Origin of the sequence: Bradyrhizobium sp. URHD0069, assembly GCF_000701345.1 — a bacterium.
In the GTDB taxonomy this organism is placed as follows: domain Bacteria; phylum Pseudomonadota; class Alphaproteobacteria; order Rhizobiales; family Xanthobacteraceae; genus Bradyrhizobium.
The window spans coordinates 1-57,671 of record NZ_JNIJ01000037.1 but is presented as its reverse complement, the minus strand read 5'-3'; the positions used below and the strand labels follow the sequence as shown (position 1 = coordinate 57,671).

Here is a 57,671-nt window from a genome sequence, read left to right as displayed (position 1 = left end):
GGGATGCAACCTTCGATCATCACGACCGGGCAATAGTTAAACCGCCTCATCGAGTTTCATTCGTCTTGCCAGCTTTTCCGCATCTTCCTTGCGCTCGCTATAGCGGTTCGTGAGGTAGGCAGTGGCGCCGCGCGTCAGCAATGTGAATTTCATCAGTTCTTCCATCACGTCCACGACGCGATCGTAGTAGGCGGAAGGCTTCATCCGGCCAGAATCATCAAATTGTTCGTAGGCTTTGGCCACCGATGACTGGTTGGGAATTGTAATCATCCTCATCCAGCGGCCCAGCACCCGCAGCTGGTTGATGGCGTTGAACGATTGCGAGCCGCCACTGACCTGCATGACGGCAAGCGTTTTGCCTTGGGTTGGCCTGACGGCACCCACTGAAAGCGGTATCCAATCGATCTGTGCCTTCATGATTCCGGTCATGGCGCCGTGGCGCTCGGGGCTACACCAGACATGCCCCTCCGACCAGGTCGAGAGCTCACGCAACTCCCTGACTTTGGGGTGAGTAGGCTCAGCATCGTCTGGCAAGGGCAAACTCGAAGGATTGAAAATTCGAGTTTCCGCGCCGAATGTTTCCAGCAACCGGGCGGCTTCCATCGTCAGAAGCCGGCTGTAGGACCGCTCGCGCAGCGAGCCGTAAAGCAGAAGAATCCGTGGCCGATGCGCCGCGATCGGCGGATGCAACGCTACGGGATCGGGCAGCGCAAACGCTTCACTGTCGATGTTGGGAAGATCAAGCAAGTCACGCCGCACTTGAACCGACCCCACGTTCGACAAGCTCGCCGTCCTCCTTGACGAAGCGGCCAAGGTCGGGATTGGGCAGAAGATCGAGCACCGCCTCAGACGGCCGACAGAGCCGGACGCCCCTTCAGCGTCACAACAATAGGGCGATTGATCAGGATGGGATGGGCCAGCATGAAATCGATCAGTTGGTTGTCGGTCCATTTGAGGTCTGCCAATCCGAGCTCCGCATGGGGGGTGCCCTTTTCTCGAAGTAGCGCCCGCACGGGGATTTGCATTGCGGCAATCAATTCAATCAACCTGGCGCGCGTCGGCGGATCTTTCAGATACTCGATGACTGTCGGCTCTATGCCGCTCTGACGGATCATGGCCAGCGTGTTGCGCGAGGTGCCACAATCGGGATTGTGATAAATAGTAACGGTCATAGTTCTGCCTCAGGATTGAGCGGCGGAGCCTCTTTGGATGAGCGCAGCAGCCACGCCATCAGCATCAGTCCAATGATCGCGCCGCAAAATTCCGCCGCGATAAAGCCAGGAAGATCACGCGGACGGATCCCGGAGAACGTGTTGGTGAATGAGCGTGCGATCGCCACGGCGGGATTGGCAAATGAGGTGGACGCTGTAAACCAATACGCCGCAGTGATGTAGAGCCCCACCAGCCAAGGCACCGCAGCGCGTTGAAAACGAATGCCGGCAAGAATGGTAGCCACAAGGCCGAAGGCTGCTACGGCTTCCGCGAACCATTGCGCGCCGCCGGTTCTGGCTTTCATCGAGGCATCCAGCAACGGCAGTGCAAACATGCCATGCGCGATCATCGTGCCGAGAATTCCGCCGAGGACTTGCGCTCCGATATAGAGGGCCACATCGCGGGCCGTCAGTTCGCGTTTCAACGCAAATACCAGCGACACCGCCGGGTTGAAGTGGGCTCCCGAGATCGGTCCGAGAATGGTGATGAGCACAACCAGGATGGCTCCCGTTGGCAGCGTGTTGCCGAGCAGTGCAACCGCCGTGTCCTTGGTGAGCGTTTCGGCCATGATGCCGGAGCCGACCACGGTCGCGACCAGAAGCGCTGTACCAAGCGCTTCTGCGACAAGACGGCGTGGCATGTCGTAGCCGGACATCAGCCGGCCTTATCCCGGCCAGAACTCGATCCGTCCATGCGTCCGATTTCCCGTAGCTTGGTTCCGAGCGACAACTTGTCGATGCCGCGAAGGGGAAGGCTGGTGAAGATACTGATACGGTTCTTCAGATAGCGGAAGGCGGCGACAAATGCCGCTTCCTTCTCGATGTCCGTGCCCTCGACTTCGGCCGGGTCCTCAACACCCCAATGCGCCGTCATCGGTTGGCCGGGCCACACCGGACAAGACTCGCCAGCCGCATTGTCGCAAACCGTAAAGACAAAATCCATCACGGGCGCATCGGGACGCGCAAATTCCTGCCAGCTCTTCGAGCGTAAATTGTCCGTGGGGTAATCGAGACTCCGGAGAACCTTGATCGCAAACGGGTTCACTACCCCCTTCGGCTCGCTGCCGGCGGAGAAGCTGCGGAAATGGTGGCGGCCGTCCTTGCGCAGGATCGATTCCGCGAGAATCGAGCGGGCGCTGTTTCCGGTGCACAGGAAGAGAACGTTATAAATGCGATCCGACATGGGCTTTCCTCCTCGGCTTCGGGAAACAAGGCGTGAGGCTTTCCACCAGCGGCGCGCATATTTCCGGTCGACCGTCACAACAATCCCTGAGCAGGAACAGCACGACGTTTTGAAGCCGCGTGAGATCGGCGCGATAGATGATGGAACGGCTGAAGCGCTGCGCCGACACCAGTTCTGCGCGGGCCAGAATCGAAAGGTGCGATGACATGGTATTCTGCGGCACCCCGAGTGACCTCGCGATATCGCCTGCCGCGAGCCCATCCGGCTCGTGTTTCACGAGCAATCGAAACACCTCCAGCCGCGTCGATTGAGCCAGCGCCGCGAGGGCAAGAACGGTATCTTCTGATTCCATATATCCAGAGTTATGGATATCTGTGCTCCTGTCAAGCAAGTTTGCCCGCTTCGCGATTGTTTGATCCGGAGTTTGGCTTGTGACCGTCATTGCGAGCCAACGGGGCGGCGTAAGCGTCTTCCGATAATAACTCCCGCGCCGCAACCCAGAGCTTGGATACGACAGTCTGGATCGCTTCGTCGCTACGCTCCTCGCAATGACGTCGATAAAAGACCGAATTCTATTGGATGCATTTCAAACATCATGGCGGGTCGGCGCTATCGGATGTTGACGCCTGCTGCGCAGCCGATGCAAATGCCAGGCGGCAAGGCAAGGCAGGATGCGGATGCGCGTCCCAAACGCGCACAGGTGAGCGGTATTACGTTAGCAGGTCGGTCCGTTATCGTCGCGATGTGTGTGGGGCAGCTGGGCAGTCTGCTTCCCCACGTCGTTGTGCCGTCAGTTCTTGCGGCGTTTCTTATTCCGGAATGGCATTTGAGCGGCGCGCAGGCCGGCCTCTTGGCGGGATCCGGGGCGGCAGGCTACATGCTGACGGTGCCGGTGCTGGCAACGTTGACTGATCGAATCGATGCTCGCAAAATCCTGATTGCGGGATCCGCGCTGAGCGCACTTGGTACGTTCCTGTTTGGCATTTTTGCTTCCGGCCTTTGGTCAGGCGCGTTCTTCAACGCGGTTGCCGGCGTAGGCTTTGCGGGAGCCTATATGCCCGGCCTCAAGGCGCTGACCGATCGCCTCGCGCCGGGCGATTCGTCTCGCGCGATTACGCTGTACACCTCGAGCTTTTCGTTCGGCGTCGGCTTGTCTTTTCTGGTTTCGCAGTTGGTCGCGGAAAGCTTCGGCTGGCGGACCGCGTTCCTTGTTACGGCGGTCGGTCCAATAGTGATGCTGTTCGTCTGTTTCCTGTTGCGGCCGGTCGAGCCAAAACCTGCTGTGGGGCGCTTCCTGGATTTTGCGCCGGTGTTCCGGAACACCAAAGCGATGGGCTTCGTTCTCGGATACGGGGCTCACTGCTTCGAGCTCTACGGAATACGAACCTGGCTGGTGGCATTCTGGACCTTCGTCGCCATGAAGAACTCAGACCCCTCCTCCATTTTGACGCCCATTGTCGTCAGTGTGATCTTTTCCTTGCTCGCGATGCCCGCCAGCATTCTCGGCAACGAATTCGCGCTCAGGTTCGGACGGCATCGCGCGATCACAGCCGTCATGTTGAGCTCAGCCCTTGTGGCGCTGCTGATCGGAATATTTGCGGACAAGTCGCCCTGGTTCTTGCTGCCGTTGATGATGGTGTATGCGATCACGGTCCCCGCCGACTCCGGCGCACTGACATCCGGCATGGCGATGGCGGCCAATCCCAGCTATCGCGGCGCGACGATGGCAACGCATTCGACCGTCGGCTTCAGCCTGTCCGCCCTTGGCGCCTGGGGCGTCGGCGTCGCGCTGGATGCGGCGGGCGGCCCGCTCAGCGCATCAGCATGGATGGCGGCGTTTTCAGTTTTGGCGGCGGGCATCCTACTCGGTCCGGTGGCGCTCTATTGGTCCAGAACCATGAGGCCCCAACCATGAGCGGGCGCCAGCTTCCCATCATTCTGGCACTCGGCACGACGCAAACCCTGGCGTGGGCTTCCAGTTATTACCTGCCGGCGATTCTGGCCGATCCGATCGCGCGCGACCTCGGCGTCTCCTCGAACTGGATATTTGCGGCCTTCTCGGCATCGCTGGTGATTTCGGCAATGCTGGGCCCGCGCGTCGGCCGACAGATCGATCTCGTCGGCGGCAGGTCCGTGCTGTCGGCTTCCAATGTGACGCTTGCCGCGGGACTTGCGCTGCTCGGCTTCACCTATTCCATCCCGGTGCTGATCGTCGCCTGGCTTCTGCTTGGGATCGGAATGGGATTTGGCCTCTACGACGCCGCCTTCGGTGCGCTCGGGCGCATCTATGGCGACGCCGCGCGCCAGTCCATCACCGGCATCACGCTGATCGCGGGCTTCGCCAGCACCGTCGGATGGCCGCTGACCGCCCTGGGCCTGGAAGGCATCGGATGGCGCAACACCTGCTTCGCCTGGGCGGCGGCGCATATCCTGATCGGCCTGCCGCTCAATTTTTTCATGCTGCCCCCTGTCAAAGGCGCCAAGGCGGCGATAGCGAACTCCATCAAGCCACACATCCCGATCGACCGGACGATGGTCCTGCTGGCGTTCGCCTTCGCGGCGGCCTGGAGCGTCACCGGAGCGATGGCGGCGCACCTGCCGCGCATTCTGGAAGCCGCCGGCGCGACAACACTGCAGGCGGTATCGGCCGGTGCCCTGATCGGCCCGGCCCAGGTGTTTGGCCGCATCGTCGAGGCGACCTTCCTGACCCGTTATCATCCGCTGCTGTCGACCCGGCTTGCGTGCCTGACGCACCCCATTGGCGCCGCGATCGTTGCGCTGGCGGGCGGTGCGGCAGCAAGCGCGTTCGCGATCTTTCATGGCATTGGCAACGGCATCCTGACCATTGCGCGTGGCACGCTGCCGCTGGCGATCTTCGGCCCGCAAAATTACGGCTATCGCCTCGGCATTATCGGCGCGCCGGCGCGGATGGCGCAGGCCGCAGCGCCATTGGCGTTCGGTTTGCTGGTCGACGCCATGGGAAGCCGCGTCCTGATTGTCTCATCCGCGCTCAGCCTGTCGGCGCTATTGGCGCTGTTCCTGCTGCGGAAGGAGCCGGCGCCGACGTGAGTGCGTGCTGACAGAACTCTACTTCGATCGTCACGTGGCTGAGGCCGCGCAAGCCCTTCAACCGGCGCTTGTAGGTCGCCGGCGGCGACGGGTTGTCCGATACCAGCGAGATGACGGCGGCGCGGTGGCCGGGACCGATCTGCCAGAGATGCAGGTCGGTCACCCGGTCGCCTTTGGTCTCCAGCCGGTCGCGGATCACGCCTTCGAGGTTTTTGTCGACGCTGACATCGAGCAGCACGGCGCCGGAATCGCGGATCAGCCCAAACGCCCAGCTCGCGATGACGATGCTGCCGATGATTCCCACAGCCGGATCGGTCCAGACCCATTGCGAGTACATCGCCGTCACCAGCGCCGCGATCGCGAGAACCGAGGTTGCGGCGTCAGCCATCACATGCACATAGGCAGCGCGAAGGTTGTTGTCCTGGTGACGATGCCCGTGGGAATGGTCATGACCGTGGTCGTCACCATGGGAACGGCCGTGGCCATGATGGTCGTGGCCGTGCGTATCGCGTAACAGCCACGCGCTGACGAGGTTGACGGCAAGCCCGAGCACCGCAACCGAAATCGCTTCGCCATACGCAATCGGCACCGGATGAACCAGCCGCAGCACGCTTTCATACGCGATCTGAATCGCGATCATCGCGAGAATGATCGCGCTGGAAAAAGCCGCGAGGTCGCCGAACTTGCCGGTGCCGAAGCTGAAGCGGGAGTTGCGCACCTGCCGGCGCGCAAACAGATAGGCGGCGCCGGCGATCCCGAGCGCGGCGGCGTGGGTCGCCATGTGCCAGCCATCGGCAAGCAGCGCCATCGAGCCGAACAGCGATCCTGCCGCAATCTCGCCCACCATCATGACAGCGGTCAGCGCGACCACGAACCATGTCCGGCGCTCGTTGCGGGCGTGCTCCGAACCGAGGAACACGTGATCGTGAGTCCATTGTTCGACAGAATGTGAGTGCATCGGCTGGTTCCCGAAAAATCGCCCTGTTCAATGGCAACGCAAATATATGCAGTTGCGGATCTAAATTCCATGCGATCGGGCCGCAGCTCCATCAGCGCATTGACAGCCCGCGCCGGTTTCGCTGTAATACGCCCATGGGGGTTCTGCGATCCCCCCACGAGGCGACATGCCCAAGTATCGCGTCCCGTTGTTTTTCACGAGGGCGCATCCATGTCATCCTTTACTTTTATATCTCCAGATAAACTTGCACGGTTGATCGGCACGCCGAATATGCCTGCCCTGATCGACGTGCGCACCGATGAAGACTTTGCCGCCGATCAGCGGCTGATACCCGGTTCTGTCAGACGCAACCATCAGGTGGCGGCCGATTGGGGCGAAGAGTTCGGCGGGCATTCGGCCATCGTCGTCTGCCTGCGCGGCCAGAAGCTTGCGCAGGGCACCGCGGCTTGGCTGAGACACCTCAACGTCACTGCGGAAGCGCTTGAAGGCGGCTTTGAAGGCTGGAAGGCCGCCAAGCTGCCGTTGGTGCCGGCATCGAAACTGCCGCGGCGCGATGCGCAGGGGCGCACCGTCTGGGTCACCCGCGCGAGGCCGAAGATCGACCGTATCGCCTGCCCCTGGCTGATCAGGCGCTTCATCGATCCGAACGCGGTGTTTCTGTTCGTGGCACCTGCCGAGGTAGTTGCGGTCGGCGAGCGCTTCAACGCCGTCCCGTTCGATATCGAGAACGTGTTCTGGAGCCATCGCGGCGAGCTGTGCACGTTCGACGTGATGATCGAGGAGTTCGGCTTGGGGACGCCACCGTTGCTGCGGCTCGCAACGATCGTGCGTGCCGCCGATACCGCGCGGCTCGATCTCTGCCCGGAGGCCCCCGGACTGCTCGCGGCGTCGCTCGGCCTGTCGCGGATGTATGATGAGGATCTCGAGCAGCTCGAGGCCGGCATCGGGCTGTACGATGCGTTCTATCGCTGGTGCCGGGATGCTACCGGCGAGACCCACAACTGGCCCACCAACAAGGCGAAGCCGTGATCGATATCGCTGCGAATGAAACGAACACCGAAGCGGACGCCGGTCACGGCATCAGTTTCGGTGAAGCCTTTCTGGTCTGGCTCCGGGTTGCGCTCCTGAGCTTCGGCGGCCCAGCGGGGCAGATCGCGGTAATGCACCGCATTCTGGTCGAGGAAAAGAACTGGATTTCCGAGAGTAGATTCCTGCACGCGCTCAACTATTGCATGCTGTTGCCGGGGCCGGAGGCGCAGCAGCTTGCGACTTACATCGGCTGGCTCTTGCACCGGACCGCGGGCGGCATCATGGCCGGCGGCCTGTTCATTCTGCCCGGCATCATCGCCATCATGGCGCTGAGCTATGTCTACGCCGCTTTCGGCAACGTCGGATTCGTCGAGGCGCTGTTCTTTGGATTGAAAGCCGCGGTGCTGGCGATCGTGATTGAGGCGGTGGTCCGCGTCGGAAAACGCGCGCTGCGCAACCGGATCATGATCACGCTGGCGGCCATCGCCTTCATCGCGATCTTCTTTTTCAATGTGCCCTTCCCGATCATCATCGTCGCCGCGGGCGTGATCGGATATTTCGGGGCGAAAAGCGGCCGGCCGGAATTTGCGGCGGTCCCGCACGGCGGCGGCAAGAACGCCGCGGCGATCGACAGCATGCTCGGCGGCGAGTTGCCTGACCACATTCGTCCGAGCGTTCCGCGCGCGTTGAGAGTGAGCGCGATCTGGCTGCTGCTCTGGCTGGTGCCGATCGGCGCGCTCTTGATCGCCTTCGGTCAGGCCAATGTGTTCAGCCAGATCGCCCTGTTCTTCAGCAAGATGGCGATGGTGACGTTTGGCGGCGCCTATGCGGTGCTTGCTTATGTCGCACAGCAGGCAGTCGAGCATTACCACTGGGTGCAGCCGGGCGAGATGCTGGACGGTCTGGGCATGGCCGAGACCACGCCGGGACCGCTGATCATGGTGCTGCAGTTCGTCGGCTTCATGGCCGCCTATCGCGATCCCGGCGCGCTGTCGCCGATGCTGGCCGGCACGCTCGGCGGGCTGCTGGCAACCTGGGTCACCTTCACGCCCTGCTTCCTCTGGATCTTTCTGGGCGCGCCGTTCGTCGAGACCCTCCGCGGCAACAAGGGACTGGCCGGCGCGCTGACGGCGATTACCGCCGCCGTGGTCGGCGTGATCCTCAATCTGTCGATCTGGTTCGGGCTCCACACCGTGTTCCGGGAAACCGCGCCGGTGCGATCGTTCGGGCTGTCGTTCGATATGCCGGTGTTTTCCAGCGTCGATGTTGCTGCGCTGATTTTGGCCGTCGCCGCTGCGACCGCGATCTTCCGCTTCAACCTGGGCATGCTCACGGTGCTGGGAGGTTGCTGCGCCGCGGGGGTGTTGTTGCGGCTATTGGGGGTGATCTAGGGGCATCGATCAACACTTTTTGGGGCAGACCAAGGAGAGAACGATGATGCGAAAACTTGGACTACTGACCCTCGCCGCGACGCTGAGCGTCCCCGCCCTTGCCAACGCAGCGGAGATCGATTGGAAAAAAGTCGATGCCGCGCTCGGCAAGACCGCTACGGTCTCCGGAGACGTCCATCGTTACGGAATTCCGCGCTCCGACCTGCATGTGACGCTTGACGGCGTCGCCATCAAGCCCGCGCTTGCCCTCGGCGGATGGGTCGCATTCGCGCCAATGCACGGCGAGGCTATGGTGATGGGCGATCTCGTGCTGCTGGAGAGCGAAATTACGCCAGTGATGACGAAACTGCTCGACGGCGGGCTCGATATCACCGCGGTTCACAATCACATTCTGCGCGCCTCGCCGCTAACTTTCTACATGCATGTCGGCGGTCATGGCGATCCCGAGAAAATGGCGGCCGTCATTCGCTCCGCCCTTTCGGCCAGCAAGACGCCGTTCGAGCCGCCGGCAACCACCGCCGGCCCAGCGCCTGCGGTCGATCTAGACACGGCGAAGCTCGACCAGATCATGGGCGTCAAGGGCTCGGCAGTCGGCGGCGTTTATCAGTTCGCCATACCACGCCGCGATCCGGCCACGGAAAGCGGAATGCAGGTGAACACTCCGCTCGGCGGCGCCAACGGCATCAACTTTCAGCCGACCGGCAATGGCAAAGCCGCGATAACAGGTGATTTCCTGGTGACGGGCAACGAGGTCAACCCGTTGATCCGCTCCCTGCGCGCCGGCAACATCGAAGTGACGGCGATCCACAGCCACATGCTGGACGAACAACCCCGCATGTTCTTCATTCACTTCTGGGCCAACGACGACGCACTCAAGCTTGCGCGTAACGTCCGGACCGCGCTGGAAACGACCGCCATAGCCAAGACGCAGTGAAAGGGACGCCCAGCGGGAGATTGTTGGCTACGTCGTCCCGGCGAACGCCGGGACCCATAACCACCGGCGCTCTTTGTTCAAGAAGGCAACCGCCCCAGCGCCGAAACGAGAATACACGGCATATGGGTCCCGGCGTTCGCCGGGACGACGCGCTGAGAGACAACGCATGCCGCTGTGCCCTACTCGACGGCGCGCCCGAACTTGTTCGACTTCGGAAAGCCTTTCGGCGGCAGGCGACCGGCGTCGGCGCGGTTGCCGCGCCATTCGGCGAGTTCTTTGATGCTGGCACTGAATTCGCGACCCGCGGAATCTTTCCAGATGAGGCCATCCTTGGCATCGAAGGTCGTGACATCGGACAAGCCTCCATCCTTGTATTTCTGCAAACGCACGCCGCGACCGCGCGCCATCTCCGGCACCTGATCGATCGGGAACAGCAGCATCTTGCGGTTCTCACCGATCACCGCGACGGTATCTCCGGTCACCGTCGTCAATGCACGGGCCTCGTTCGGCATCTCGACATTCAGCACCTGCTTGCCCTTGCGGGTGTTGCCGACGCAATCGTCCTCGTTGACGACAAAACCCTGCCCTTCATGGCTCGCGATCAGGAATTTGCGCCCGCCCTTGTTGACGAACAGCGACACGATCGCCGCGTCCTGTTCCATGTCGATGAACATCCGGATCGGCTCGCCATGGCCGCGTCCACCCGGCAATTTGGCGACATCGAGCGAATAGAATTTTCCGTTGGTCGCAAACAGCAGGAGTTTCGAGGTGGTCTCCGCGAAGAATGCCGAGCCGAGCCGGTCGTCGGTCTTGAAGGTCAGCGCCGAGAGGTCGGCGACGTGGCCCTTGAGGGTACGCACCCAGCCCTTGTCGGAAACGACGACGGTCACCGGCTCGCGCTCGACGAAGGCTTCCTCGATCGCGGCGAGATCGTGCTCGGGCGCGTCGGCGAACTGCGTGCGGCGCTTGCCGAGCGGCGTCTTCGGCCCAAAGATGTCGCGGACTTTTCGCACCTGCTCGCCGACCTTGGACCACTGCTCGGCCTCGGAGGCGAGAATGCCCTTGATGCCCTTCAGCTCGTTGCGAAGGTCCTTGTCCTCGGTGCGGATCTCGAATTCCTCGAGCTTGCGCAAACTGCGCAGGCGCATGTTGAGGATGGCGTCGGCCTGGATCTCCGTCAGCTTGAACGCTTTTATCAAGGCCGGTTTCGGCTCGTCCTCGGTGCGGATGATCTTGATCACCTTGTCGATGTTCAGATAGGCGATCAGATAGCCGCCGAGCACTTCGAGCCGGTGCTCGATCTGCTCCTTGCGGTAGTTGGAACGCCGCAGCAGCACGTCGCGCAGATGGTCGAGCCATTCGCGCAGGCACTCGGCAAGCCCCAGCACTTTCGGGATGCGGCCCTTCACCAGCACGTTGAGGTTCAATGGAATCCGGCTTTCAAGCTCGGTCAGCTTGAACAGCGATTCCATCAATAGTTCAGGATCGACTGCGCGCGACTTGGGCTCGATGACAAGGCGGACGTCTTCGGCGGATTCGTCGCGGACGTCGCCGACCAGCGGCAGCTTCTTGTCGTTGAGCAGTTCGGCGATTTTCTCGACCAGCCGCGACTTCTGCACCAGCCATGGAATTTCGGTGATGACCACGACCCAGGTGCCGCGGGCGCCTTCTTCCTGGCTCCATTTGGCGCGGGTGCGGAACGAGCCGCGTCCCGTCATGTAGGCTTCGGCGATGCTCTCCTTGGAATCGACGATGACGCCGCCAGTCGGAAAATCCGGACCTTTGACCCATTTCAGCAGCGTCTTCGACTTCGCCTCGGGCTTGTCGATCAGATGCAGCGCTGCGTCACAAAGCTCGGCGGCGTTGTGCGGCGGGATCGAGGTGGCCATGCCGACCGCGATGCCCTGCGCACCGTTGGCGAGCAAATTCGGAAATCCGCCGGGCAGCACGATCGGCTCTTTCGACTGGCCGTCGTAGTTGGCGCGGAATTCGACACCGTCTTCGTCGATGCCATCGAGCAGCAGCCGCGCGACCTCGGTCATACGCGCTTCGGTGTAGCGATACGCGGCGGGATTATCGCCGTCGATATTGCCGAAATTGCCCTGGCCGTCGACCAGCGGATAGCGCGAGGAAAAATCCTGCGCCAGCCGCACCAGCGCGTCGTAGATCGACTGGTCGCCATGCGGATGGAACGAGCCCATCACGTCGCCGACGATCTTGGCGGACTTTTTGAACGGCGTGCCCGGATCGAGCCGGAGCAGACGCATGCCGTAGAGGATGCGGCGATGCACCGGTTTGAGGCCATCGCGGGCGTCCGGCAGCGCGCGGTGCATGATGGTCGAGAGCGCGTAAGCGAGATAACGCTCCTCGAGCGCGTCGCGGAGCATGACCTCGTGGATTTCGGCCGGCTCTTCCGGCGGTAGTTGTCGTTTTCCCATGGGGAGGCGTTAAACCCTCGCGGTGAATCGGGCAAGACGCGAATCAGCAGCCAATTTAGGCCGCTCGGCGGCGCTACGGAACCGCGACCCTCGCCCGATGCTTCGTCACCGCATTGATAAACCCGTCGCGGGCGTCGGAGTGACCCTGCCCGCGCGGTTCCAGTACATGGCGCAGCAAGAACATTCCGGTGAGCTGAAAGCCGTCCTGCAGGTCCTGGTCCGACCAGCCGTTGGGCCCGCCGCCCTCGCGCAAAAACGCCGGCAGCCGCAACAGCCGGTCGCGCCAGGGATCGCCAGCCTGCCGCGACACCGCGCCGCCGGATTTCGGCGACACGTAAATCAGGTCCTTGGTTTCGCCGGTGGCGGCGCAGTTTTCCAGATCGAGCCCGAAGCCGAGCTCGGTGAGCATCGCCAGCTCGAACTTTATCAGTTGGATGGCGGCTTCGCCGATGTCGTCAAAGTCATCCAGCGTCCGCTCCAGCATCTCGAAAAGGTCTTCGTGCGGATCGCGCTCCGGCAACAGCCGCGCCAGCGAGGCCAGATGCGTTACCCCATAGGTCGCGTGCGACGACGCCAGCACAGTGGCGGCGCGCAGGCGCGTGCCCTCGATCGCGTAATAGCCGAGATGCTCGTCGAGCCGTGCCCGCCACACCGCGCGCACGCTGTTGCCGGGCTGCAGCATCGGCCGCATCCGCTTGCTGGAGCCGCCGCGCACCAAGCCGAGATGACGGCCATGGCCGCGCGTCAGGAGTTCGACAATGGCGCTTGATTCGCCATGCCGGCGCACCCCCAGCACGATGCCGTCGTCAGTCCATTCCATGGGTCGGAGTATAACATGCAGGGTGGACTGAGCGAAGCGCACCCTCTTTGCGCGGCGCGAAGAGCACGACTTTGCCTACCCTGCAGCACCGCGTCCGGGACGCGAGACTGCTGGCTACCTGTTAAACCAACCCCGCGCGTCGCCGGTGCAGGAAAAATACAAGCCCGCCGCCGTCAACGCGCAGGAAACGATCTCGATGCCGCTATCGAGCTGAACGCCGCTGCCGCCGATGGTCTGCACCAGCGAGATGACTGAAAGTACCAAGCCACCGGCCAGCACCCAGCGCGGCCAGTTCTTCCGCCGCTGCGCGGCGAGCCAGACAAAGTAGACTAGCAACAGAATCAGGCAGCCCGCCATCACGGTTGCCACCGAGATCATTGATTCCGTCAGCTCGGCGTTCGGCGTGCGGTCCTGGAATGCGACCGAGAGCGCATCCAGCGTCAGCGACGAATACAACAGCACTTCAAACCGCAGCACGTTCTTGGGTACGTTCATCAGGGCGCCAGCTATTCCTTCGGGAATTCTAGTCCCATCTCACGGTAACGGTCGGGGTCGTCGCCCCAGTTCCCGCGCACTTTCACGAACAAGAACAGATGTACGGGCACGCCGACGATCTCGGCAATTTCCTTGCGCGATTCCGCGCCGATCGACTTGATGGTGGCGCCGCCCTTGCCGAGCACGATCTTGCGCTGGCTTTCGCGCTCGACAAAAATCGTCTGCTCGATTCGAATCGATTTATCGTTGCGCTCGGTCCAGCTATCAGTCTCAACGGTGGACTGATACGGCAGTTCCTGATGCAGTTGGCGGAAGATTTTTTCCCGCGTGATTTCAGCCGCCAGGTGTCGCATCGGCGCATCCGACATCTGGTCCTCGGGATAAAGAAACGGCCCCGGCTCCACCATTTCCGCCAGCGTGCGGCGCAGGTCGTCGACGCCATCACCCGACAGTGCCGAGACCATGAAGGTCCCTGCGAAAGTCAGGCGGTCGTTGGCCGCCTTGGCGAGTGCCAGCAGCTTCTCGCGCGGAACCAAGTCGATCTTGTTCAGCACCAGAATTTTGTCGTGACCAACAGTTGCGACTTTCGTGAGGATCGCGTCGGCTTCCTCGTCGATCCCCGCCTTCGCGTCGAGCAGCACGCAGACCAGATCGGCGTCATGCGCCCCGCTCCATGCCGTCGACACCATCGCGCGATCGAGCCGCCGCTTGGGTAAGAATATTCCGGGCGTATCGACCAGAACGATCTGCGCGTTGTTTTCGATCACGATGCCGCGGATCAGCGCGCGGGTGGTCTGCACCTTGCGCGAGACGATCGTCACCTTGGAGCCGACGAGCGCGTTGACCAGCGTCGACTTGCCGACATTGGGGGCACCGATCAGCGCGACAAAGCCGCAGCGCGTCGCCGCCGGCGCGGCATTGTCAGAGGGGTTATCCATCGCTGTTACCGCCGCCGCCGCCGACGCCTTCGCGCTCGATCATCACGGAGGCGGCAACCTTTTCGGCCGCGCGCTTGCTGCCGCCGACGCCCTCGGCCGGCGCCAGACCCGGCAGATCCACAGCAACGCGGAATTGCGGATCGTGATGCGGTCCGGTGCGCTCGATCTCGCGATAAACCGGCGTGGGCAGACCTTTGCCTTGCGCCCATTCCTGCAGCACCGTCTTGGGATCGCGCAGCGGCCGGCGCGGCTTGCGCATCCGCTCGGTCCAGTTGCGTTCGACGAACTGCGCGGCCGCGCCGTAGCCGCCATCGAGAAACACCGCGCCGATCACCGCTTCGCAGATGTCGCCAAGCACGGATTTGCGCAGGCGCGCCCCCGCCCCTGCCCCGACCGCGCCAAGCTTGATGTCATCAAGCAGCCCGAGCGACTTCGCCACATCCGCGCAGCTCTCCTTGCGCACGAGGTCGGCGAGACGCTTCGACAGTTCGCCTTCGTTGGCAGTCGGGAAAGCGCGATACAGCATGTCGGACACGATAAGCCCGAGCACGTGATCGCCGAGAAATTCCAGACGCTGGTAGCTGTCGCCGCGCTTGCGCGCGGATTTCAAGGCGGAAACGTGGGTGAAGGCGGTGGCCAGCAGCGTGGGGTCGGCAAATTTGTGCCCGATGCGGGCCTCGAGCGCCGCGGTGGCGGCCTTGGCGCTGACTTTGCCGCGCTTTTTCTTCGCGGCCACGGGCTCGCCGCCCGCCTCAGGCTGAGGGCTTGCTTCGCCTGATGACGATGAGGTCAGGATATCAGGTGTTTCGTCGTTCATCGCACGATGGTGAATAGGCGATTCCAGCGCACCGCGGTGGGCCAGCGCCAGAACATCCAGGCGTGCTCACCTTCGGCAATGGAGAAGAAGATCATCTGGGCACGGCCGACGATGTTCTCGAACGGCACGTAGCCTACCGCCGACAGCACGCGGCTGTCGGTTGAGTTGTCCCGATTATCGCCCATCATGAAGAAATGACCGGGCGGCACTGTGTAGACATTGGTGTTGTCGTAGAAACCGTTATCGACGCAATCCAGCGACTCATAGCTGACGCCGTTCGGCAGCGTCTCCTTCCAGCGCTTGACCCGGGCGGTAGCATCGGAACCGCAAGGATCCTCGCCGATGAAATCGCTCAGGCGCTCGCGTTTCACCGGGGTATCGTTGATATAGAGCAGCCCCTCTTTCATCTGGATGCGGTCGCCGGGCAAGCCGATCACGCGCTTGATGTAGTCGGTGGAATCATCCTTCGGCAGGCGGAAGACGACGATATCGCCCCGCGCCGGCTCGGAACCGAAAATGCGTCCTGAAAACAACGGCGGCGACAGCGGTATGGAGTAGTGGCTGTAACCGTAGGAATATTTCGAGACGAACAGATAGTCCCCGACCAGAAGCGTGGCCTTCATCGATCCCGAGGGGATGTTGAAGGGCTGGAACAGGAAGGTGCGGATCACAAGCGCAATCAACAGAGCGTGAATGACGACGCGGATGGTTTCACCCAAGCCGCTCTCAGATTTTGTCCCGGATGTCACGCTCATCGCTTTCCCAATTCCCCGTCGCGATTCGCCGCGCGGTGGCAGAACATTTTCCTCACGCGAATCGCTATTCGTTTCGCGTCAAGAAAATGGTCCTGATTCTGATATTGCGAACGAATTCCGGCGCAAACCTGAATTCGCCCTGTTGAAACTATCGCGCGCGTTTTAGACGGTTGTTCACAGCCGCGCAATCAACGGCTCTGTTAAAACTTGCTAATCCTTTGACAAGTCAAAGATTTTTAGTTTTGCGTCAACCGCCGGCCACTCCACCCCGACGCCTCACGGTTTGGCCGGGTCAACCGCCGAAATTATGACGAATGCCTGCGCCATCGGCCAGTCGTCGGTGATGCTCAGATCGATCCGCGCCTCCTGGCCCGCCGGCGTTAGCGCCTCGAGCCGGGCCAGCGCCCCGCCCGTCAGTTGCATGGTCGGACGGCCGCCCGGCAGGTTCACCACCCCCATGTCACGCCACCAGACGCCCTGTCGGATTCCGGTGCCGAGCGCCTTGGAACAGGCCTCCTTGGCGGCAAACCGCTTGGCGTAGGTCGCCACTACCATCTTCTCGCTTTTAACGCGGCGCGCGGCCTTGGCGCGTTCGGCGTCCGTAAAAATGCGGTCCAGAAAGCGCTCGCCGTGCCGCTCGATGACCTTGGCGACACGGCGGATGTCGATCAGGTCGGAGCCGATGCCGATGATCATGCCCGGCCTGTCAGATTCTGGCCCGCATGATCCCGGCTGACAAGCTTCCCGCGGCCGCGGTCCATCGCGGCCCGCATCGCGCGAACCGTCTCACCGAGGCCGACGAACAACGCCTCTCCGATCATGTAGTAGCCGATATTCAGTTCGACGACCTCAGGCAGGGAGGCGATCTTCTCCGCGGTGACATAATCGAGGCCGTGGCCGGCCTGGACTTCCAGGCCGGCAGAATGTGCAAGTGCTGCGCCGGCAACGATGCGCTGCCATTCCGCTTCTGCCTTCGCTGCATGGCCGTCGACCACGGCGTCGCACCAGGCGCCGGTGTGAATTTCGATCACCGGAGCGCGCAGCTTCGCCGCGGTTTCGATCTGTCGCGGCTCGGCGGCGATGAATAGCGACACCCGCACGCCGGCATCGTTCAATGTTGCGATGAACGGCGCGAGAGCGTTGTGCTGTCCGACCACGTCGAGGCCGCCCTCGGTGGTGAGCTCTTCGCGCCGCTCAGGCACCAGGCACACCGCGTGCGGCTTGGTCGCAAGCGCGATTTTCAGCATGTCCGGGGTCGCCGCCATTTCGAAGTTCAGCGGCTTTGAGATTTCCGCCTTCAGCCGCGCCATGTCTTCGTCGCGAATATGCCGCCGGTCCTCGCGCAGATGCGCGGTGATGCCATCGGCGCCGGCCTCGATCGCGAGCAGCGCCGCGCGCACCGGATCCGGCCGCTCGCCCGCCCGCGCGTTGCGCAGCGTGGCGACGTGGTCGACATTGACTCCGAGACGCAGCGGAGGAGGTTTTGGCATGATCGACTTCCAGCAAACGTTGCAGCAAACAAAACCCTCATCCTGAGGAGCGGCCCCTTGGCCGCGTCTCGAAGGATGAGAGGCAGGCAGTCTCATGGTTCGAGACGCGCGCAAGAGCGCGCTCCCCTCACCATGAGGAGTTTTATTTACCCATTGACGCGTTCGACCCGTGCGACGACGGCTTTGGCGCGCAACTGGGCGATAATAGCGCTGAGATGCTTCAGGTCATAGACCTCAAGATCGATGGTGAGCTCGGTAAAGTCCGGCGAGCGCCTCCTCATGCTGATATTGTCGATATTGCCGTCGTGCTCGGCGATCACGGTGGCGACTTGGGCGAGGCTTCCGGGCTCGTTGACATTGTCGACCAAAATCCGCGCCGGAAAACGCTGAGGTGTGGCCTCGTCGACATCCCAGCGCACGTCGAGCCAGCGCTCCGGCTCTTCCTCGAAGTCCCTCAGCGCCGGCGACTGGATCGGATAGATCGTGATGCCCTCTCCCAGGGTGACGATCCCGACGATCCGGTCCCCCGGTACCGCGCCGCCGTTCGGCGCGAATTTGACCGGCAAGTCGGAATTGATGCCGCGCACCGGTATCGCCGACGGGCTGCGGGCGGGATCAAGTGGCGATTTCAGCTTCAATTTGGCCGCAAGGCTTTTCTTGGCGCCATAGCGCGCGACCCGTTCTTCCTTGTAATCCGGATACATCGCACGCGCGACGTCGGAGGCCTTCATCTCGCCGCGCCCGACCGATGCCATCACGTCGTCGATCGAGGCGCGTGCCAGCCGCGGCAACGCGCCCTTCAGCTTGTCGTCGGCGTATTCGATTTTTGCGCGCGCGAACAAGCGCTCGACGATGCGGCGGCCGAGACCGGCATATTGATCGCGCACGGCGGTACGTGTCGCGCGCCGGATCGCCGCGCGCGCCTTGCCGGTGACGGCGAGCGATTCCCAGGCCGACGGCGGCGCCGACTGGGCCTGCGAGGTCAGGACCTCCACCTCATCGCCGTTCTGCAGTTCAGATGACAGCGGCGCAAACTTGCCGTTGATCTTGCATCCCACCGCGCTGTTGCCGACGTCGGTATGCACGGCATAGGCGAAGTCGATCACGTTGGCCTGGCGCGGCAGCGCGATCAGTTTTCCCTTCGGCGTGAAACAGAACACCTGATCGTGAAACAGCTCCAGCTTGGTGTGTTCGAGGAACTCTTCGGGGTTGGCGCCGTCAGACAAAACCGCGATGGTGTGGCGCAGCCAGGCGAAGGCGTTGGATTCGCGCTTCAAGAGTTCGGTCGGTGAACCCACCCCATCCTTGTAGAAGGCGTGCGCGGCAATGCCGAATTCCGCGATCTGATCCATCTCCTTGGTGCGGATCTGCAATTCGACGCGCTGGTTGCCAGGACCGATCACGGTGGTGTGGATCGAACGATAGTCGTTCTGCTTCGGCGTCGAGATGTAGTCCTTGAAGCGACCGGGCACTACCGGCCAGGTGGTATGCACGACGCCGAGCGCGCGGTAGCAGGATTCAAGGTCATTCAGCACGACGCGGAATCCGAAGATATCGGACAATTGCTCGAAGCCGACCGACTTGCGCTCCATTTTGGTCCAGATCGAAAACGGCTGCTTGCGCCGGCCATAGACATGCGCAGTCATGCCGTTCTTCTTGAGATTATTGGAGAGCTGGCTTTCGATTTCGCTGATCAGGTTGCGGTTACGCTCCTCCAGCGAATCCAGCCGCTGTTTCACCACCGCGTATGCTTCCGGATCCAGCGTGCGGAACGAAAGGTCCTCGAGTTCCTCCCGCATCTCCTGCATACCCATGCGGCCGGCGAGCGGCGCATAGATGTCGAGTGTCTCTTCGGCGATGCGGTGGCGGGCTGTGGGCGGCACGAACTCCAGCGTGCGCATGTTGTGCAAGCGGTCCGCGAGCTTGATCAGGAGGACGCGGACATCGTCGGCGATCGCCAGCAGCAGCTTGCGCAGGTTCTCGGCCTGCTTGGCCTCCCGCGATACCAGTTCGAGCCGCTTCAACTTGGTGAGACCGTCCACCAGCGCGCCGATCTCATGCCCGAAGGTGTGATCGATTTCGGCGCGGGTAGCTTCGGTATCCTCAATGGTGTCGTGCAGCAGTGCCGCGACGATGGTGGCGTCGTCGAGCTTGAGGTCGGTGAGGATCGCCGCGACCTCAAGCGGATGTGAGAAGTACGGATCGCCGGAGGCGCGGGTCTGCGCGCCGTGCGCCTTCATGGCGTAGACGTAAGCCCGGTTCAGCAGATCCTCGTCGGTGTCACGATTATAGGACCTGACGCGTTCGACCAGATCGTATTGCCGCATCATGCGCGAACGCGGCGACTTGGCCGCCTTCACCGTCCCAGGCGACGATGGCGCCACATCGACCGATTCGGTCGCGGCCTGCATCTGCCGTAAGTTTCGGCGCCAATACGCCATCGGATCATTGCCTTCGCCTGTGGGCCTCGAATGCGGCCCCACTCATTACCTAGTGCCTTCCCGACCGGAATAGCAGCCCGTTCGGGGCGGGAAACGCTTGATTTTGGGCTTCCGGGGACAGCCTAACGCCAAAACGGCGGTCCTCCGATTAAATCGGAGATAGCCTTTCCAAAATCCGTCCGCGCCCGCGACGGACACATGGTAACCATGAAAACGTCAATAAAAGCAAAGGCCCGGACAAAAGTCCGGGCCTTTTGGCAATTGGACGGGATCGGGACACCCCGGACCGCAATGTGGACGGCTTATTCGTCCTCTTCGGGCTGCTCCTCCGGGGGCGCCAGACCCTCGAGGCCTTTCAAAAGTTCCTCCTCGGTCATACGCTCGACGGCCACTTCGGTATCGTCGGCATCGACGCTGGCGCCAGCCGAGCCGATCAACGGCACGGTATCGGGCTCTGGCTCATCAACTTCGACGAACTTCTGCAGCGAATGAACCAGTTCCTCCCGCAAATCTTCGGGGGAAATCGTCGAGTCCGCGATTTCACGCAGCGAGACCACCGGGTTCTTGTCGTTGTCGCGATCGACCGTCAGCTGTGACCCGGACGAGATCATGCGGGCGCGATGCGCCGCCAACAGGACTAGATCGAACCGGTTGTCGACCTTATCAATGCAATCTTCTACGGTGACGCGCGCCATCGACTGTCGCTCCGTTGGTTGGGACCGAATATGTTGATTAATGCCCGCTAATTATAGGCCTGAAGTGCTTTTCGCAAGACCAATTTGCGATTTGCCCTCCTATTTGGCTCTGCCACCCCCCCGTCTGGGCCCGACGGCCGGAGTGTCCTACCAACCATACGGTTGATGCGCCGTATCGCAATGCCGTCTAGGACAAGAAATCGTTTCATTACATTTGTCCAAAGTATTGGTCTTTTCGCCCTCGCCACACCACATTTGCGGTAGTGTTTTGTAGGGGGCAGATTCACCGGACTTTAGGCAGCAATATCCTGGATATGCGCGGTTAGTTGCCGCTGCGCCAAAAATGCTAACAACGTGAGAACACTTTGATGTCCCCTGCTTCCAACAAGATCGCGCTCTTTATCGATGGCGCCAACCTTTACGCAACCGCCAAGACGCTCGGGTTCGATATCGACTACAAACGCCTGCTGAAGGAATTCCAAAGCCGCGGAACGCTCTTACGCGCGTTCTATTACACCGCGATCATCGAAGATCAGGAGTATTCTTCGATTCGTCCGTTGATCGACTGGCTCGATTACAACGGCTACACCGTCGTCACCAAGGCGACCAAGGAATTCATCGACGCCAGCGGCCGCCGCAAGGTCAAGGGCAACATGGATATCGAGCTCGCGGTCGATGCGATGGAACTCGCCGAACATGTCGATCAGATCGTGTTGTTTTCCGGCGACGGCGATTTCCGCTCGCTGGTCGAGGCGGTGCAGCGCCGCGGGGTGCGGGTTACCGTGGTCTCGACGATTTCGAGCCAGCCGCCGATGATCGCCGACGAGCTGCGGCGCCAGGCCGACGTCTTCACCGATCTGGTGGAACTGCAATCCAAGCTCGGCCGCGATCCTTCCGAGCGTTCTGCCCCGCGGGAGCCGCGTCATCACGCGCCGCAATTCCTGCAGCGCGCGACCACCACGGCGCCGAGGGGCGATGACGACGATTTCGACGATTGAGAATGATCCGGCGAGCGGCCAGCCGCTGCCGGCCGGCGCCGTGCTCCTCCGCACCGAACCCGACCGCAATTGCCCCCTCTGTCCACGGCTCGCTGGTTTCCGCGAGGCGGCGCGCGCGCGCGAACCCAATTGGTTCAATTCGCCGGTGCCGTCGTTCGGCGATCCCGACGGGCGACTGCTGATCGTCGGGCTTGCGCCGGGCTTGCAGGGTGCCAATCGCACCGGGCGGCCCTTTACCGGGGACTTCGCCGGCGACCTGCTCTACGCGACGCTGCTTGAATACGGTTTTGCCAAGGGCATCTATCAGGCGCGGCCCGACGACGGGTTGACGCTGATCGATTGCCGGATCAGCAACGCGGTGCGCTGCGTGCCGCCGCAGAACAAGCCGCTGCCCGCGGAAATCGGCTCCTGCCGGCAATTCCTCTCGGCGACCATCGAGACGATGCCGAGGCTGCGCGCGGTCGTGGCGCTCGGCCGGGTAGCGCATGAATCAATGTTGAAAGCGTTGGGCCTTCGCAGCTCCGCCGCGCCCTTTGCGCACGGCGCAATGCATCCGGCTGGCGCATTGAGGCTTTACGACAGCTATCATTGCTCGCGCTACAACACCAATACCCGGGTGCTGACGCCGGAGATGTTTCGCAGCGTGTTCGCGAGGGTAAGGGCCGATCTGGGCTAGCTGTGGAGCCTGCAGGGTGGGCAAAGCCCGCCGGCGCCGTGCCCACCGTGTTTTGCAGCATCTTGGCAGGCACGCTTCGCTTTGCCGACCCCACCCATTGAACGTTCCTAAACCGGATTCTCCTGCAGCCACGCCAGCACGTCGGCGGCATTCCGATCCGGCGGAAACACGGGATAGAACACGTGGCTGATGCGCGCGTCGTCGACGATCAGCGCCAGCCGCCTGATCATGGTCAGTCCCGCCACCTGCATGGTCGGCAAATTCAGTGGGCGCGTCAGCGCCAACTTCTCATCCGACAAAACCGGAAACGGCAAATGCAGCCGCGAGGCCATCTCGGTCTGGTAGGCATTGTCCTGCGTCGACAGGCCGAACACCTGTTTGGCGCCGGCGGCTTTCAGCTCGGCGAACAGGTCGCGGAATGCGCAAGTTTGTGGCGTGCAGCCGCGCGCCCCCGGAATCATGTCCCAGTCGTCGACCAGCGCGATCTTGCCGGGCTCGCCGGTGCGGGGATAGGCAAACACCACGGTGCGCCCCCGCAGCGCCGATAGCGTCACCGAGGTGTCGTCGGTGGCAATCAGACTGATCGGCGGGATAGTCATGCCCACAAGATGCGCCGCCGCGCCGTCGTCGCTCGGCGCCGGAATCTTGCTCCAGTCGACTTCAAGGAGATTTCGCGGATTCATCGCCTTCCCTCAGCATCCCGACACATTCAGACCTCACGGTGTAGAGGCGCTTTTTGCGCCGTCTCGAACCATGAAGCCGCTACGCTGGCCTTATCCCCGCGCCCGCAGCAGGCGGCCCTTCTCCCTGCTCCAGTCGCGCTTCTTCTCGCTATCGCGCTTGTCGTGCAGTTTCTTGCCCTTCGCCACCGCGAGCAACAGCTTGGCCCGGCCGCGTTCATTGAAGTAAAGCTTTAGCGGGATCAGCGTCATGCCCTCGCGGTCGACCGCACCCATCAGCCGGTTGATCTGCTTCTTGTGCAGCAAGAGCTTGCGCGGTCGCTTCGGCTCGTGGTTGAAGCGATTGGCTTGCAGATATTCCGGAATGTTGGCGTTGATCAGCCAAATCTCGCCGCCCTTGGAATCCGCATAGGATTCCGCGATGGTGGTCTTGCCGTTGCGGATCGACTTGACCTCGGTACCGGTCAGCGCAATCCCCGCTTCCACCGTATCCTCGATCGCATAGTTGAACCGGGCCTTGCGGTTTTCAGCGACGACCTTGATCGTGCGCTCGTTTTTTTCGGCCATGATTAAGTCATTCCAAAGAAACAATCAGCGATAGCACTCAGCCCACGCGAGCGCACGTCAAGACTTTTTGAGCAGATCGCGGATCTCGGTGAGCAACTCTTCCTGACGGGCCGGCTTTGGCGGGGCTGCGGCTTCAGCCACGTTGCCCTTCACGGCGAATTCGCGGAATTCCTTCAGCATCCGCAAACCCTTCTCTTCGACCTCCCTGACCGGACTATTCATCGCTGAACATCGAAGGCTCAGTTGATCAGCCCCGCATGCACCATCGCGCTGCGCACCGCAACGCGGGTGGGTTCGGACACCGGTACCATCGGCAGGCGCAGCGTCTCGTCGATCTTGCCGAGCAGCGAGAGCGCGTATTTCACCGGCGACGGATTGGACTCGATGAAGAGATTGGTGTGGAGCGGCATCAGCTTGTCGTGGAGCTTCAGGGCCGTTGCGAGATCGCCCTTCTGCCAAGCCACGTGAAATTCGGAACACAGCCGCGGCGCGACGTTGGACGTCACCGAAATACAGCCGTGACCGCCATGGGCCATGTAGCCGAGCACGGTGGCATCCTCGCCCGACAATTGGTTGAAATCCTCGCCCAGCCGCGCGCGTTGCTGCGAAACGCGCACCATGCTCGCGGTGGCATCCTTGACGCCGGCGATGTTCTTGAGTTCGAACAGACGCGCCATCGTGTCCACGCTCATGTCGATCACCGACCGCGGCGGAATGTTGTAGATGACGATCGGGATTCCGATCGCGTCGTTGATCGCCTTGAAGTGCTGGTACATGCCTTCCTGGGTCGGCTTGTTGTAATACGGCGTCACCACCAGCACCGCGTTGGCGCCCGCCTGTTCCGCGTGCTGCGCAAGTTCGATGGCTTCTTTGGTCGAATTGGAGCCGGCGCCGGCAATCACGGGCACGCGGCCCCGCGCCTCGTCGATGCACCATTCGACGACACGCTTATGCTCGTCGTGGCTGACGGTCGGGCTTTCACCTGTCGTGCCAACCGGCACAAGGCCGTGGGTGCCCTCGGCAATCTGCCAGCTTACGAGCCGTCGGAAGGCCGGCTCATCGAGCGAGCCGTTTTTGAACGGGGTGACCAAGGCGGTGAATGAGCCCCGGAAATTCGTCTTGGCTGCCATGGACTCCCCTCCGACCGCGCGGTTTACGGCTTTGCTGTATGCTGCAACCGCCAATTCATATCGGGTCTGACGATCCGGCGAAAGGCCCGCCGCGATCCAAAGCCTGGCCGCGATTTTGCCGCGGTGTTGGCGCAAACAGCGGCCACGGCAGACGTATTTAGTGTTTTATCCACAGATTCAATCAAATAGACGTAGGACTTGAGCGGTTGAGCGATTCGCCGCGAAGGGAACGCAGTGACCCCATCCTTCCGCGCAACCGCATTGCGATCCACGGCATTGGCGACACGCCTGGCGCTGGCTGTGGGATTATCAGCATTGGCGGGGGATGCCTGGGCCCAACCGAAAGTTCCATTGCCGAAGCCGAGGCCGGTCGCACGTAATCTCGTGCCGGCGACACTGCCCGCTGTGACCACCGCCGCCAAAACTACTGCTCCCGCCGCGACGCCTAATCCCGCGGCTCCCCTCATCCCACCCGCAACACGGCAACATGCGGCTCTGCCACCTCCGCAGGCGCGTAAACCGCCACCCCCGGCCCCATTGGCGGCAACGTCGTCGACCTCGCAAGCCGATAAAGATGCGCTGGAAAACGTCATCGAGCTGGTGCGCAAGCGCAAGCCCGCGGATGCGACCCAGGCGGAAGCGGCAATATCGGATCCGGTCGCAAAGAAGCTCGCGGAATGGATCATCCTGCGCAGCGACGACAATGGCGCGTCGGTCGAGCGCTATCGCGCGTTCATCTCAGCCAATCCGAGCTGGCCTTCGCAGACCTTCCTGCGCCGGCGCATCGAAGCAGCGTTGTGGGACGACCATCGCGACGATGCCACTGTGTGGGCATGGTTCCAGAACGAGACGCCGTTGTCGGCCAAAGGCAAATTCTCGCTGGCGCGCGCTATGATCGGGCGCGGCGACCGGGTCAATGCGGAGCGCCTGGTCCGCGATGCCTGGCGAAACGATTCCATGTCCGAGGACACCGAGAGCACGGTGCTTGATCTGTTCGGCGCGTTGCTGACGCCGGGCGATCACAAGGCGCGGATGGATCGCCTGCTCTACGGCAGCGAGCACGAAGCCGCGCTGCGCGCCGCAAAGCGGCTGGGCGCCAATCAGGTCGCCTTGGCGAAAGCGCGCATTGCGGCATATAAAAAAGCCTCCAATACCAGGGCGCTGCTGGACGCAGTTCCGCGCGAACTCCATGGCGATCCCGGCTATACGTTCAGCAAGATCCAGCTGCTCCGCCGCGAAGAGAAGTTCGCCGAGGCCGCACACCTGATGATGAGCGCGCCGAAGGATCCCGGCCGCCTCCACAATCTCGACGAATGGTGGATCGAACGGCGATTGCTGTCGCGCAAGTTGATCGACATCGGCGAGCATCGCACCGCCTATCGGATCGCCCGTGACGCCGCACTGCCCGCGCGCGACATCTACAAGACCGAACAGGAGTTCACAGCAGGCTGGATTGCGTTACGCTTTCTGACCGATCCGGCAACCGCTGCGCAGCATTTTGCCCGCATCGGCGTCGGCAGCGTCAACCCGACCGCGCTGGCGCGTGCCGGCTACTGGCAGGGCCGTGCCGCCGAAGCGGCCGGCCGCTCCCAGGACGCCCGCGCCGCCTACACGGCGGCTGCAGCGCAATCGACCAGCTACTACGGTCAGTTGGCGCGCGCGAAACTCGGCTTGCCGCAGATCGAGCTGAATGGCGCGCCGACCGGTCGGTCGCGCGGAATCGAAAGGCTGGAGATCGTTCGCGCGGTACAGCTGCTCTACGAGCTGGACGAGCGCGAAATCGCGATCCCGATTTTTGCCGACATGGGCGAGAACGGTGATCCCGACGCGCTGGTGGGCCTCGGCGAACTGGCCTCTCGGTATAGCGAGGCGCGCGGCATGCTGCTGATGGGCAAGGCCGCGCTCAATCGCGGGCTGCCATTCGATTTCTACGCTTATCCGGTAACGGGAATCCCGCCGTTCAAGTCGATCGGGCCGGAAGTCGAAAAGAGCATGATGTTCGCCATCGCGCGGCAGGAAAGCGCCTTCAATCCTGCCGTGGTCTCGCCGGCGCAAGCCTACGGGCTGATGCAGGTGACGCCGGACGCCGGCCGTTATGTCTGCAAAAGATATGGCGCCAGCTTCGACCTCGGCCGGATGAAGAGCGATCCGGTCTACAACGCAGCGCTCGGCGCCGCCGAGCTCGGCAGCCTGATCGAGGACTATCGCGGCTCCTACATCATGACCTTCGCGGCCTATAATGCCGGCCGCGGCAGCGTCAAAAAATGGATCGAGCGTTACGGCGATCCGCGCGATCCCAAGGTCGACGCAGTCGACTGGGTCGAGCTGATTCCGTTTTCCGAGACCCGCAACTACGTGCAGCGGATCATGGAGAATTTGCAGGTCTATCGCTCGCGATTCGGCGGCGGAACGCGGCTGCAGATCGAGGCCGATTTGCACCGCGGCGCCAGCGTGGAATAGCCGGTCTCGATACTGCAACACCAGCCATTGGTTCGGCACTGGCGACAATTACCCGAGTCCGGCGGAGTGATATTGGGTCTCACAACTGCGCATGCTCCAAATCGCTTGTCGTGAGCATGCCCTCTCAGCCCTTCACCAAATCCCCCAGCAAATTCGCCGCCACCGTCAGCTTGGCGAGCGTCAGGCCACTGGTAGCGATTTCCTCGACCGAATGGCGGATCCGCGTAGCCCTGGGATGGGCCGCGAGCCAGTTCTCGGCGGCCGCCTGGCCGGACTGGCCGGTTGCAAGCATATCGGCGACCAGTCTTCGTTCGGCGGCTGCGATCTGGTCAACGGCGCGGTCGATGGCGAGCCGCTCGAAATAATCGTTCGCCGGCACGCCGCGTGCGGCGGCGATGATCCGGTCGAGACGGAAATTGGCCTCGGCGGCGAAGAAGGTCGCGGCCGTATCGCCGATGGCGCGGTTGCTGCGCTCTGCGACCGCCACGATATCGGGTGCGGAAACCAGGGCGTCGAGATCGGCGAGTGCGCCGGCAAGTTCCACCGGGACGCCGCCGTCGCTCAGGTCTTGCCGGCGCTTGCCGCGCCCAGCCTGCATGTCCTGCGGCAGGTTATTGTCGAGCCCGGCGGCGATCTCACGGATGCTAGGCCCGAAGCGCGAGATCACGGCTTCCAGACCGGCGCTGAAATCGACATTGCGCACATACCAGACCACGCGGGAGTGCAGCAGATCCTGAACCGCGGCGTAGAGGCCGAGCTGCGCTTGACCGTCGATCTTGTTGTCGAGCGCATCAATGGCCTCGTTCAGCCGATTGAGGCCGTAGGATTCATCCACCGCCACGAAGGCCATGGCGATGGTGGGCACGTCGGCATCGGTCTCGTCGATCAGGCGCACCACGCAGGCCGGGCCGCCGCGATTGATCACGGCATTGGCGAGATTGGTGGAGATGATCTCCCGTCGAAGGCGATGGAATTCCACCGAACCGGGGAATTTGTCCCGAACCTCGCGTGGGAAGTATTGGGACAATTCGCGGGCCAGATAGGGATCGTCGGGCACGCCGCTGGCGAGCAGGTCATCGTAGAGCGTCAGCTTGGCGTAAGCGAGCAGCACGGCAAGTTCCGGCCGCGTAAAGGGCTGGCCGCGCCGAGTGCGCTCGGTGATCGCCACATCGTCCGGCAGGAACTCGACGGCGCGGTCAAGGAGGCCGCGCTGCTCGAACGATTGCATCAGGCGGGTGAGGAAGCCGGTCTCGGCCAGGCCCCTGCGCTCGGCCAGCGAAAGCGCCAGCGTCTGCAGATAATTGTTGCGCAGAACCAGCGTGCCGACCTCGTCGGTCATGGCGGAAAGCAGGCTGTTGCGGTCGTTCGGGCTGAGGCGACCATCGCGTTCGGGGCGCGCCAGCGCGATCTTGAGGTTGACCTCGACGTCGGAGGTGTTGACCCCGGCCGAATTGTCGATGGCGTCGGTGTTGAGCTTGATGCCTTTCTGCGCCGCTTCGATGCGGCCGCGCTGGGTCGCGCCGAGATTGGCGCCTTCGCCAATCACACGGGCGCGGACATCCGCGCCTGCGACACGGATCGGATCATTGGTGCGATCGCCGACCTGATCGTCGCTTTCCCCCGAAGCGCGGATATAGGTGCCGATGCCGCCAAACCAGAGCAGGTCGACGCGTGCCTTCAGGATTGCCGTCATCACCTCGAAGGGCGTGGCTTGCGGCTTGTCGAGATCGAGCAAGGCCCGCACTTCCCCCGCGAGCGGGATTGCCTTGAGCGAACGCGAGAACACGCCGCCGCCCGGCGAGATCAGCGACTTGTTGTAATCCTGCCAGCTCGACCGCGGCAGGCTGAACATGCGCAGGCGCTCGGCATGGCTGATGGCCGGGTCCGGCGAGGGATCGATGAAGATGTCGCGGTGATCGAAAGCCGCGACGAGCCTGGTCGCCGGCGAGAGCAGCATGCCATTGCCGAAGACGTCGCCGGACATGTCGCCCACCCCGGCCGCGGTGAAGGGCACGGTCTGGATGTCGGTGCCGAGTTCGCGGAAATGGCGTTTGACGGCTTCCCACGCTCCGCGCGCGGTGATGCCCATCTTCTTGTGGTCATAGCCCTGGCTGCCGCCGGAGGCGAAAGCATCGCCGAGCCAGTGGCTCTTTTCGGCCGAGATCGCGTTGGCGGTGTCGGAAAAGGTGGCAGTCCCCTTGTCGGCGGCGACGACGAGATAGGGGTCATCGCCGTCGTGCCGCACAGTGTTGTCGGGCGGCACGATGGTGTCACCATCGAGATTGTCGGTGAGTTCGAGCAGCGAGCGAATGAAGATGCGATAGGTCTCGGTGCCCTCCGCCATCCAGGCCTCGCGATTGGAGGGCGGCGGCAGGCGTTTGGGCACGAAGCCGCCTTTGGCGCCGACCGGAACGATGACGGCGTTCTTGACCTGCTGTGCCTTGGCCAGGCCGAGGATCTCGGTGCGGAAATCCTGCGGCCGGTCGGACCAGCGCAGGCCGCCGCGCGCCACTTTGCCGAAGCGCAGATGAATGCCTTCGACACGCGGCGAATAGACGAAAATCTCGTAAAGCGGCCGCGGCGCCGGCAGGTCCTCGATCTTGCGCGCTTCGAATTTGAAAGAGATCACCGGACGCGGATGCCCGTCCTGGCCGATCTGCCACAGATTGGTGCGGATGGTGGCCTGCACCAGATTGGTGAAAAGGCGCAAGATGCGGTCTTCATCGAGCGACGCGACGGATTTGAGTTGTTCCTCGATCTCGGCGAGGATCGCCGTCTCGCGTGCCGAGCGCTCGGCGCCGGTGGCGACGAGGTGCGGGTCGAAGCGGGCCCGGAACAACGCGACAATGCTGGCGGTAATCGCGGTGTTGTTGCGCAAAGTCTCCCACATATAGTCCTGGCTGAACGGCGCCCGGATCTGGTGCAGGTAGCGGGAGAAAGCCCGAATGGCCGCAATTTCGCGCCAGCTCAGGGCGGTCCGCAGAATGAGGGCGTTGTACCCATCGGATTCGGCGCGATCGCCCCCCACCGCCATGATCGAGGCTTCCAGGCGATTGTTGAATTCCGTGCCGATAACGACCGGCTTGCCGTCATTGGCCTCGACCGTCATATCGTGCAGCCATACCGGCGCGGGTGCCGGCGTCACGCTGGGCACGATCTGATAGGTGCGTTCGTTGACCACGCGCAGGCCGTGATTTTCGATCACCGGCACCCGGTAGGACAGCGACAGGGGCGCACCACGCGAGAAGACCTTGAGGCCGAAGCGCGTCGGATCGTCCTCGCCCTCGATACGGTGGACTGAAATCGCCACCGGACGAGCCGGGGTGAGCTTTTCGATGGTAGCGATATCGGCAATCGCCTGCGAGGTGTCGAAGGCTTCTATATAGCCGCCGGTGAAGGCCCGGGCATAATGGTTCGCGAGCATGCGGGCCCGCATGCCGTCGGTGGAGGCGGCGAGCGCGGCTTTCAGCTTGTCGGCCCAGGTCGCAGCGATGGCGCTGATCCCCGCCTCCAGCGTCGCGCGCGCGATGACAGGCGTTTCGCCCTCATAGCGCCCGATAATGTAGTGGACGCGGGCAAGCGACCCTTCGGGAAAGGAGGCGTAGGAGGCTGCCAGGGTCCCCATATAGACCTGCGCCAGGAAGGCCGCGACGCGCATACGCACATCGGTGTCATATTTCTCGCGCGGAATGAAGACGAGGATGGAGACGAAGCGGTCGAACTTGTCGGCCCGTGCCAGCGCCCGCACGCGGGGGCGCTCATAGAGCATCAGGATTTCCATGATGAAATTGTAGAGCGTCTCGGCATCGACCTGGAACAGTTCGTCGCGCGGATATTCTTCGAGGATATGCTGGACGGCCTTGCCCGAATGGCTGTCCGCGTCGAAGCCGGCGCGCTCGAGCACCTGCGCCACCTTGCGACGGACATAGGGGATCTGACGCGGCGAGCGGGTATAGGCGCCCGAGGTGAACAGGCCGACGAGGCGCAATTCGCCCTCAATCCGGCCGTCGGGCGTATAGAGCTTGATGCCGACATAATCCATGCGGACACGGCGATGAACGCGGCTGCTTACATTGGCCTTGATGACGATGAGGACGGTCGGCTCGCGCATGAATTCGCGGATTTCCGGCGTCATCACGACCATTTCCGTGCCGCGGCGTAGTACCTTCACATCGGGATCGCGCAGGATGCCGAAACCTTGACCCGCGCTAATTTCGTCCGACGCATCGGTGTCGGACGAGAAACGATATTCGCGCAGGCCCAGGAAGGTGAAATTGTCGGCGCACAGCCATTGCAGGAACTGGTTGGCTTCGGCGATCTCGTCGATCGGCAGCGGCGGCGGATTGGAGTTGAAGGTCTTGATCGCCTGTTCGACACGGGCGCGCATGGCCCGCCAGTCGGTGACGCAGGCGCGCACGTCGTTGAGCGTCTTGGCAAGGCCCTCGATCAGCTTCTGCCGGTCGGCATCAGCGTCGAGACGGGCGATGTGGAAATGGATCAGGCTTTCGCGCTCGCCCTTAACCCCCTCTGGCAGCGTTTCGCCGTGGAAACGCAGGAGTTTGCCTTGCGCATCGCGCTCCACGGCGATGATCGGGTGGGCGACCAGCGTGACTTCGATGCCCTGCTCGGCCAGCTCCGCGATGGTGGAATCGAACAGGAAGGGCATGTTGTCGTTGAGAACTTCGAGCACGGAAATCTCGCGCCCGTCCGGCATCATCGGATTGATGACGCGGATATCGGCACTGCCCGCCGTGCGTCGCTGCACATGTTCCCAGGCCTGTTCTGCCAGGAAAACCAGGGAAGCGGCATCGTAGTTGCCGAGGTCCTCGATATTGGTGTGGTCGAACAGAAGTTCGGCAAAGGCCCGGGGCGCCTTGCCCTGCTGCATGCTTCCCGCTGCCTCGCGGATCAGGGTCGCGCGAGCTTTGTCGTCACGCCAGGCCATAACGTCCTCCGTTTGTGGACGCGCCGTTTAACTGCAGACGCTATTGTCTGCCTGATTTTGGAGTGCAACTGTTGGAGCGCCACTTTTTCATCCGAGATTGATTGTTGCGCGCGCTTTCAGGCATTCCTTTAGCATGAACTTGGCGACGGTATCGCCGGGAAACTTCTTCAGGATGGCACTATAGGCACGCTCGGCCGCAGCAAAATCGCCGGCCTCGATCAGTCGCGAGGCTTTCCAGGTCATCGCACCCAACTCCTCATCCCGATCGCGAACACTAAGCTCTGGATCGTCGCTGGCACGAAGACCGAGCAATTCATAGATCATGAACTCGGTCTTGCGGCCCTTCACCTGAACCCGCTTCAGCGGTCGCGCGAGTATGTCGGCCTGTACCTGGTCGTAGATGCTGTCGCTGATGCAGATGGTGGTACCGAACAACTTGTTGATGCCTTCCAGTCGGGCGGCGACGTTCACGCCGTCTCCCAGAGCAGTGTAGCTCAGCCTGGTCGAAGACCCGACATTGCCGACAAGGACGTTGGCGCAATTGAGCCCGATCCTTATGTGGATTCGCGGTCGTCCTTCCGCCTGCCAGGCATCGTTGACGCGCTCCATGCGGCGTGCCGCCCGCAGAGCGCCGGCGCAGGCGCGTAGAACGTGGTCAGGGCGTTGAACCGGCGCATTCCAGAACGCCATGACGCCATCGCCGATGAACTTGTCGACGGTGCCGCCCTCCTCCGAGATCGCAGTCGAGACTTCCTCGAGATAGGTCGAGATCTGGACCAGAAGGTCATTAGGCGCCAGACTCTCGGAGTGGCTGGAAAAGTTCTCCAGATCGGAAAAGAACACGGTGAGGAATCGCGGCTCAACGCCCAAGGTCAGCGGAATGCCCGACTTGATCAGTTGGCGGACCACGTCGAGTGGAACGAAGGAGGAGAACGATTTCAGCGAGGTCCGAAGCAACGAAGCCGCGGACTCCAACCTTGCAATTTCCTGGATACTCGATGGTGGACGCGCGGGCGTATCAAAATTGAGGCTTTCGATTGCCTGCAATTGCCGGGACACGTTTTCGACCGGCCGCGATAACCGGCGAGAGGCGAAATAGATGAAGAACAACTCGACCATGGTGAGCCCAATGATGACGACCATCATCAATCGATTGGTCTTCTTCAATGTCCCCACGAAATCGTCGATCGGCGTCAACGTGATCACCTGCCAGGGTTGACCGAAGCCACCCGGGAAATTGGCGAAGGCCGCGATCAAATCCTCTCCGTTCGTCGGCGACTGGAAGACGAACCTATCGGCGCCGTTACGAGCATGCCGGCGATGAGCTTCGCGCACCTCGGGATCGTCGATATCAGCCAGAGTTGCGATCTTGAGCACGCCATTCTCGATACGAACGCCCTTCTGCTTGTCCGGGAAGGCAATGATCTTGCCGTTGTTGCGGTCGGCGATGAGGGTGGTGCTGTGGGCGCTGGCCCGGTGCTTGTCGAGAAAACGCGACAGGACGTCCATGGTGATGTTGACGGATGCGCAGCCGATGAAATCGACACCATGGAAAATCGGAACGCGCAAAAACAAAATGGGAAAACCGGTGTCGGGATTGATTGACGGCTCAGTCACCGCAAGCGTCCGCGTATTCTTGGCGGCCTGATAGCCGGGCAAGGTGCGAATGTCGACGTCGGTGGCGACATTATACTTGCCGACTTCATGGGGCCATATGTCGAAGAATGTTCGATGGCGAACACGTAGCAGGGCATAAGTGATTGCATCGATGTAGCTGGAGTGCCAGTTCGCGGCCGCTGGAATGCGAGGATCGGCGCGCCGGCGGTCCTCGTCGATGCGGGTGACCACTCGATGATAACCATCCTCAAAGCTGACATAGATGGCGTCAATATGCGCGGCCGAGGTCAGGGCGCGGTACAGCAGATCGCGGCTTTGCTCGGTACGGAAATAGCCGGGATCGGCGGCGGCCACTTGGGCGAGAAAGCGCAGTGGGCTTTCCGTGCTCTCGATCAAATTCTCGGTACGCTCGATGCCGGCATGGCTCGCCTGAGTGACCGCGTCGTTCAAGATCGAGACGATCGTGGCTGAGTTCTTGCTGTAATTGTAGATCAGGATGAAAATGAGAATGGGAATGCTGAGGCCGATGAACAGCAACGACATGATCAGGCTCAACCTTGGCCGCCCCATTTTGGGGAGCAACGGAAGCGCGCTCAATCGGGCCATCGTGCCCCGCAGAGTGCGGCGGCTTCGGTACACGACCAGGGCCGCAATCGCCAATCCGACCAACACGAGCACCAGCGGAGACAACGAGCGCCACAGGCTACCGTCATTCCCCTTCCAGATCAGTGCCTCGGGCAGCGTATCCTCAGTCAGCAGCCCGAGTTGCCGATAGGTCGCTGCGATGCTTTGCCAGTGTGCAGGATCCTGTTCGCCGATCCGGTCGGGGTCGCGTCCGACCAATGCCTCCGTGTGCTCCGCCTCAAACAGCAGCGCCTCGCGGCTCTTTTTCGCCGAATAGCTCCTGAGGATCAGATCGACCGTCGCCTCCTTGTGCGCCAAAGCATAGGCCCAGCCTTTCACGCTGGCCGCCCTGAACGCCGCGACCCGGTCCGGATGGGCTTTCACCTCCGCTTCGGAAGTACAGAGGTTGTCGCCGTAAAAATCGATGTCGGACGCCGCGGGCGAGAAAGTGCGGTAGGCCGCGCCCAGCTGTTCAAGGACGAACGGCTCACCGGTGCTGTAAGCAACCATGGCGTCGGCCCGACCGGCCAGGAGATCGCGTGGGTTGCCCTCGTGGGCAACGCGCGGCAGGGCCTCGTAATCGATCCCTTCGCGCTTCAGCATCGCGGCGATCTCGTCGCTTCCCGGCGTATCCATCAGCGTCCGGCCGCGCAACTCCGACACGCTGCTGATGTCCGCCCGGCGGGCAACCAGAATGACGGCGGGAGAGCGCTGAAAGATGGCGGCCAATACGACCAGCCGGCGGCCCCTCGCCCATTCGCGCAGAACGCTGGCGCTGCAGACGCCGAAATCCGCCTTGCCGCCGGCGACCGTTTCGGCGACGTCGATACCGGGACCGCCTTCGCGAATGGTGACGTCGAGGCCCGCGTCGCGGTAGAAACCCTGCTCAAGCGCCGCGTAGTAGCCGGCGAACTGAAACTGGTGCTTCCATTTGAGCTGCAGGGATACTGAATCGAGCGCGGCAGCAGGATGCGACGCCAGCAGCACCAGGCAAGCGGCTATAATTAGCCGGCTCAACATGTCCGATTGCTGCGCACGCGGGGCGAGCGGCCAGGCTGCCGCCGCACCGCCAAAAGGCCTCATGACATCGCGCGTCGCATGTGACCCCGCCGAGAGAACCGACCTGCGCATTCCCTGACTATAGCAGCCTAGAACCGTCCAGCGAGTGACAAATGGCGGCTAAGCGCTCGTGAGCTGTATCTCCCGATGACGTGCGCTACTTTTCGGGACAGCAACCGCACTTCGCCGGAGCGTTGGCGCAAAAGAAAATCCCCGGCAGCTTCCTGCCGGGGATTCTTTTAGAGTGTCGTCAGACGATCGGGATCAGAAGTTGCGCTGAACGCGGGCGAGCGCGCTGAACACGTCCTGGTCGGCAAAGTTGTAGACAGCCTGCGGCTTGGGAGCCGGGGGGGTCAACACTGAACTACCAGTGAACTTCTGGTCGAGATGGGTCCACATCACTTCGCCCGAGAACGTCAGGTTCTTGACAGGAGTCCAGCGGGTGATCAGGCCGAGCTGCGAGATGTTGAAGTCCGGATTACAGCTATAGTCTATTGACTTCACAGCGATACCACCGGTGGCGCGAGTGAACTCATTACAGAACAAGAGCTTCGCGGTATTGTCGTACCGAACCGCCGACCAGCTGCCGAACAAGCTCGACGACCAGTACGGATCCCAGTTGTGGTTGAACGCACCACGGAAACCGAAAGCGGTCGTCAGATGGAGACTTCCATCACCACCATTCGCCACGGGCATAAAAATAGCGTCCGTTGTGGCACCAAAGCCAAGGCTCTGGTACGCGCCCGGCACTACACTCCCGCCGCCTTGCGGACTGAAGATCAGGAAGTTCGGCGAGGTTCCGCTGGTGGAGATCACGTTCTTCGTGTCACCCTTTGCGACGGTCGCGTCGAGCTTGATGTCGTCGCCCGGACCGGTCGGGAGGTTCTTGATCTGCAACGCAGCCATCACCGAACCGCCCCACTTGTCCGAGGGGTGGCCGCTGATTTCCGAAAGATTGTTCGGCTGAGCTGTAGCGGCAGTAAGGGCGTTGTACGACGCGTTCACAAGATGCGCCCGGCCTGAAATCTGGAACAGACCCCAAGCCTGATCGATACGGATGTTACCGACGACGTCGGGAGCATGCACGCCACCATAAGCATTCCCGGTCACACCGGCACCGGACGCCGGCAAGCCGGTCGACAGGTTGAAGATCTGCGTGCGGCTGAACACGGCCGGATCATCGAGACCGATGGTGCCGGACACGCCGTTGCCGAACTGCGCGGTGTACTGGATGTTGTTCACGCCGGTGACGGTGTCATGACCGCCGAGCAGGAACGAGGAGTTGTTGCCCGGATAACCATGCCAGGGCGTCGCAAAGGCGGAAGCCGACTTACCGAAGGTGAAGCCGGCGAACTGGATGAACACGAACTCGACCGCGACATAGCCGCCGCCGACGGTGTCAAGCAGGTTGGCGTTGTTGCCGAGGTTGGTGTTCAGGGAGTTCGGGTTGCGGCTGGCGCCCAGGGTGCTGAACTGGAAGTCGCCCTGCAAGAACGTGCGAACCACGCCATATTCCGTGGCGGTACGGGTATCAACCGTCAGCGCCATACGGGAACGAGTCTGGAAAAAATCGGCAAAGCGGTTGCCCTGACCGGTATCCCCCGACCAGGGAGGGGCATCGTAAGGCGAACTTACGTTGAAGCCTGTGTCGACACGCAGATAACCGCCGATCTTCATGCAAGTGTCGGTGCCCGGGATGTACCAGAAACCAGCGCCGTACAGGGAGCATATCTTCACGTACTCGACCGGTTTGGCCTTGACGGGAAGATCGGCTGCCTGTGCCCCACTCATGGCGAGGAGACCCGCCGCTGAGCCGAGGATAAGGCTCTTAACCATCTTCATGTTGACCTCCAAGTAGCTCTGTAGGGAAGCTTTCGGATCCGCCGAGTGAAGCACCGTAGGTTGGTTCCCTTCTCCCTCAAAAACCCACTCAGTCGCTTCGCGCCTTCGGGCACTCCCGAATGAACGCGAGGGATAAGCGAACCACCTAACGGGACGACCTCGGGAGCCCCCCTCCGTCGCATCGACACAATTACCGAACGTCCATGCACACGCAATAAAGGAACCGCTTCAAAGCTCTTCCAATTGACTGTTTTCCGGAATGTGTTGCGCAAATAACACGCGGCCGTGATCAAACTTTATGGCAAGCCATTGTTTTCTAATGGTATTTTCGACTGTTTCCACTTGGGGTCTACACCGCTGCGAGGGCACGCCCGCCTCCAGCCGTCGGCGCACCGACTCGCGCCGAATCGAGCGATCGATACGACTAATTCATCCCATCATTTTCGCGTGGGATCGACGATAGGAAGCAATCACTTCGGGTCCGAAACGCCGTTCGGAACATCAGTACGGCTCGGATCGGCCGTCACATTTGTTAAGGACTCTCCGTCTGTCTTTTCAAGATCAACCACTGCAGCGCAACTCCTCATCGCGATGATGCGAACTGCAGAACCCCTTGATTTTCAGGACTAGAATGCTGTTTCGATGATGCGCAGGAAGTCACCGGGTGACAGTGCATCGCGCGGCGACCTGAATCGAATCTTGTCCATCGGCGTTTTCGGCCAAACGCGTTGCACGACCATCCGACGTCGCGAGCGAGCGTCGCTCGCCCCAACAATCGGGTGCAAATCCTTCGGAATTGCCTTGCGGAATTGGTGAACACTTCCCCGACGCGCGAGCTTCATTAAGGCCGTCCTGCTGCGACAGATGCCTGTGACAGCAACAGACCGTGTGCGCGAACTTAAGTGATCATAAACAATAGCTTACAGGTAAATTGGAATTGGCGGAGACGGAGGGATTCGAACCCTCGATAGGGCTTTACAACCCTATAACGGTTTAGCAAACCGCCGCCTTCAGCCACTCGGCCACATCTCCGGTAAGGCCGATATGCCCGACACGGAGGCGAGCCGCAAGCGGCAGATTTCGGGCCGCCGAGTTCCGAGCGATTTAGTGCCTGAACCGGGAGCTTCAAAAATGAATCCCTGAAGCCGAAGCCAGGACGTCTCGACGTTACGTGCGCTCCGCAAACGCGGCTGAGCAACTCTGCCTTCAGGATTTTTTACCTACGCCAATTCGTCTGCCGTTTCGGGTTGCGCCTCTGCGGTTTGAGGTTCGACTTCGCGGAAGTGCATGCCGCGCGCCAGAGGGTTCTATCCATGCAAGTGAAGGTCGAAGAGATTTTCCACATCCTGCGGACGGAAACGCCGCGGCCTGAAGCACAACGGCTGGCAATCAAGCTGCTCGAACAGGCCATGACCATGGCCCGCGGCACCCCGGCTTCATTTCACAGCCAGATGACCGACTTGAAATCGACCATCGGCGTGTTGCGATCGATGAACGACAGCAACACGGTATACTGGACGCCGCCATGTCTGCTGTTCATCGGCATGCGTCTGAACGAGTTTGCGCGGCTCAGAACATCCGATCTCATCGAACACAACGGGCGACCGCATCTCGGCGTCGTATGCGTGCAGGACCCCGACGAGGACGATGATCTGTCGCCCGGCACCGTCCCTGCCCAGGTTCCGGACGATCGCCGTGTCAAATCGGTATCGGCTCGCCGCTTCATCCACTCCTGATCGAAATCGGATTGCTGAATTTCATTAGCGGCCGCCTACGCAAGGGCGCTGCCGCGAGCGTTTTCAGGGAATGCAAACCCGACAAGTATGGATACTACTCCGGCCCCCTCCGGAAGCGACTTAACGCGAAAAATTACGAAAGCGGGCATCAAGAAAACAGACAGAAGAGTGTCTATTCACTGCGGCACAATTTTTCTGACACCTGCGACTCGGGCGGAATCCCGGAAAGAACGAAGAACAAATTCATGGACCATCTGATAGCCGGCACCGCGGGCATCTACGGCAACTCCAAGCCCGAGGCCCTCAAAGTGCTGACAGCAGAGAACACATTTCGCGCTGGGCGCGAGTAACTTGAGATTGCCAATGACACAATTTAAGATAGATTAATTGCAGATTGAGATAGATTAATTGCAGAGGGTGTTAAGCTGAGCAGCCGCGTTTTCTCCCTTTCCTCGACCGAGCGGGGAAGGAGCATCAACCAAGTTCGCGGTGACGCTTCCTGATATCAAGCCGCAGCCTTCACGCTCCCAAAACTCGACATTTCTAAGCCAGCGTCGCCTTGGCGCGCGGGACCGAATGGATACTGAATAAGTCCGGATCTAGCCAAGTGGCTCTCCTGGCATCTCAGGAAAGTCATATGGCTAAAAAGCTCAAGGGACGTCCCGGTTGGTTGGAGTTATCAGAGGATCGAACGTCCTTCGTTTTCATGCCGGACCGCGCGAAGATCGTTCGAAATATTTTTGAAGCCTCGATCTCAGGACTCGGCGGCTACACGATTGCGAACCGATTGAACGCAAAGAAAGTGCCAGCATTTGGTCCCTCTCTTAATTGGGATCAGTCGACAATTCACAACATGCTTCGCAATCGAGCAACGATCGGCGAACACCAGCCAAAACGAATTCAGGGCGGAAAACGAATTCCAGATGGCGACCCGATTCCTAACTTTTATCCAGCGGTCATTGAAGAGAGCCTCTTTCTTGCGGCCCAAGTAGCCCGTCAAAAGAATTTGGCTTCCGGCAGAGGTCGCAAGGGGCGGCTCATCACCAATCTCTTTCGCGGAATTCCAACATGTGCTTATTGCGCAGACCCAGTGAAGTTTAAAAGCAAATCAAACGTAAAAAGCCTTATCTGCTCGAACGTGATCGAGAACCACGGCTGTTTTCGAATGGCGTGGTCCTACAAGGATTTTGAACATTCGTTTTTGGAATTTGTGAAAAACCACGCGTCAGACCTAAAGATCGAGCGGCGGGAGCGGGAACCTCTAGCAGAGCTTGTCAGTCACATCCGAGCTCTGTCTGGTGCTGACGTCTATGAAGCGCGCATGGGGATTGCCATATCTCTCAACGCGACGGTGTCTGAATTGAAAATCGCATCCGCGGGACCGACGCCGGTCGCAGGCAACTCTGATGCTCGCATACGGCTCGATCACCTAGGACGATATTTCGAGGTCCGGTTTCGAGGCGGCGGTTCGACCCACACTGGCTTTCCCGCTGGCAAATAGCTGCTGGCTCTGAGCCCGCAAAGAAAAACCCCCGGCAGTTTCCTGCCGGGGGTTCTTTTAGAGAGTTGTCAGACGATCGGGATCAGAAGTTGCGCTGAACGCGGGCGAGCGCGCTGAAGATGTTCTGATCGGCGAAGTTGTAGACAGCCTGCGGCTTAGGAGCCGGGGCGGTCAACACTGTAGTACCAGTGAACTTCTGGTCGAGACTGGTCCACATCACTTCGCCCGAGAACGTCAGGTTCTTGACAGGAGTCCAGCGGGTGACCAGGCCGAGCTGCGAGATGTTGAAGTCCGGATTACAGCTATAATCTGCTGACTTCACAGCGACACCACCGGTGGCGCGAGTGAACTCATTACAGAACATCAGCTTCGCGGTACCGTCGTAACGAACCGCCGACCAGCTGCCGAACAAGCTCGTCGACCAGTACGGGTCCCAGTTGTGGTTGAACGCACCACGGAAACCGTAAGCGGTCGTCAGATGGAGACTTCCATCACCACCATTCGCCACGGGCAGGAAAATAGCGTCCGTTGTCGCACCGAAGCCAACGCTCGTGTACGCGCCCGGCGCTACACTACCGCCGCCTTGCGGACCAAAGATCAGGAAGTTCGGCGAGCCTCCGCTGGTGGAGATCACGTTCTTCGTGTCACCCTTTGCGAAGGTCGCGTCCATCTTGATGTCGTCGCCCGGACCGGTCGGGAGGTTCTTGATCTGCAACGCAGCCATCACCGAACCGCCCCACTTGTCCGAGGGGTGGCCGCTGATTTCCGAAAGATTGTTCGGCTGAGCTGTAGCGGCAGTAAGGTTGTTGAACGACGCGTTCACAAGATGCGCCCGGCCTGAAATCTGGAACAGACCCCAGGCCTGATCGACACGGATGTTACCGACGATGTCGGGAGCATGCACGCCACCATAAGCATTCCCGGTCACACCGGCGCCGGACGCCGGCAAGCCGACCGACAGGTTGAAGACCTGCGTGCGGCTGAACACGGCCGGATCATCGAGACCGATGGTGCCGGACACGCCGTTGCCGAACTGCGCGGTGTACTGGATGTTGTTCACGCCGGTGACGGTGTCGTGACCGCCGAGCAGGAACGAGGAGTTGTTGCCCGGATAACCATGCCAAGGCGTCGCGAAGGCCGAAGCCGACTTACCGAAGGTGAAGCCGGCGAACTGGATGAACACGAACTCGACCGCGACATAGCCGCCGCCGACCGAGTCAAGCAGGTTGGCGTTGTTGGCGAATTGGGTATTCAGGACGTTCGGGTTGCGGCTGCCGCCCAAGGTGCTGAACTGGAAGTCGCCCTGAGCGAAGGTACGAACCACGCCGTATTCCGTGGCGGTACGGGTATCAACCGTCAGCGCCATACGAGAACGAGTCGCGAAAAAATCGGCATAGCGGTTGCCCTGACCGATATCACCCGACCAAGGGGGCGCATCGTAAGGCGACGAGACGTTGAAGCCAGTGTCAACGCGCAGATAACCACCGATCTTCATGCAAGTGTCAGTACCCGGGATATACCAGAAACCAGCACCATACAGGGAGCAGATCTTCACGTACTCGACCGGTTTGGCCTTGACGGGAAGATCGGCTGCCTGTGCCCCACTCATGGCGAGCAGACCCGCCGCTGAGCCAAGGATAAGGCTCTTAACCATCTTCATGTTAACCTCCAAGTTGCTCTAGGGAAGGTCCCGGATCCGCTGGGTGAAACACCCTAAGGTTGGTTCCCTTGTCCCTTAAAAAAACCCACTCAGTCGCTTCGCGTCTTCGGACACACCCGCATGAACGCGAGGGACTAAAGCGAACCACCTAACGGGACGACCTCGGGATGCCCCCCTCCGTCGCACTTCCGATAAGAAACGAAGAGTTCCGATCAGGCAATACAAACAGCCACATCTGAGGCGGCCGGCAGCCCTTTTCCGGGCAGTTGTTGCACAAATACCACGACACCTCAACGTGAGTATTGCACTTAACCTACTGTTAAATAGAGCATTTTTATAGTTTTTTTAGACGCTTCTGAAATGGGCTCTTAGCGCGCTGCGGCAGTTCGGCTTCAGGTTGTGCACAAACGCTGGCATCGAATCGGCAGAATCATGTCAATCGGCGTTCAAATATTGCAGGCCGAATGACACTTATGCCCCGGCGCTCGTTTCCGCACTCGACGCCGACTGCTGGCAGATCGTACTGGAGAAGCATCTCGGCGAAACTGTCGTCCGGGACGGCACGCCGCCGGACTGGACGGGCGATATTCGAGGGAGAACCCTTAGAGCATGGTCCGGAAAAGTGGGTACGGGTTTTCCCTCGCGACAAACGCCAGGCGTTTGCGTGGAGATCATGCCCAAACAAAAAGATGAAGCGGGATGACGCTTCGAAGAAACGTCATCACGTTCTAGTGCGCCGTCATCCAGGTCCGGGCTTCGCGCTGCGCCATGGCAATCTCGACCTCGGACATCATCTCGGCGACCTCGCGGCGCAGCTGGATCGCGTCGCTGCGGCCTTTCAGGGCGGCGAGGTTGAACCATTTATGCGCGGCGACCAGATTGACCACGCCGGAACGCCCGCTCGCCCAGTACAGACCACGCTCGAACAGCACGTCGGGAATAGCACTTGCTTCCACCGGCATTGCGGTCTCCAGATCGATGTGCCCCTGAAACATCCGTCATCTCCTTTTTGATTTTTTGCCGCCCTGCCCGAGCGCGGCTCCTGTCCACGTGTTAAACGTCCCGTTATTCCCCACGCCGTTTTGCCGGCTTGTTGGGATGATCATGACCGATCAAATTTGAAGGGCAGTTTAAGTATTGCGATGAACGGGATGTAAACGTGCATCCGGCGCATTGGGGCGCCAAATCGCAGAAGCGCTTGTCTCATGCGCATTTCCGCTGATTTGTGGAATTCGGTTTACCCTGCCATTTCGCGAAACGATAACCATTGGCGCAATGGCTAGCGGCGAGCCTCGCTGCTGGCGTCCTACGCCGCTACGTCGCGATTGATCACAACTCGCTCTGGAATACTGGACCACCCGCCTGCGCGGACGATGACGACTGAGTTTGTTGGGATGGCCTGCCCGGCTCGCGCAATAGGGCCTCGGCCCTCGCGCCGTGGCTGATAAGGACAATCGTTTAGGGAATTTTGGAAAACGGAAGCGCCGGCATCGACAGCAGCGGCGCTAGAACGAGGGCGTCGGCGAACACGTCAGGACCAGATTTCACTTGGGGCTCGAGAGCACCGGTGAAATTGCGGACCTCGAGATCCGCACCGAACGAAGAAAACTTGTTTCTTCTGCCGGACCGGTTTTCGAAAGAGCGAACTCTTCGAAAGTACGATCCAGCCGTTTGACCTGATGTCTCGCCGACACCCTCTTTCGTCGACCAGAGCCGTCTGATTTAAATCTGCTTACGAAAGCAAATCGTCCGAAGGCTCTTGTGACGTGCCGGCATCAAACCGCCAGCAATTTTCTAGAAGCGAGATTTACTTCTTCTTCTTCGCGACCTTGCGGGTCTTCTTCGCAGTCTTCTTCACTGCGCTCTTCGCCTTCTTTGCCTTCTTAGCTTTCTTGGCCATGTTGCCCTCCTAATGTAGTGAGATGGCTTAATCGCTGCGTGCACTCGGGAATCGAAATGCACTACCTCCCGAATACACCAACACATTAGAAAAAACAGCGTCCTGCTTAAGGAAGTGTTGACGTACCTATGTGAGCGCGCGCGAGGTACGTCCATCGACAACACCTCGATGCATTCGCGCAAAGATGCGAATAGTGCGCGAAATTGCGACGCCTGTGATTTTCAATATCGCAAGAAACGCCTGTGCTGCAGTCCTTTTCGTTATTCGCGCATTGAACTATCGATACGTGATCGATGGCATCGCAACCGATCGACAACAGCTGAAAGCCGATTGCGCGGACTCTGAGTCGCGGTTTTTGGCAATAAAAAAATTTTCATGGCTGCGGGCGTCGGGTCGCATCGTCGATCGCCAAAACGGGTTTTTGGCGCGAATCGGCGCCACCGATTCGCGGCGCGATTTTTCCATCGAGACGATGCATCGCCGCTCGTGTTGAACGATCGGCACGCGCCTACGCACGGATGCGAGACGGCGGCGGCGACACAGGCGCCGCGTCACGGCCGAGTTCAGATGCCGAGTTTGGCCTTGAGCAGATCGTTCACCGACTGCGGGTTGGCCTTGCCGCCGGATGACTTCATCACCTGGCCGACGAACCAGCCGATCAGCTGCGGCTTGGCGCGCGCCTGCGCGACCTTGTCGGGATTGGCGGCGATGATGTTGTCGACCACCTTCTCGATCGCGCCCAAGTCGGTGACCTGCTTCAAGCCGCGCGCTTCGACCAGCGCGCGGGGGTCGCCACCTTCGGTCCAGACGATCTCGAACAGGTCCTTGGCAATCTTGCCGGAGATCGTGCCCTCGCCGATCAGATCGACGATGGCCCCAAGCTGGGCTGCCGACACCGGCGATGCCGATATGTCCCGGCCTTCCTTGTTGACCCGCCCGAACAGTTCGTTGATCACCCAGTTGGCGGCGAGCTTGCCGTCGCGGACCTTGTCGGCGAGCTTTGCCAGCACGGTTTCATAGAAATCCGCGCTCTCGCGCTCGGCCACCAGCACACTGGCGTCGTAAGGCGAGAGGCCAAAATCGGCGATGAAGCGGGCTTTCTTCTGGTCCGGCAATTCCGGGAGTTGGGCTCTCAGTTCAGCGACGTAGGTTTCGCTAAATTCCAACGGCAGCAGATCGGGATCCGGAAAATAACGGTAGTCGTGCGCTTCTTCCTTGGAGCGCATCGAACGCGTCTCGCCCTTGTTGGCGTCGAACAGCCGGGTCTCCTGATCGATCGCGCCTCCGTCTTCGAGGATTCCGACCTGACGCCGCGCCTCGTATTCAATTGCCTGGCCGATGAAACGGATCGAATTGACGTTCTTGATCTCGCAGCGGGTACCGAGTGCATGCCCGGGCTTTCGTACGGAGACGTTGACGTCGGCGCGCAGATTGCCCTTTTCCATGTCGCCGTCGCAGGTGCCGAGATAGCGCAGGATCGAGCGCAGCTTTGTCACGTAGGCCCTCGCCTGCTCGGCCGAGCGCATGTCCGGCTTCGAGACGATCTCCATCAGGGCGACGCCGGACCGGTTGAGGTCCACGAACGACATGGTCGAATGCTGGTCGTGCAGCGACTTGCCGGCGTCCTGCTCCAGATGCAGCCGTTCGATGCCCACGGTAATGCTGTCGCCATCGGGCAAATCGACGATGACCTCGCCCTCGCCCACGATCGGCGATTTGTACTGGCTGATCTGATATCCCTGCGGCGAATCCGGATAGAAATAGTTTTTGCGGTCGAACACCGAGCGCAGATTGATCTGCGCGTTCAGGCCAAGTCCGGTGCGAACCGCCTGCTCGACGCAAAATTCATTGATGACCGGCAGCATGCCCGGCATCGCCGCATCCACCAGCGAGACATGGGTGTTCGGGTCGCCGCCGAATTCGGTCGAGGCGCCGGAAAACAGTTTTGAGTTCGAGGTGACCTGGGCATGGACTTCCAGCCCGATCACCATTTCCCAGTCGCCGGTGGCGCCTTTTATCAGTCTGCCATTTGTCGCACTCATGCTCGTCGATCCCACAGCAGTGCTGAAGCCATCCGATCCCATTCGGTTTCGAGAGAACCGGTCGCGACCGGTTTGCCCGCCTGTCGATACCAATAGCCGGCATTGCCGAGATCGCCTTCGACACGGTGAAGATAAGCATGGACCCAGCCGGCGTCCTGGCTCGATTCACCCTGGACGATCTTGTGCGCCTCGTCCCATTGGCCTTTTGCGGCCCACCACAAGGCGGCAAGCGGCGCGTCGAGATTGGGCGCAGGCGCGGCGCCCGACAGGCTGGCTTTGAAATCCGCCATCCTCACCACCACCTCGGTGGCGTGAAGCGGCCAGCCGCCTGCTCGACTATCTCGCCGAGCGAGAACAGCGTCTCCTCGTCGAATGGCCGGCCGATCAGTTGCAGGCCGAGCGGCAAACCTTGCGCGTCCCTGCCGGCGGGAACGGCAATTCCCGGCAGCCCCGCCATGTTCACCGTCACCGTGAAGATGTCGTTGAGATACATTTCCACGGGGTCGGCACCTTTCTCCCCGATGCCAAACGCCGCCGATGGCGTCGCCGGCGTCAGGATGGCGCTGACGCCTTTGGCGAAACAGTCCTCGAAATCTTTCTTGATCAGGGTGCGGACCTTCTGCGCGCGCAGATAATAGGCATCGTAGTAGCCGGCCGAGAGCACATAGGTGCCGATCATGACGCGACGGCGGACTTCGTCGCCAAAGCCTTCGGCGCGGGTGTTCTCATACATCTCGCCGATGCTGCGGCCGGGTACGCGCAGGCCATAGCGCACGCCGTCGTAGCGCGCGAGATTCGACGAGGCCTCCGCGGGCGCGACGATATAGTACGCCGGAAGCGCGTATTTGGTGTGCGGCAGCGACACCTCGACCAGTTCGGCGCCTGACGCCTTCAGCCACGCCGCGCCCTCGCTCCAGAGCTTTTCGATTTCCGGAGGCATGCCGTCGAGGCGGTATTCCTTGGGTATGCCGATCTTCATGCCCTTGACGGATTTTCCGATCGCGGCCTCGTAGTCCGGCACCTCGCAATTGACCGACGTGGTGTCCTTGGGGTCGTGACCGGCCATCGAGCGCATCAGGATCGCAGCATCGCGCACGGTGCGCGCGATCGGCCCGGCCTGATCGAGCGAGGATGCGAAGGCGACGGTGCCCCAGCGCGAGCAGCGGCCATAGGTCGGTTTCACGCCGACGGTCGCGGTGAATGCCGCAGGCTGGCGGATCGAACCGCCGGTGTCGGTTGCGGTCGCGCCCATGCATAGTTGCGCCGCCACTGCGGACGCCGAGCCGCCGGACGAACCACCAGGCACCAGAGTGGTGTTGGAGCCCTCGCGTCGCCACGGATTGACCACCGGACCGAAGCACGAGGTCTCGTTCGACGAGCCCATCGCGAACTCATCATTGTTGAGCTTGCCGAGCATCACCGCGCCGTCGCGCCAGAGCTGCGAGGTCACGGTGGATTCATAAGGCGGCACGAAATTGCCGAGGATTTTCGAGCACGCGGTGGTGCGCACATCTTTCGTAGCGAACAGGTCCTTGATGCCCAAGGGAATGCCGGCCAGCGGGCCGCCCTCGCCCTTGGCGATTTTCGCATCGATCGCGCGCGCCATGGCGCGGGCCTGGTCCGGCGTTTCCAGAACAAAGGCATTGAGCACGCGCGCGGCCTCGATCGCGCCAAGGTGCGCGTCGGTCAGTTCAAGCGAGGTAAAGGATTTGTTCGCGAGACCCTCACGGGCCTCGGCGAGCGTCAGCGATGTCAAATCGGTCATTTATCAACCGGGCTGCAAAAGAACGGAGACAGCGTCTTGTCGTTGGCCGGATCGTCCTGTTTGGGGCGGGTCTTGTCCGACGCTTCAAGCGCGTCGAGCACGGCGTCCATCGCCTTGTCGGGGTCGGCGACCTTGCCCTGCCGCTCCATGGCGTCGAGATAGTTCATATAGGCCGCGTAGGCCTTTTCATCGTCGCAAAGCAGGCACATCGGATTTCCCGTAGAACTCTTTATTTTGACGCGTTTTCTTCACGCGAACCGGAATCCACTTCGCTTGAAAACGCTATGATCCTATTCGACGACTTTCGGCACCAGAAAGAAGTGGTCCTGGGTCTCCGGCGCGTTGCGGACCACATCATCCGCGATCTCGCCATCCGTCACCACATCGACGCGCTTCTTCATGTCCATCGGGGTCACCGAGGTCATCGGCTCGACGCCGTCGACGTTCACCTCGGCGAGCTGCTCGACAAACGCCAGCATCGCGTTCAGTTCCCCCTGCAGATGGGGAACCTCCTCGTCAGTGACCGCAATCCGCGCGAGATGCGCGATACGGCGAACGGTGGCGGCGTCGACGGACATTTATATAGGGCCTTTGCGGCGGGAAATTGAGTCCGCCGTATAGCAGAGGGCCCTTTTGCACCGCAACAGCGCTACCGGCTTCAGCCGGCCATCTGGCTCAGCCGCGCCAGCGCCGCGCCTGCCAATGCCCGGGTCAGCTCAGCCGCCGGCATCTCCCGACCCAGCCGGATCGCCTGCCCGGCCCAGAGGTTGGTGAAATCGACCTTGCCGAGCCTTTCCGAAGCCTGCTTCAGGGGCGCGAGCCCGGTGGCGGCATGGGGAAACGCCGGGGCATCCGGTGAAATCGGGCCGACCTCGCGCATGACCCGGTTGATGACCGCACGGGCCGGACGGCCGGTCATCACGTTGGTGATGACAGTGGAATCATCGAGCGCCTGGGCGAGCGCCGCACGCGCCGGTGCGATCACTTTGGACTCCGGACAGCGCAGATAAGCGCTGCCGATCTGTACGCCCGCTGCGCCGAGCGCGAACGCCGCCGCAATGCCTCGGCCGTCGGCGATGCCGCCCGCTGCGATCACGGGAACCTTCACCGCATCGACCACCTGCGGTACCAGTGCGAAGGTGCCGGGCTGCTCGGCAATATTCTCGGTCAGGAACATGCCGCGATGACCGCCGGCTTCGGCGCCCTGCGCGATGATGACATCGGCGCCGTTTTCCTCGAGCCAGATCGCCTCTTTCACGATGGTCGCAGATGACATCACGATACAGCCGGCCGCCTTGGCGCGCTTGAGCAGCGCCGGATCCGGCAAGCCGAACTGGAAGCTGACGACTTCGGGCTTCAACTCCTCGACCAGTTCGCACATCGCGGCATCAAACGGCGCGCGATTGGCGGCATTGATCGGTGTCGCGGGGTCGAGCCCCAACTCTTTATAGTATGGCGCAAGCCGCTGCTTCCACTGGGCCTCGCGATTCGGGTCGGCGTCGACTGCCTTGTGGCAAAAGAAGTTCATATTGACCGGCGCCGACACGCGCTGGCGGATGATGCTGATCTGCTCGCGCGCCTTCTCCACCGACAGCATCGCACATGGCAATGAGCCCAGTGCCCCACCCTGCGATGCCGCGATCACCAGGTCCGTATCGATGGCGCCGGCCATCGGCGCTTGCACGATGGGAAATTCGGTCTTGAAAAGGTCGAGGAGTCGGCGGTCCGGCCACATGGTCTCTTCGTTCAGGTGATGAGTGTATCGGCACAGATTTCTTTGCTGCGTAAAGCAGCTGAAGAGTTGCGCCGTCCAAGAATTATCTGGTCTGCCTCGGTGACCATTCGATCGACAATCTCGGCCGCCTTTGGAATGTCATGGATCAGCCCGACGGCGTCTCCGGCAATCACCGCTGCAATGTCGAAATTGCCGGCGGCCGTGGCCGCGGCGTATTCGGCGGCGACCTTCTTCACATTTTGCAACAGTTCGAGTTCGCGGTCGGTCCAGCGACGCACATGATCGTTGATCAGGCAGCGTCCGGTAAACGGTGCCGGCCAGACGTTGTTCCGCGACATGTCAAAGATGATCCCTCGCGTGGTGCTGCCGCTCTTGGCAGCGCAGATTCGTTTCTTGGCTTCCTCAGCTCCGTCAGATTCCTCGCTGGCATAAAACCGCGTTCCCAGCAAAACGCCGGCAGCACCCAGCATCATCATCGCCGCAAGCCCGCGCCCGTCTGCAATGCCGCCAGCGGCCACAACCGGCACGCGCCCGGCCGCGAGGTCAACGATGGCCGGCACGATGTCGATTGTGGTGCGGGAAGCGCCGTGCCCGCCGGCCTCGGTGCCCTGCGCGACCAGAATGTCGGCGCCGGCATCGAGCGCTTCCTGCGCCATGTCTTCGTTTTGAATCTGGCAGATCAACAATGCTCCCCCAGCCTTGATACGAGATGCAAACGGTTTGGGATCGCCAAACGAGAGCATCACTGCGCGCGGCTGAGCATTGAGCGCAACGTCAAGAAGCTCGGGCTGGCGCGCCAGGCTCCAGGTGATGAAGCCGACGCCAAAGGGTGCCTGCGGTTGTTGCTTGAGCTTTCCGATCTCCTGCTCGAGCCAGGCTTTTTCGCCGTAGCCTCCGCCGAGAATGCCGAATCCTCCCGCATTAGTTACAGCTAGCGTCAGGCGCGCACCGGCAACCACATCCATGGGGGCCAGCAGAATCGGATGCCTAATGCCTAAGAGGCCCGTCAATGGCGTATCGATCGACATAGGCATTTGCATTCCCTCAAATCTGGACAGTCAGTTTAGGCCCAGCTATCGTTCTCGATAAATGATTTCTTTGGAACGCTGCCATCTTGAAAACGAAACGGATATCTCGAAAACGTAACGGGCTGATCTCATGGAATTGTCCGATCTGGTGACTTTTTCGACAGTCGCGCGCCTCGGCGGCGTCACCCGCGCCGCCGAGGAGCTCAACACCGTCCAATCCAACATCACCCAGCGGGTGAAGGCGCTCGAGGCGGAAATCGGAACGCCGTTATTCGAGCGACACAGTCGCGGAATGACGCTGACCGGCGCTGGCCGCCGTCTGTTGCCCTATGCCCAACGCATGGCAGCGCTGTCGCGCGAAGCCGTCTTGGCCGCGCGCGAGGATGGCGAGCCAAAAGGGCCGCTGGCGATCGGCTCGATGGAAACAACTGCGGCCGTGCGCCTGCCCGCGCTGCTCGCTCAGTTTCACCGGCGTTTTCCGGCTGTGCAGTTGACGCTGCGCACCGCGCCGACCGCTGATCTGGTTGCCGGCGTACTCGACGGCACGTTCGACGGCGCCTTTGTCGCCGGTCCGATCGATCATGCCGAACTGACGGCGACGACGGCATTCAAGGAGGAGTTGGTGCTTGTCACGGCGCGCCGATGGGAAAGCCTCGCGGCGCTCCGCGCCGGCACACCTGAATCCGGGCCGACGGCCTTGGTGTTTCGCACAGGATGCACCTACCGGCAGCGGCTCGAACAAGTCCTGGCAGGGTTTGGCTGGCCGTCGGCCGCTCGCTTTGAACTTGGAACGCTCGACGGCATGATCGGCTGCGTCGCCGCGGACATGGGCGTCACGCTGCTGCCGCGCGCGGTCGTCGAACGCAACGAGCAGAGCGGCAACATTCGTATCCATTCTCTCAACGCATCCCAGTCGCGCGTCGATACCCTGTTTATCCAGCGCCGTGGCGCGCATCAGTACAGCGCCCTGCAAGGCTTCGCTTCATGCCTGCAGGAGAGCGCTCAGGTCATTGCGGCCTGAGAGAGACTTTCTCCGTCGTTCCGGGATGGTCCGAAAACCAGACCTCAAATGTGCAATTGCACATCTGGAATCTCGATATTCCGGATTCGCGCGGAGCCGGTCATCGGGCCACGCTTTGCGCGGACCAATTGGCGCGCCCCGGAATGACGACTCTCGACGCATCGCGATCGCGCAATCGCGAAACGCAGCTGCCGCGACCTCGAAAAAATTGGATCGGACCGCTCTACTACGTTAGGATGAGACGCTAGCTACAAGAACCATAACGTCAACGCTTGGGAGGAACTGCGATGCGCAAAGCATTCGTATTGAGCTGTTCTCTGGCCTTGTTGAGTACGGTCGGAACGGCAAGCGCACAAGACTGGACGAAGTCGAAATGGGGCCCGAACGACGAGATCGGCGCGGCCAACTACATGACGCCGGAACTCATTGTTAAGGCGGCGTCCCTGATCAAGACCGGCAAGACCTATGCACTGGGCATTCCCGTCGATTCCAAGACGCCGGCCTATCCGCCGCGCGGCTTCAAGGTTACCATCGTTCAGCCTGGACAGGCGGGCATCCCCGGCCTCGGACCGAGCAAGACGACCTACAACGATGACATTATCGAGGGTTGGGCCGGCGTCGGCAGCCAGATCGATGGCCTCGGCCATATCGGCGTCGAGCACGTCTATTACAACGGTAACAAGCTGGCCGACTTCGCCGATCCTACCGGCTTGAAGAAACTTGGCGTCGAAAAGATCCCGCCACTGGTTACCCGTGGCGTGCTGCTCGACATGGCGGCCTATTACAACACCGACGTGGTCAAGGAAGGCACCGCCTTCAACGTCAAGGAGATCGAGGAAGTCGCAAAGAAGCAAAACGTTGAAATCCGGCAGGGCGACATCGTCATCTTTCACACCGGCTGGCTCGGCCTCATCGGCAAGGACGATAAACGCTACTCCGCCGGCGAACCTGGCCTTGGCGTCGAAGGCGCCAAATACCTCACCGGCAAGGGCGTCGTCGCCATCGGTGCCGATACCTGGGGCCTTGAAGTCATCCCGTTCGAGTCCAAGAACGTGTTCGAGGTACATCAGATCCTGCTGCCGATGAACGGCACCTATATCCTCGAAAATATGGACACCGCAGAGCTGGCAAAGGACAGAGCGTACGAGTTTCTGTTTGTCCTCGGCCAGCCGCGTTTTCGCGGCGGCGTGCAGAGCATGATCAATCCGGTTGCTATCCGCTGAAAACGAAAAGACGACGCGGCGTGGCCTTCTCTGGGACGCCACGCCGCGATCCGGCTTTGCGTGACCGACGATCAGCGTGTTATGCGAAGCCATGCCTGCCCTCATATTACCGCTGATCGACGCTGCCGCCCACTGGCCTCAGCGCGGCGCCCTGGTCGGCCTCGATCTGGGCACCAAGACGATCGGTGTGGCGGTGTCCGATCCCGATCGCAGGCTCGCGACCGGCGTCGAGACGATCCAGCGCAAGGCCTTCAAAGTCGACGCGGCGCGCCTGCTCGCGATCGCCGGCGAACGCAGCGCGGCGGGGTTCGTGCTCGGCCTGCCCATCAACATGGACGCAAGCGAGGGACCGCGCGCGCAATCCACCCGCGCCTTCGCCCGCAATTTTTCCAAGCTCACCGATCTCGCCATCGCTTTGTGGGACGAGCGGCTCTCGACGGCAGCCGTCGAGCGCGAATTGATCGGCATGGACATGAGCCGCGCCCGGCGCGCAGAGGTAATTGACGAACACGCCGCGATTTTCATTCTGCAGGGCGCGCTGGACCGACTGGCGAACTTGCGCGAACTGCGCGGAGATCGCTGAAGATGGCGGTCGTTCTCGGCGCGCTGGCGCCGGTTTTCCTGCTGATCGTGCTCGGCTTCGCGCTCAAGCAAAGCCTGATGCGGTTGGAGACGCAATGGCACGGCCTCGAGCGGCTGGTGTACTACGTGCTGCTCCCAGCATTGCTGATCGAGACGCTCGCGAAGGCCGACCTTGCCACCGTGCAGGTCGCCGGCGTCGGCGGCGCGCTCTCGCTCTCGGCGCTCTTGCTGTCGGGACTGTGTCTGGCGCTGCGACCCTTTCTCGCTGCAAAATGCGCCGTTGACGGCCCAGCTTTCACCTCGATATTCCAGGGGACGACCCGCTGGCAGACCTATGTGGCGCTCGCGATCGCCGGAAATCTTTACGGCGAATTCGGCCTCGCGCTTGCCTCGGTCGCGATGGTGGCGATCATTCCGGTCGTCAATGTGCTGAGCGTTGCGGTACTTGCGCATTACGCTTCGCCGGAAAAGCAATCGGTCCGAACCATCGCCATGACCGTGGTGCGCAATCCCCTGATCTGGGCCTGTGCCATCGGTTTGGCGATCAACGTCTCGCACCTCCCGCTTCCCCGCGTCTGGCATGAAGTGGCCGAAGCGCTCGGCCGGTCGTCGCTCGCCATCGGCCTTTTGGTAACCGGCGCCGGTCTGCACCTCGAAGCCCTGTTTCGTCCGAGCGCCGCGGCGGCGCTGACGGTTTTTCTTAAACTGATATTGATGCCCGTGGTCGCGGTTGCACTGGCATTGCAGTTTGGTGTTTCGGGACCGAACCTCGCGGTCGTGGTGATCTGCTCGTCGGTGCCGGCTTCGTCGAGCGCCTATGTGCTGGCCCGGCAGATGGGCGGCGATGCGCCATTGCTGGCGCAAATCATCACCCTGCAAACCATCATCGCGGCGCTGACCATGCCAATCGCCATCGCGCTCGTGGCCTAGCCACCCGTCAATTCGACCCCGCGAGCCAGATGGTCTGCGCCACCGCGGCCAGATTATTGAGGCCGTGCACGAATATAGTCAGCCAGGTCGAGTTGAAGCGATAGCGGAGATAGCCGAGCAACAGGCCGATCGAAAACACTTCGCCAAAAAAGAACCAGTCATACTGCAAATGCAGCGCCGTCCACACCAGCGACGACAGCAGGATAGCGCCGACTGGCCTGAGAAACGACTCCGACCAACCGCGGTAGAGAAAGCCGCGCACGAACAATTCCTCCGAGACCGGCGCGGCGACGCAGAATGCGACCACCAAAAGCCATAACGCGCCATCGGCGCGCGCCGATTTCAATACCTCGATCATGAATCCGGGCATCACTTCGCGGCCCAATGCGCGCGACAGCAGGTCCCATGTCATGACCAGGACAAACAGGCTGGCGGCGCCGATCAGAAAATTGGTCCACGAGGTCCAGCGCAGCGCAAGGTAGTCGGCGAACGAGGTGCGCGATGTGCGTATGGCGACCCAGAGCGCGGCGAGAACGGCCGGCAGCCCCATGATCACCGAGAGTGAAATCGTCAGGCCGCTGCCGAGCACGTGGATCGCGGCTGCCATGTCGATCGGCCCTTCCCACCGCAAAACAAACCAGGCCACCACTGCGATCTGTCCGATGAACATCGCGGCGAAGACGAACAGGCCCCACAGGGCCGTGCCCCAGAATTTCCAGATCCGTGGCGGGCGTGGGCTGCGAATGACGGGAATGGGCGCGGCTGCGACTGGGCCGGCGGGAAGATCGATAGAATCCATCAATTGGCTTTCAATTAAGAGCTGATGACATCCGAGTGAATACTTAAACCGTCCCCGTCAGGCTCAGGAAGGCTCGCTCCGTTCGGACCTCCAGCGACAACGGCGAAGCCGTTGCGCAGGCGGATGCAAGATGGGCGTGCTGATTCAACCCACAACCCTTCCGTGGCTTTCGCGCCGTCACGGCAGCGCCCGTTCCAGTAACCTGCGGATATCGTCATTGGCGAGATCGACGGCGCCGTACATGCCGGCGTGACCCACGGCAAGCCGTGTGGCCGCGAACAATTCCGCGTGATGCGGCGACACCTTGTTGAGCGCAGCCGCCGCGGCGAGCAACGCCAATTTCTCGACCGCCAGCCGCGCCACCCGCTCTGAGTCCGGCCGGCGAAACGCCTTGCCGATGGAGGCCACCGCGTCGCCTGCCCCACGCAAGCCCTTAGTTTCCTCGGCGAGATGCTGCAAAACGGCGGTCGCCGCATCCGCCTCGCGCGACAACGCCCGCAGCACGTCCAGGCACATCACATTGCCCGAGCCTTCCCAGATCGCATTGACGGGGGATTCGCGATAGTGCCGCGCCAAAATGCCCTCTTCCACATAGCCGTTGCCGCCGAGGCACTCCATCGCCTCGTACAGAAATCCCGGCGCGCTCTTGCAAACCCAATATTTTATTGCCGGCGTCAGCAGCCGCATGAACGCTGCTTCGTTCGGATCGTGGGGCGCCCGCTCGAACGAGCGGCAAAGCCGCATCACCAGCGCTATGGAAGCTTCGACATGCAGCGCCATGTCTGAAAGCACGGCCTGCATCAGCGGCTGATCGGCAAGATGCTTCTGGAACACGCTGCGATGGCGGGCGTGATGCAGCGCATGCGCGAGCCCGGAGCGCATCAGGCCGGCGGAGGCGATCGCGCAATCCTGCCGCGTCAGTTGCACCATCTGGATGATGGTTCTGACGCCCTTGCCCTCGTCGCCGACGCGCTCGGCATAGGCGCCGGCGAATTCCACCTCGGAAGATGCATTGGAGCGGTTGCCGAGCTTGTCCTTCAGCCGCTGGAACTGGATGGCATTCACGGCTCCGTCCGGCTTGAAGCGCGGCATGAAGAAGCAGCTCAATCCTTCGTCGGCCTGCGCCAGCACCAGAAAGGCGTCGCACATCGGCGCCGACATGAACCATTTGTGGCCGGTGATCCGGTAGGCATCGCCCTCGCGCACGGCGCGCGACATGTTGGAGCGCACGTCGGTGCCGCCCTGCTTTTCGGTCATACCCATGCCGAGCGTCATGCCGCGCTTGGTCCACCACGGCGCGAAGCTCGGATCATAGGCGCGGGTAGCGATGACACACATTGTTTTCGCGAGCAGGTCCGGCTGCGCCGCCAATGCCGCCACCGACGCCCGCGTCATGGTGATCGGACACAAGTGACCGGTCTCGACCTGGGCCGCCATATAGAATTTCGCCGCGCGCACGACTTCGGCAGCATCTCCGGCCGGTCTGCCATCAGCGGTCCAGGTCGAATTGTGGATGCCGGCATGCGCGCTGCGCGCCATCAGCTCGTGATAGGCGGGGTGAAATTCGACCTCGTCGCGCCGGTTGCCGCGGGAGTCGAAGGTCCGCAGTTTCGGCGTGTTCTCGTTGGCGATGCGGCCCCGCGCCGCCATCGCGGCCGAACCCCAATGCTGCCCGAACTCGGACAGTTCCTTTTGCACCGAGGCGCCGCCATTGGCCGCGACCGCTTCCGAAAGAGGTCTATCCAGCGTGAACAGATCGACGTCCTCGAACGGCCGCGACTGGTTGAGCACTTCGTGGGTCGCGAATGAAGCCTGCGTCATGGCCGTTCCTGACGGTCGAAGATCTCGGGAATCAGTTTACGCCGGGACGGATCCGATTTCATGTGAAGAGAGTTACTTGCCGCGCGCCGTGATCGGGAAATCATACGCCGGCCCGCCCGCGCCAGGCAGCGAAAAGCGCCACCACTCTTTCGAATAGTTTACAAAGCCTCGCCGCGCCATCAGCAGATCCAGCCTATCTCGCCATCGGCGCTGAATGGAGTTGATGGATCTCGCCGCACGAGCGCTCGCAGGCGCGGTGCAGTCGGCGCACCCCCACCGCTGGACTTGTTCCGGCCATCCACCTGTTGTTCCCCAAAACCAGCAAAGAAAGACGTGGATGTTCCTGCATGATGCCGGGCATGACGGTGGAAATAGCGCGTGCTTCAGCTTGGGGAATGGCTTCTTTACCCGGCGAGTTCAACCGATCGCTGCAACACATTCTGCGAACTTCTCAGCCGGCGTCTGATAGAGCAAGGTCTTTCTCGGCCTTTCATTGAGCTGCCTTGCGATGGCACTGAGCTTGGCCTGGCTGTGCAAGGACAGATCGGTGCCGCGCGGAAGATACTGGCGCAGCAATCTGTTGGTGTTTTCGTTTGAGCCGCGCTGCCAGGGAGACCGAGGGTCACAAAAATAGACATCAACCTCGGTGGCCAATGTCAGGCGCTG

General features: G+C 61.5%; 48 protein-coding genes, 1 tRNA gene and 2 pseudogenes. 14 read left to right on the top strand and 37 right to left on the bottom strand.

The window, feature by feature from the left end; translation table 11 throughout:
* Window positions 1-36: 36 nt before the first annotated feature.
* The 5 genes and pseudogenes from arsH to N554_RS0121970 all read right to left on the bottom strand — a co-directional run bounded on the left by arsH (window position 37) and on the right by N554_RS0121970 (window position 2,746).
* A complete protein-coding gene (gene arsH, locus N554_RS0121990; RefSeq protein ID WP_029585447.1) occupies window positions 37-747 on the bottom strand; it encodes an arsenical resistance protein ArsH in 711 nt (236 codons plus the stop codon).
* 1 nt (window position 748) lies between these two features.
* Window positions 749-1,172 (bottom strand): annotated as a pseudogene (gene arsC / locus N554_RS36210) (arsenate reductase (glutaredoxin)).
* On the bottom strand, window positions 1,169-1,867 hold the full coding sequence (locus tag N554_RS0121980; protein ID WP_029585446.1) for an aquaporin: 699 nt from the start codon (window positions 1,865-1,867) through the stop codon (window positions 1,169-1,171). The pseudogene arsC and the gene N554_RS0121980 overlap by 4 nt, the downstream one beginning before the upstream one ends.
* The gene (locus N554_RS0121975; RefSeq protein ID WP_029585445.1) at window positions 1,867-2,394 is read right to left on the bottom strand and encodes an arsenate reductase ArsC; all 528 of its coding nucleotides are present in this window, start codon (window positions 2,392-2,394) and stop codon (window positions 1,867-1,869) included. Before N554_RS0121975 ends, N554_RS0121980 begins: the two co-directional genes overlap by 1 nt.
* Window positions 2,375-2,746: an ArsR/SmtB family transcription factor gene (locus N554_RS0121970; protein WP_029585444.1), complete on the bottom strand. Its 372-nt coding sequence runs from the start codon at window positions 2,744-2,746 to the stop codon at window positions 2,375-2,377. The genes N554_RS0121975 and N554_RS0121970 overlap by 20 nt, the downstream gene beginning before the upstream one ends.
* Before the next feature lie 390 nt (window positions 2,747-3,136).
* On the opposite strand from N554_RS0121970, the gene N554_RS0121965 reads away from it, so the two are divergent.
* Together N554_RS0121965 and N554_RS0121960 are read left to right on the top strand one after the other, a co-directional pair.
* On the top strand, window positions 3,137-4,309 hold the full coding sequence (locus N554_RS0121965; RefSeq protein ID WP_029585443.1) for an MFS transporter: 1,173 nt from the start codon (window positions 3,137-3,139) through the stop codon (window positions 4,307-4,309).
* Window positions 4,306-5,463 carry an MFS transporter gene (locus N554_RS0121960; RefSeq protein WP_029585442.1) on the top strand — a complete coding sequence of 386 codons (1,158 nt, stop codon included), beginning with the start codon at window positions 4,306-4,308 and terminating at the stop codon, window positions 5,461-5,463. The genes N554_RS0121965 and N554_RS0121960 overlap by 4 nt, the downstream gene beginning before the upstream one ends.
* Here N554_RS0121960 and dmeF read toward each other — a convergent pair.
* Window positions 5,405-6,421 carry a CDF family Co(II)/Ni(II) efflux transporter DmeF gene (dmeF, locus tag N554_RS0121955; protein WP_081851359.1) on the bottom strand — a complete coding sequence of 339 codons (1,017 nt, stop codon included), beginning with the start codon at window positions 6,419-6,421 and terminating at the stop codon, window positions 5,405-5,407. The two genes, N554_RS0121960 and dmeF, sit on opposite strands and share 59 nt — an antisense overlap.
* Window positions 6,422-6,631: 210 nt before the next feature.
* Between dmeF and N554_RS0121950 the strand changes: the two genes are divergently transcribed.
* From N554_RS0121950 to N554_RS0121940, 3 genes are read left to right on the top strand one after another with little or no spacing between them, the layout of a single operon-like run.
* Complete coding sequence (locus N554_RS0121950; RefSeq protein WP_029585440.1) at window positions 6,632-7,450, top strand: chromate resistance protein ChrB domain-containing protein; 819 nt, start codon at window positions 6,632-6,634, stop codon at window positions 7,448-7,450.
* Complete coding sequence (chrA, locus tag N554_RS0121945; RefSeq protein WP_029585439.1) at window positions 7,447-8,841, top strand: chromate efflux transporter; 1,395 nt, start codon at window positions 7,447-7,449, stop codon at window positions 8,839-8,841. The genes N554_RS0121950 and chrA overlap by 4 nt, the downstream gene beginning before the upstream one ends.
* Before the next feature lie 46 nt (window positions 8,842-8,887).
* Window positions 8,888-9,775 carry a DUF1259 domain-containing protein gene (locus N554_RS0121940; protein ID WP_029585438.1) on the top strand — a complete coding sequence of 296 codons (888 nt, stop codon included), beginning with the start codon at window positions 8,888-8,890 and terminating at the stop codon, window positions 9,773-9,775.
* A gap of 179 nt (window positions 9,776-9,954) precedes the next feature.
* On the opposite strand, the gene parC is transcribed toward N554_RS0121940, so the two are convergent.
* The 10 genes from parC to rpoZ all read right to left on the bottom strand — a co-directional run bounded on the left by parC (window position 9,955) and on the right by rpoZ (window position 20,664).
* On the bottom strand, window positions 9,955-12,213 hold the full coding sequence (parC, locus tag N554_RS0121935) for a DNA topoisomerase IV subunit A (RefSeq protein ID WP_029585437.1): 2,259 nt from the start codon (window positions 12,211-12,213) through the stop codon (window positions 9,955-9,957).
* 73 nt (window positions 12,214-12,286) lie between these two features.
* Complete coding sequence (gene recO, locus N554_RS0121930) at window positions 12,287-13,033, bottom strand: DNA repair protein RecO (RefSeq protein ID WP_029585436.1); 747 nt, start codon at window positions 13,031-13,033, stop codon at window positions 12,287-12,289.
* A 114-nt stretch (window positions 13,034-13,147) separates the two neighbouring features.
* Window positions 13,148-13,528 carry a hypothetical protein gene (locus N554_RS0121925; protein ID WP_029585435.1) on the bottom strand — a complete coding sequence of 127 codons (381 nt, stop codon included), beginning with the start codon at window positions 13,526-13,528 and terminating at the stop codon, window positions 13,148-13,150.
* An 11-nt stretch (window positions 13,529-13,539) separates the two neighbouring features.
* Window positions 13,540-14,466 (bottom strand): GTPase Era, encoded by a 927-nt coding sequence (gene era, locus N554_RS0121920; RefSeq protein ID WP_029585434.1) that lies wholly within the window; start codon window positions 14,464-14,466, stop codon window positions 13,540-13,542.
* Window positions 14,459-15,283: a ribonuclease III gene (rnc, locus tag N554_RS0121915; RefSeq protein ID WP_029585433.1), complete on the bottom strand. Its 825-nt coding sequence runs from the start codon at window positions 15,281-15,283 to the stop codon at window positions 14,459-14,461. The genes era and rnc overlap by 8 nt, the downstream gene beginning before the upstream one ends.
* Window positions 15,280-16,038 (bottom strand): signal peptidase I, encoded by a 759-nt coding sequence (gene lepB / locus N554_RS0121910; protein ID WP_029585432.1) that lies wholly within the window; start codon window positions 16,036-16,038, stop codon window positions 15,280-15,282. The genes rnc and lepB overlap by 4 nt, the downstream gene beginning before the upstream one ends.
* A 276-nt stretch (window positions 16,039-16,314) precedes the next feature.
* Window positions 16,315-16,734, bottom strand: a complete 420-nt coding sequence (gene acpS / locus N554_RS0121900; RefSeq protein WP_029585431.1) for a holo-ACP synthase — start codon at window positions 16,732-16,734, stop codon at window positions 16,315-16,317.
* Entirely contained in the window at window positions 16,731-17,528 is a 798-nt protein-coding gene (locus N554_RS0121895) for a pyridoxine 5'-phosphate synthase (RefSeq protein ID WP_051677633.1), read from the bottom strand. Before N554_RS0121895 ends, acpS begins: the two co-directional genes overlap by 4 nt.
* Before the next feature lie 146 nt (window positions 17,529-17,674).
* Entirely contained in the window at window positions 17,675-19,969 is a 2,295-nt protein-coding gene (locus N554_RS0121890; RefSeq protein ID WP_029585429.1) for a RelA/SpoT family protein, read from the bottom strand.
* 302 nt (window positions 19,970-20,271) lie between these two features.
* Complete coding sequence (gene rpoZ / locus N554_RS0121885; RefSeq protein ID WP_024512695.1) at window positions 20,272-20,664, bottom strand: DNA-directed RNA polymerase subunit omega; 393 nt, start codon at window positions 20,662-20,664, stop codon at window positions 20,272-20,274.
* Between the two features lie 368 nt (window positions 20,665-21,032).
* Here rpoZ and N554_RS0121880 point away from each other — a divergent pair, with 368 nt between their 5' ends.
* On the top strand, window positions 21,033-21,662 hold the full coding sequence (locus N554_RS0121880; RefSeq protein WP_029585428.1) for a LabA-like NYN domain-containing protein: 630 nt from the start codon (window positions 21,033-21,035) through the stop codon (window positions 21,660-21,662).
* A complete protein-coding gene (locus N554_RS0121875; protein ID WP_081851358.1) occupies window positions 21,640-22,338 on the top strand; it encodes a uracil-DNA glycosylase in 699 nt (232 codons plus the stop codon). Before N554_RS0121880 ends, N554_RS0121875 begins: the two co-directional genes overlap by 23 nt.
* A gap of 107 nt (window positions 22,339-22,445) precedes the next feature.
* Here N554_RS0121875 and N554_RS0121870 read toward each other — a convergent pair whose 3' ends face one another.
* The 4 genes from N554_RS0121870 to dapA form a co-directional block, all read right to left on the bottom strand.
* A complete protein-coding gene (locus tag N554_RS0121870; RefSeq protein ID WP_029585426.1) occupies window positions 22,446-23,021 on the bottom strand; it encodes a peroxiredoxin in 576 nt (191 codons plus the stop codon).
* 90 nt (window positions 23,022-23,111) lie between these two features.
* Window positions 23,112-23,585, bottom strand: a complete 474-nt coding sequence (gene smpB, locus N554_RS0121865; RefSeq protein ID WP_029585425.1) for an SsrA-binding protein SmpB — start codon at window positions 23,583-23,585, stop codon at window positions 23,112-23,114.
* A gap of 57 nt (window positions 23,586-23,642) precedes the next feature.
* Window positions 23,643-23,807, bottom strand: a complete 165-nt coding sequence (locus tag N554_RS41085) for a hypothetical protein (protein ID WP_197033678.1) — start codon at window positions 23,805-23,807, stop codon at window positions 23,643-23,645.
* Between the two features lie 17 nt (window positions 23,808-23,824).
* Window positions 23,825-24,715, bottom strand: coding sequence for a 4-hydroxy-tetrahydrodipicolinate synthase (dapA, locus tag N554_RS0121855; protein WP_029585424.1), 891 nt, complete (start codon window positions 24,713-24,715; stop codon window positions 23,825-23,827).
* A gap of 294 nt (window positions 24,716-25,009) precedes the next feature.
* Between dapA and N554_RS0121850 the strand changes: the two genes are divergently transcribed.
* Window positions 25,010-27,175, top strand: a complete 2,166-nt coding sequence (locus tag N554_RS0121850; protein WP_245283674.1) for a lytic transglycosylase domain-containing protein — start codon at window positions 25,010-25,012, stop codon at window positions 27,173-27,175.
* A 124-nt stretch (window positions 27,176-27,299) separates the two neighbouring features.
* Here the strand turns inward: N554_RS0121850 and N554_RS0121845 are convergent, their stop codons facing one another.
* The 4 genes from N554_RS0121845 to N554_RS0121825 form a co-directional block, all read right to left on the bottom strand.
* Window positions 27,300-32,120, bottom strand: a complete 4,821-nt coding sequence (locus N554_RS0121845) for an NAD-glutamate dehydrogenase (RefSeq protein WP_029585422.1) — start codon at window positions 32,118-32,120, stop codon at window positions 27,300-27,302.
* Between the two features lie 87 nt (window positions 32,121-32,207).
* Window positions 32,208-35,444 carry an ABC transporter substrate-binding protein gene (locus tag N554_RS37460; protein ID WP_051677631.1) on the bottom strand — a complete coding sequence of 1,079 codons (3,237 nt, stop codon included), beginning with the start codon at window positions 35,442-35,444 and terminating at the stop codon, window positions 32,208-32,210.
* 240 nt (window positions 35,445-35,684) lie between these two features.
* A complete protein-coding gene (locus N554_RS0121835) occupies window positions 35,685-37,262 on the bottom strand; it encodes a porin (protein WP_029585420.1) in 1,578 nt (525 codons plus the stop codon).
* A 938-nt stretch (window positions 37,263-38,200) separates the two neighbouring features.
* Window positions 38,201-38,294: transfer RNA gene (locus N554_RS0121825), tRNA-Ser, on the bottom strand.
* Between the two features lie 281 nt (window positions 38,295-38,575).
* On the opposite strand from N554_RS0121825, the gene N554_RS0121820 reads away from it, so the two are divergent.
* Window positions 38,576-38,998, top strand: coding sequence for a site-specific integrase (locus N554_RS0121820; protein WP_156042034.1), 423 nt, complete (start codon window positions 38,576-38,578; stop codon window positions 38,996-38,998).
* Between the two features lie 637 nt (window positions 38,999-39,635).
* Window positions 39,636-40,499 (top strand): recombinase family protein, encoded by an 864-nt coding sequence (locus tag N554_RS0121810; RefSeq protein WP_029585416.1) that lies wholly within the window; start codon window positions 39,636-39,638, stop codon window positions 40,497-40,499.
* A gap of 82 nt (window positions 40,500-40,581) precedes the next feature.
* Here the strand turns inward: N554_RS0121810 and N554_RS0121805 are convergent, their stop codons facing one another.
* The 9 genes from N554_RS0121805 to N554_RS0121750 all read right to left on the bottom strand — a co-directional run bounded on the left by N554_RS0121805 (window position 40,582) and on the right by N554_RS0121750 (window position 50,629).
* On the bottom strand, window positions 40,582-42,159 hold the full coding sequence (locus N554_RS0121805; RefSeq protein WP_029585415.1) for a porin: 1,578 nt from the start codon (window positions 42,157-42,159) through the stop codon (window positions 40,582-40,584).
* A gap of 728 nt (window positions 42,160-42,887) precedes the next feature.
* On the bottom strand, window positions 42,888-43,154 hold the full coding sequence (locus N554_RS0121800) for a hypothetical protein (protein WP_029585414.1): 267 nt from the start codon (window positions 43,152-43,154) through the stop codon (window positions 42,888-42,890).
* Between the two features lie 1,468 nt (window positions 43,155-44,622).
* Window positions 44,623-46,101, bottom strand: a complete 1,479-nt coding sequence (gene gatB, locus N554_RS0121780) for an Asp-tRNA(Asn)/Glu-tRNA(Gln) amidotransferase subunit GatB (protein WP_029585412.1) — start codon at window positions 46,099-46,101, stop codon at window positions 44,623-44,625.
* On the bottom strand, window positions 46,098-46,391 hold the full coding sequence (locus N554_RS0121775; RefSeq protein WP_197033676.1) for a hypothetical protein: 294 nt from the start codon (window positions 46,389-46,391) through the stop codon (window positions 46,098-46,100). The genes gatB and N554_RS0121775 overlap by 4 nt, the downstream gene beginning before the upstream one ends.
* Before the next feature lie 2 nt (window positions 46,392-46,393).
* Complete coding sequence (gene gatA / locus N554_RS0121770) at window positions 46,394-47,866, bottom strand: Asp-tRNA(Asn)/Glu-tRNA(Gln) amidotransferase subunit GatA (RefSeq protein ID WP_029585410.1); 1,473 nt, start codon at window positions 47,864-47,866, stop codon at window positions 46,394-46,396.
* A complete protein-coding gene (locus tag N554_RS0121765) occupies window positions 47,863-48,075 on the bottom strand; it encodes a hypothetical protein (protein ID WP_029585409.1) in 213 nt (70 codons plus the stop codon). The genes gatA and N554_RS0121765 overlap by 4 nt, the downstream gene beginning before the upstream one ends.
* An 81-nt stretch (window positions 48,076-48,156) precedes the next feature.
* Window positions 48,157-48,444, bottom strand: a complete 288-nt coding sequence (gatC, locus tag N554_RS0121760) for an Asp-tRNA(Asn)/Glu-tRNA(Gln) amidotransferase subunit GatC (RefSeq protein WP_029585408.1) — start codon at window positions 48,442-48,444, stop codon at window positions 48,157-48,159.
* An 80-nt stretch (window positions 48,445-48,524) separates the two neighbouring features.
* Window positions 48,525-49,601, bottom strand: a complete 1,077-nt coding sequence (locus tag N554_RS0121755; protein ID WP_029585407.1) for an NAD(P)H-dependent flavin oxidoreductase — start codon at window positions 49,599-49,601, stop codon at window positions 48,525-48,527.
* Window positions 49,602-49,612: 11 nt separating this feature from the next.
* A complete protein-coding gene (locus N554_RS0121750; RefSeq protein ID WP_029585406.1) occupies window positions 49,613-50,629 on the bottom strand; it encodes an NAD(P)H-dependent flavin oxidoreductase in 1,017 nt (338 codons plus the stop codon).
* 130 nt (window positions 50,630-50,759) lie between these two features.
* Between N554_RS0121750 and N554_RS0121745 the strand changes: the two genes are divergently transcribed.
* The 4 genes from N554_RS0121745 (at window position 50,760) to N554_RS0121730 (ending at window position 54,385) form a co-directional block, all read left to right on the top strand.
* Window positions 50,760-51,650, top strand: coding sequence for a LysR family transcriptional regulator (locus tag N554_RS0121745; protein ID WP_029585405.1), 891 nt, complete (start codon window positions 50,760-50,762; stop codon window positions 51,648-51,650).
* 287 nt (window positions 51,651-51,937) lie between these two features.
* On the top strand, window positions 51,938-52,873 hold the full coding sequence (locus tag N554_RS0121740; RefSeq protein ID WP_029585404.1) for a cyclase family protein: 936 nt from the start codon (window positions 51,938-51,940) through the stop codon (window positions 52,871-52,873).
* A 91-nt stretch (window positions 52,874-52,964) separates the two neighbouring features.
* Window positions 52,965-53,456 (top strand): Holliday junction resolvase RuvX, encoded by a 492-nt coding sequence (gene ruvX, locus N554_RS0121735; protein ID WP_029585403.1) that lies wholly within the window; start codon window positions 52,965-52,967, stop codon window positions 53,454-53,456.
* 2 nt (window positions 53,457-53,458) lie between these two features.
* Window positions 53,459-54,385, top strand: coding sequence for an AEC family transporter (locus tag N554_RS0121730; protein WP_029585402.1), 927 nt, complete (start codon window positions 53,459-53,461; stop codon window positions 54,383-54,385).
* A 7-nt stretch (window positions 54,386-54,392) separates the two neighbouring features.
* Here the strand turns inward: N554_RS0121730 and N554_RS0121725 are convergent, their stop codons facing one another.
* The 4 genes and pseudogenes from N554_RS0121725 to N554_RS0121710 form a co-directional block, all read right to left on the bottom strand.
* Window positions 54,393-55,184, bottom strand: coding sequence for a CPBP family intramembrane glutamic endopeptidase (locus N554_RS0121725; protein ID WP_029585401.1), 792 nt, complete (start codon window positions 55,182-55,184; stop codon window positions 54,393-54,395).
* Between the two features lie 177 nt (window positions 55,185-55,361).
* Entirely contained in the window at window positions 55,362-57,005 is a 1,644-nt protein-coding gene (locus N554_RS0121720) for an acyl-CoA dehydrogenase family protein (RefSeq protein WP_029585400.1), read from the bottom strand.
* Between the two features lie 72 nt (window positions 57,006-57,077).
* Window positions 57,078-57,269, bottom strand: a pseudogene (locus N554_RS42160) (M15 family metallopeptidase); the annotation flags it as partial.
* A 153-nt stretch (window positions 57,270-57,422) separates the two neighbouring features.
* The coding region (locus N554_RS0121710) for an IS30 family transposase (RefSeq protein ID WP_029585399.1) at window positions 57,423-57,671 on the bottom strand (249 nt) is incomplete at its 5' end.

Bases quoted from the DNA above. Each gene is read 5' to 3' on its own strand.
- N554_RS0121800 (WP_029585414.1), bottom strand. From the start codon at position 43,154: ATGTTTCAGGGGCACATCGATCTGGAGACCGCAATGCCGGTGGAAGCA.
- N554_RS0121970 (WP_029585444.1), bottom strand. From the start codon at position 2,746: ATGGAATCAGAAGATACCGTTCTTGCCCTCGCGGCGCTGGCTCAATCG.
- gatA (WP_029585410.1), bottom strand. From the start codon at position 47,866: ATGACCGATTTGACATCGCTGACGCTCGCCGAGGCCCGTGAGGGTCTC.
- N554_RS0121835 (WP_029585420.1), bottom strand. From the start codon at position 37,262: ATGAAGATGGTTAAGAGCCTTATCCTCGGCTCAGCGGCGGGTCTCCTC.
- N554_RS0121765 (WP_029585409.1), bottom strand. From the start codon at position 48,075: ATGTGCCTGCTTTGCGACGATGAAAAGGCCTACGCGGCCTATATGAAC.
- N554_RS0121720 (WP_029585400.1), bottom strand. From the start codon at position 57,005: ATGACGCAGGCTTCATTCGCGACCCACGAAGTGCTCAACCAGTCGCGG.
- lepB (WP_029585432.1), bottom strand. From the start codon at position 16,038: ATGAGCGTGACATCCGGGACAAAATCTGAGAGCGGCTTGGGTGAAACC.
- N554_RS0121940 (WP_029585438.1), top strand. From the start codon at position 8,888: ATGCGAAAACTTGGACTACTGACCCTCGCCGCGACGCTGAGCGTCCCC.
- N554_RS0121925 (WP_029585435.1), bottom strand. From the start codon at position 13,528: ATGAACGTACCCAAGAACGTGCTGCGGTTTGAAGTGCTGTTGTATTCG.
- N554_RS0121750 (WP_029585406.1), bottom strand. From the start codon at position 50,629: ATGTCGATCGATACGCCATTGACGGGCCTCTTAGGCATTAGGCATCCG.
- N554_RS0121880 (WP_029585428.1), top strand. From the start codon at position 21,033: ATGTCCCCTGCTTCCAACAAGATCGCGCTCTTTATCGATGGCGCCAAC.
- N554_RS0121980 (WP_029585446.1), bottom strand. From the start codon at position 1,867: ATGTCCGGCTACGACATGCCACGCCGTCTTGTCGCAGAAGCGCTTGGT.
- N554_RS0121745 (WP_029585405.1), top strand. From the start codon at position 50,760: ATGGAATTGTCCGATCTGGTGACTTTTTCGACAGTCGCGCGCCTCGGC.
- N554_RS0121775 (WP_197033676.1), bottom strand. From the start codon at position 46,391: ATGGCGGATTTCAAAGCCAGCCTGTCGGGCGCCGCGCCTGCGCCCAAT.
- ruvX (WP_029585403.1), top strand. From the start codon at position 52,965: ATGCCTGCCCTCATATTACCGCTGATCGACGCTGCCGCCCACTGGCCT.
- smpB (WP_029585425.1), bottom strand. From the start codon at position 23,585: ATGGCCGAAAAAAACGAGCGCACGATCAAGGTCGTCGCTGAAAACCGC.
- rpoZ (WP_024512695.1), bottom strand. From the start codon at position 20,664: ATGGCGCGCGTCACCGTAGAAGATTGCATTGATAAGGTCGACAACCGG.
- gatB (WP_029585412.1), bottom strand. From the start codon at position 46,101: ATGAGTGCGACAAATGGCAGACTGATAAAAGGCGCCACCGGCGACTGG.
- dapA (WP_029585424.1), bottom strand. From the start codon at position 24,715: ATGGCAGCCAAGACGAATTTCCGGGGCTCATTCACCGCCTTGGTCACC.
- N554_RS0121960 (WP_029585442.1), top strand. From the start codon at position 4,306: ATGAGCGGGCGCCAGCTTCCCATCATTCTGGCACTCGGCACGACGCAA.
- rnc (WP_029585433.1), bottom strand. From the start codon at position 15,283: ATGAACGACGAAACACCTGATATCCTGACCTCATCGTCATCAGGCGAA.
- dmeF (WP_081851359.1), bottom strand. From the start codon at position 6,421: ATGCACTCACATTCTGTCGAACAATGGACTCACGATCACGTGTTCCTC.
- parC (WP_029585437.1), bottom strand. From the start codon at position 12,213: ATGGGAAAACGACAACTACCGCCGGAAGAGCCGGCCGAAATCCACGAG.
- N554_RS0121870 (WP_029585426.1), bottom strand. From the start codon at position 23,021: ATGAATCCGCGAAATCTCCTTGAAGTCGACTGGAGCAAGATTCCGGCG.
- acpS (WP_029585431.1), bottom strand. From the start codon at position 16,734: ATGATCATCGGCATCGGCTCCGACCTGATCGACATCCGCCGTGTCGCC.
- N554_RS0121810 (WP_029585416.1), top strand. From the start codon at position 39,636: ATGGCTAAAAAGCTCAAGGGACGTCCCGGTTGGTTGGAGTTATCAGAG.
- N554_RS0121845 (WP_029585422.1), bottom strand. From the start codon at position 32,120: ATGGCCTGGCGTGACGACAAAGCTCGCGCGACCCTGATCCGCGAGGCA.
- N554_RS0121740 (WP_029585404.1), top strand. From the start codon at position 51,938: ATGCGCAAAGCATTCGTATTGAGCTGTTCTCTGGCCTTGTTGAGTACG.
- N554_RS0121755 (WP_029585407.1), bottom strand. From the start codon at position 49,601: ATGTGGCCGGACCGCCGACTCCTCGACCTTTTCAAGACCGAATTTCCC.
- N554_RS0121890 (WP_029585429.1), bottom strand. From the start codon at position 19,969: ATGGCGTATTGGCGCCGAAACTTACGGCAGATGCAGGCCGCGACCGAA.
- N554_RS0121965 (WP_029585443.1), top strand. From the start codon at position 3,137: ATGTGTGTGGGGCAGCTGGGCAGTCTGCTTCCCCACGTCGTTGTGCCG.
- era (WP_029585434.1), bottom strand. From the start codon at position 14,466: ATGGATAACCCCTCTGACAATGCCGCGCCGGCGGCGACGCGCTGCGGC.
- gatC (WP_029585408.1), bottom strand. From the start codon at position 48,444: ATGTCCGTCGACGCCGCCACCGTTCGCCGTATCGCGCATCTCGCGCGG.
- N554_RS0121895 (WP_051677633.1), bottom strand. From the start codon at position 17,528: ATGCCAAAACCTCCTCCGCTGCGTCTCGGAGTCAATGTCGACCACGTC.
- N554_RS0121805 (WP_029585415.1), bottom strand. From the start codon at position 42,159: ATGAAGATGGTTAAGAGCCTTATCCTTGGCTCAGCGGCGGGTCTGCTC.
- N554_RS0121725 (WP_029585401.1), bottom strand. From the start codon at position 55,184: ATGGATTCTATCGATCTTCCCGCCGGCCCAGTCGCAGCCGCGCCCATT.
- N554_RS0121820 (WP_156042034.1), top strand. From the start codon at position 38,576: ATGCAAGTGAAGGTCGAAGAGATTTTCCACATCCTGCGGACGGAAACG.
- N554_RS0121730 (WP_029585402.1), top strand. From the start codon at position 53,459: ATGGCGGTCGTTCTCGGCGCGCTGGCGCCGGTTTTCCTGCTGATCGTG.
- N554_RS0121950 (WP_029585440.1), top strand. From the start codon at position 6,632: ATGTCATCCTTTACTTTTATATCTCCAGATAAACTTGCACGGTTGATC.
- N554_RS41085 (WP_197033678.1), bottom strand. From the start codon at position 23,807: ATGAATAGTCCGGTCAGGGAGGTCGAAGAGAAGGGTTTGCGGATGCTG.
- N554_RS37460 (WP_051677631.1), bottom strand. From the start codon at position 35,444: ATGAGGCCTTTTGGCGGTGCGGCGGCAGCCTGGCCGCTCGCCCCGCGT.
- N554_RS0121975 (WP_029585445.1), bottom strand. From the start codon at position 2,394: ATGTCGGATCGCATTTATAACGTTCTCTTCCTGTGCACCGGAAACAGC.
- recO (WP_029585436.1), bottom strand. From the start codon at position 13,033: ATGGAATGGACTGACGACGGCATCGTGCTGGGGGTGCGCCGGCATGGC.
- N554_RS0121875 (WP_081851358.1), top strand. From the start codon at position 21,640: ATGACGACGATTTCGACGATTGAGAATGATCCGGCGAGCGGCCAGCCG.